The organism is Streptomyces sp. NPDC057565 (assembly GCF_042801455.1).
Lineage (GTDB): Bacteria > Actinomycetota > Actinomycetes > Streptomycetales > Streptomycetaceae > Streptomyces > Streptomyces yanii.
In genome coordinates this window covers 56,241-97,245 of sequence record NZ_JBHVFU010000030.1, presented here as the reverse complement: position 1 = coordinate 97,245, position 41,005 = coordinate 56,241, and the positions used below count along the sequence as shown (strand labels likewise).

Annotated in this window: 26 protein-coding genes and 1 rRNA gene (1 of these 27 running past the window's edge); 10 read left to right on the top strand and 17 right to left on the bottom strand. The window is 69.0% G+C overall.

The window, feature by feature from the left end; translation table 11 throughout:
- Positions 1-384: 384 nt before the first annotated feature.
- Positions 385-2,169, bottom strand: a complete 1,785-nt coding sequence (locus ACFU8W_RS34170; RefSeq protein WP_384045636.1) for an FUSC family protein — start codon at positions 2,167-2,169, stop codon at positions 385-387.
- 373 nt (positions 2,170-2,542) lie between these two features.
- Between ACFU8W_RS34170 and ACFU8W_RS34165 the strand changes: the two genes are divergently transcribed.
- Entirely contained in the window at positions 2,543-2,794 is a 252-nt protein-coding gene (locus ACFU8W_RS34165; protein ID WP_384045633.1) for an encapsulin, read from the top strand.
- A complete protein-coding gene (locus ACFU8W_RS34160) occupies positions 2,791-3,429 on the top strand; it encodes a DUF1345 domain-containing protein (protein ID WP_384045630.1) in 639 nt (212 codons plus the stop codon). Before ACFU8W_RS34165 ends, ACFU8W_RS34160 begins: the two co-directional genes overlap by 4 nt.
- A 187-nt stretch (positions 3,430-3,616) precedes the next feature.
- On the opposite strand, the gene ACFU8W_RS34155 is transcribed toward ACFU8W_RS34160, so the two are convergent.
- The 5 genes from ACFU8W_RS34155 to ACFU8W_RS34135 form a co-directional block, all read right to left on the bottom strand.
- Positions 3,617-4,615, bottom strand: a complete 999-nt coding sequence (locus ACFU8W_RS34155; RefSeq protein WP_384045627.1) for a helix-turn-helix domain-containing protein — start codon at positions 4,613-4,615, stop codon at positions 3,617-3,619.
- A 322-nt stretch (positions 4,616-4,937) separates the two neighbouring features.
- Positions 4,938-5,573 carry a hypothetical protein gene (locus tag ACFU8W_RS34150; RefSeq protein WP_384045624.1) on the bottom strand — a complete coding sequence of 212 codons (636 nt, stop codon included), beginning with the start codon at positions 5,571-5,573 and terminating at the stop codon, positions 4,938-4,940.
- Positions 5,573-9,247 (bottom strand): S8 family serine peptidase, encoded by a 3,675-nt coding sequence (locus tag ACFU8W_RS34145; RefSeq protein WP_384045621.1) that lies wholly within the window; start codon positions 9,245-9,247, stop codon positions 5,573-5,575. Before ACFU8W_RS34145 ends, ACFU8W_RS34150 begins: the two co-directional genes overlap by 1 nt.
- 472 nt (positions 9,248-9,719) lie before the next feature.
- Positions 9,720-13,469 (bottom strand): S8 family serine peptidase, encoded by a 3,750-nt coding sequence (locus ACFU8W_RS34140; RefSeq protein WP_384045617.1) that lies wholly within the window; start codon positions 13,467-13,469, stop codon positions 9,720-9,722.
- A 440-nt stretch (positions 13,470-13,909) separates the two neighbouring features.
- A complete protein-coding gene (locus ACFU8W_RS34135) occupies positions 13,910-16,858 on the bottom strand; it encodes an ATP-binding protein (protein ID WP_384045614.1) in 2,949 nt (982 codons plus the stop codon).
- 1,000 nt (positions 16,859-17,858) lie between these two features.
- Between ACFU8W_RS34135 and rrf the strand changes: the two genes are divergently transcribed.
- Positions 17,859-17,974, top strand: a 5S ribosomal RNA gene (gene rrf, locus ACFU8W_RS34130).
- A 53-nt stretch (positions 17,975-18,027) separates the two neighbouring features.
- Here the strand turns inward: rrf and ACFU8W_RS34125 are convergent.
- Positions 18,028-18,894 (bottom strand): alpha/beta hydrolase family esterase, encoded by an 867-nt coding sequence (locus ACFU8W_RS34125; protein WP_384045611.1) that lies wholly within the window; start codon positions 18,892-18,894, stop codon positions 18,028-18,030.
- 706 nt (positions 18,895-19,600) lie between these two features.
- Here ACFU8W_RS34125 and ACFU8W_RS34120 point away from each other — a divergent pair.
- The gene (locus ACFU8W_RS34120) at positions 19,601-20,158 is read left to right on the top strand and encodes a hypothetical protein (RefSeq protein WP_384045608.1); all 558 of its coding nucleotides are present in this window, start codon (positions 19,601-19,603) and stop codon (positions 20,156-20,158) included.
- Positions 20,159-21,220: 1,062 nt separating this feature from the next.
- Positions 21,221-21,481, top strand: a complete 261-nt coding sequence (locus tag ACFU8W_RS34115; protein WP_345510935.1) for a hypothetical protein — start codon at positions 21,221-21,223, stop codon at positions 21,479-21,481.
- A 130-nt stretch (positions 21,482-21,611) separates the two neighbouring features.
- Here the strand turns inward: ACFU8W_RS34115 and ACFU8W_RS34110 are convergent, their stop codons facing one another.
- Together ACFU8W_RS34110 and ACFU8W_RS34105 are read right to left on the bottom strand one after the other, a co-directional pair.
- Positions 21,612-22,406, bottom strand: a complete 795-nt coding sequence (locus ACFU8W_RS34110; RefSeq protein ID WP_384045604.1) for an SDR family NAD(P)-dependent oxidoreductase — start codon at positions 22,404-22,406, stop codon at positions 21,612-21,614.
- Between the two features lie 68 nt (positions 22,407-22,474).
- Positions 22,475-23,701: a cytochrome P450 gene (locus tag ACFU8W_RS34105; protein ID WP_384045650.1), complete on the bottom strand. Its 1,227-nt coding sequence runs from the start codon at positions 23,699-23,701 to the stop codon at positions 22,475-22,477.
- A 107-nt stretch (positions 23,702-23,808) separates the two neighbouring features.
- Between ACFU8W_RS34105 and ACFU8W_RS34100 the strand changes: the two genes are divergently transcribed.
- Positions 23,809-25,041 carry an FAD-dependent oxidoreductase gene (locus ACFU8W_RS34100; RefSeq protein WP_384045601.1) on the top strand — a complete coding sequence of 411 codons (1,233 nt, stop codon included), beginning with the start codon at positions 23,809-23,811 and terminating at the stop codon, positions 25,039-25,041.
- Positions 25,042-25,225: 184 nt separating this feature from the next.
- Here the strand turns inward: ACFU8W_RS34100 and ACFU8W_RS34095 are convergent, their stop codons facing one another.
- Positions 25,226-27,193 carry an ABC transporter ATP-binding protein gene (locus tag ACFU8W_RS34095; RefSeq protein WP_384045647.1) on the bottom strand — a complete coding sequence of 656 codons (1,968 nt, stop codon included), beginning with the start codon at positions 27,191-27,193 and terminating at the stop codon, positions 25,226-25,228.
- Positions 27,194-27,634: 441 nt separating this feature from the next.
- Positions 27,635-27,946 carry a hypothetical protein gene (locus tag ACFU8W_RS34090; protein WP_384045599.1) on the bottom strand — a complete coding sequence of 104 codons (312 nt, stop codon included), beginning with the start codon at positions 27,944-27,946 and terminating at the stop codon, positions 27,635-27,637.
- Positions 27,947-28,534: 588 nt separating this feature from the next.
- On the opposite strand from ACFU8W_RS34090, the gene ACFU8W_RS34085 reads away from it, so the two are divergent.
- The gene (locus tag ACFU8W_RS34085; protein WP_384045596.1) at positions 28,535-29,317 is read left to right on the top strand and encodes a hypothetical protein; all 783 of its coding nucleotides are present in this window, start codon (positions 28,535-28,537) and stop codon (positions 29,315-29,317) included.
- A gap of 153 nt (positions 29,318-29,470) precedes the next feature.
- On the opposite strand, the gene ACFU8W_RS34080 is transcribed toward ACFU8W_RS34085, so the two are convergent.
- Positions 29,471-30,007 (bottom strand): hypothetical protein, encoded by a 537-nt coding sequence (locus tag ACFU8W_RS34080; RefSeq protein WP_384045593.1) that lies wholly within the window; start codon positions 30,005-30,007, stop codon positions 29,471-29,473.
- Between the two features lie 213 nt (positions 30,008-30,220).
- On the opposite strand from ACFU8W_RS34080, the gene ACFU8W_RS34075 reads away from it, so the two are divergent.
- A complete protein-coding gene (locus ACFU8W_RS34075; RefSeq protein WP_384045590.1) occupies positions 30,221-30,757 on the top strand; it encodes a protein kinase in 537 nt (178 codons plus the stop codon).
- Between the two features lie 140 nt (positions 30,758-30,897).
- Here the strand turns inward: ACFU8W_RS34075 and ACFU8W_RS34070 are convergent, their stop codons facing one another.
- Positions 30,898-31,353 carry a MarR family transcriptional regulator gene (locus ACFU8W_RS34070; protein ID WP_345510944.1) on the bottom strand — a complete coding sequence of 152 codons (456 nt, stop codon included), beginning with the start codon at positions 31,351-31,353 and terminating at the stop codon, positions 30,898-30,900.
- A gap of 154 nt (positions 31,354-31,507) precedes the next feature.
- Here ACFU8W_RS34070 and ACFU8W_RS34065 point away from each other — a divergent pair, with 154 nt between their 5' ends.
- The gene (locus ACFU8W_RS34065; RefSeq protein WP_384045587.1) at positions 31,508-32,965 is read left to right on the top strand and encodes an MFS transporter; all 1,458 of its coding nucleotides are present in this window, start codon (positions 31,508-31,510) and stop codon (positions 32,963-32,965) included.
- A 148-nt stretch (positions 32,966-33,113) separates the two neighbouring features.
- On the opposite strand, the gene ACFU8W_RS34060 is transcribed toward ACFU8W_RS34065, so the two are convergent.
- Entirely contained in the window at positions 33,114-34,427 is a 1,314-nt protein-coding gene (locus tag ACFU8W_RS34060) for a site-2 protease family protein (protein WP_384045584.1), read from the bottom strand.
- Between the two features lie 322 nt (positions 34,428-34,749).
- Between ACFU8W_RS34060 and ACFU8W_RS34055 the strand changes: the two genes are divergently transcribed.
- Positions 34,750-34,920, top strand: coding sequence for a CsbD family protein (locus ACFU8W_RS34055; protein WP_345510948.1), 171 nt, complete (start codon positions 34,750-34,752; stop codon positions 34,918-34,920).
- Positions 34,921-35,001: 81 nt separating this feature from the next.
- Here the strand turns inward: ACFU8W_RS34055 and ACFU8W_RS34050 are convergent, their stop codons facing one another.
- The 3 genes from ACFU8W_RS34050 to ACFU8W_RS34040 all read right to left on the bottom strand — a co-directional run.
- On the bottom strand, positions 35,002-35,880 hold the full coding sequence (locus ACFU8W_RS34050) for an ABC transporter substrate-binding protein (RefSeq protein WP_384045581.1): 879 nt from the start codon (positions 35,878-35,880) through the stop codon (positions 35,002-35,004).
- A 141-nt stretch (positions 35,881-36,021) separates the two neighbouring features.
- Positions 36,022-36,777 (bottom strand): SDR family NAD(P)-dependent oxidoreductase, encoded by a 756-nt coding sequence (locus ACFU8W_RS34045; protein ID WP_384045578.1) that lies wholly within the window; start codon positions 36,775-36,777, stop codon positions 36,022-36,024.
- Positions 36,778-37,385: 608 nt separating this feature from the next.
- A protein-coding gene (locus tag ACFU8W_RS34040) for a S8 family serine peptidase (protein WP_384045575.1) crosses the window boundary here: on the bottom strand, positions 37,386-41,005 show its 3' portion. The gene runs 211 nt beyond the window's last position; 3,620 of the gene's 3,831 nt are visible here — the last part of the coding sequence; the start codon falls outside the window, past its right edge — the gene reads right to left on this strand; the stop codon is at positions 37,386-37,388.

Below are 41,005 nucleotides of genomic sequence, written 5' to 3'. Positions count from 1 at the left end.
CGCCCCGAACGGTCTTGGGCGCACTGGTCCCCGGCGTACTCGACCCCGAGGCAGCGACACGCATCCTGTGCGTGGTCCGATCCCGGGAGGCCAGTGTTCCCTGGGCGACCTGGCCAAGTGGGTGCGGCCAGAGGCGACGGGGAGGCCCTGAACCATCACTCCGGTGAAGCAGGGGCCCCGCACGCTGGCACCGCACCCGGCGTCCCAAGATCGCACGGCGACGTTACCCCGGCCACCCCAGGGCACCGCAAGCCCACGACCCGGCCATCACACGATCGAGCTAAACCGACCTTATGCGCGCTTCCCCGCGACCAGTTGCCAACCCCCGCCACCTGAGCGAGGGAGCGCGGGCCGGCGGAGTTCCGGCTGATGCGTCCGGTGGCGTCACCGCCACCGGAGGAGCCGCTCCAGAAGAAGGTAGGCACGCTGTTCCGCGGCGGCGAGCTCGGTGGGATCGATCTCCGCCTGCCACAGCTCACCCGCCGCGGCGTCGTCGGCCTCGCGCAACTCCACCACGGCTGCCGCCAGATGCGTCTGGACGACCGGGAAGGACGGCTCCGCGCGTTCGGCCAGCGCTCGCTCCGCGTGCTCGGCGGCCTCCGTGCACGCGCCGAGGGCACGTTCCGCCCGGACTGCGGCATGACCGTGGACCACCAGAAGCCCGCAGGCCAGTCCGACGACGATCCCCAGAAGACTGCTCAACGCCCGGTCCTGCACGAGTGTGCCGGCAGGTGCCGGCGCGGCCAGGTCGGTCATGAGCAGCGCCAGCGGTGTGAGGAAGACGACGCCCAGACCGTAGTTGCGGGCGACGACGTACTCCAGCAGGAACTCCAGGAGCACGATCACGAGGACGAGTACCACGGGATCGGGGCGCATGGCGAGCACCCCGAGGGCGAGGACCAGCCCGGCGACCGTGCCCAGGGTGCGCTGGACGGCACGCTGGGCGGCCGTGCGGACGTTGATCGAGTGCAGCACCGCGGCGGCGGAGATCGCCGCCCAGTAGCCGTGGCCCAGGCCCAGAAGAAGGGCCAGCCCGCCCGCGAGCCCGGTGCCGAGGACGATCCGCAGGGCGGGAACGAGCAGCACCGACAAGTGGCCGGCGCCGCCGGGGCGCTGCCCCGTCACCAGTTCGGCGGCGCGCAGTTCGGTGGCGCGCCGGGTGGTGGGGTAGGCCGCATCCCGCTTGGTTCCCGCCGTGCCCGGGACCGTACTGGCCTGGGCGATCAGGGACGCGAGGGACAGCTCGGGCAGGAGGGGTGGGACCCGGCGGCGCCGGCTGATGAGGAGACGGACCTGGCGGCGCAGGTGGCACGCCAGACCGGCCGGGTCGTCCGGCGACCGGCGCGCGGAGCCGATCAGCAGCGACCAGGAGAGATCGGTCAGGCGTACATACACCCCGCCTCGTTCACCACGCTCGGCGGCCGTCGGAGGCATGATCCCCAGGGACCGGTAGGCCTGCAGGGTGGCGGCGGTCGCCCGGTGCCGGGTGAGCCCGCTTCCGTTCCCCTCGCCGAGCGCTTCCAACAGCTCCGCGAGGTCGCGCAGGGCCGCCGCCACGGCGAGGCGTTGCGGCCGGTCCGGGTGCACGAACCAGCCGGATACGGCCAGGGCCCAGGCCAGGGCTGCGCCCGCCGCGGCCAGGGCGGTCTGAGGAAGGACGTCGTCAGGTGCGGGCGACCCGTTGGCCGCCACGGCGAAGGAGAAGAGCAGCAGCACCGCGCCCAGCCCGCTCAGACGTGCCGCGTCACAGGCGTATTTCGCCACCCCGGCCACAGCGGCCATGGCCGCGACCACCGCGGCGGCACCGGCTCCCCCCGCTCGTGGATGGGCCCACACGGCGAGAGCCGAACCACAGCCCACACACGCCGTCATGGCCACCGCGACAAGCGCGAGAACACGAGCACGGTGCGCGTACGGCAGATTGCGGCCGAACGTCGTGGTGAAGGAGCCGAGCATGGCGTAGACGGCCTGCTCGGACCGTCCGGCCAGCGCCATCGGCACGGCCGGCACGGCCATGGCAAGCGCCGCGCGCAGGGCGAAGGCCAGAGCCCCGTCCACCCTGTGGAGGGCGAGTGCCCCGCGCGGGGAGAGTACGCGCGCCGCACCGGCCACCGAACGCCGCCAACCGCTCCCGGTGACAGGCGGCGGAGGAGGGTGCGAATAGGGCATAAGCGGTGTATATCACCCGGTCTCCGTGATGGATCGGCTCATTGCGCCATGCTGTTGTCGATCTCTGGAGCTTCCCTGCACGCAGAGGCTCCGTGTCGGCCGAAGTCGAATCTCGCCGCCCGTCCGCGGGCATCACACGCGCGTCGCGCCCGGACTGCACACCGGTCCTCGGGCGGATAGCCTCACTCCGTACCCATTGCCCATGTTGCGAGCCATTGTCCTGTGGGAATCGCATGCTTCTCCTGGCCGTGACCGGCAGTCTGTTCTTTGTGCCGAGTGCCGACTTCCTCGGCCGCCTTCCCACTCGCCCACCGAGGCCCGCACGGATCGGCGGCTCCCCGGGCATCGGCAGCCTGAAAGGAGCGTGAACGCCATGACGGCCCCTGCCGCAACGAACAACCTGCACCGCGGACTCGCGCTGATCACGTCGGCGGCCCGGGCCCAGATCGAAGAGGGGGCCCGCCACGCCTTCCGGCGCCGCACGGCGGACCGTTGCGTCCTCGACGTCTCCGACCCGACCGGACCAGGGCTCGCTGCCGTCGGCGCCGGACACGTCTCCGAGATCGCGTACCTGACATATTCGGATCAGGCCGTGGTGGTCCAGGAAGCCTCGGACCTCCCATGAACCGCTGGTTGCCGCAGTCCGCGGTTCCCCGACTCGCGGGCTCTGCGGTCGCCGGAGCGGCCGTCGGCCTGGTCGTCGGTGTGCTGACGAAGGTACCGCCGCTGGGCATTCTCGCCGCCATTGCCGTGGCGGAGGCGGTCTTCGTCGTGGCGGGCTGGGTCGTGCTCTGGCCCATGGACGCCGCCGCCACGCACCGCAACGTCCGACGCGAGGAGTTCCGGCCCGTCGTCGAGGAACTCGCCGTCGTCGCGGCCGCCGTGTGCGGACTGGTCAGCATCGTGGCGCTGCTCCTGGTCGGCCACTCGGGCCTGAGCCACGCGGCGGCCGCGACGGCGCTCTGCGGCGTGTTCATGGCCTGGGCGGCACTCCACCTGATGTACGCCGCCCGCTACGCATACATCTATTACCTGCCGCCCCAGGGCGGGATCGACTTCAACACCGACGACCTGCCGCGGTACAGCGACTTCCTCTACTTCAGCTACAACCTCGGCATGACCTATCAGGTCTCCGACACCGACGTCTCCAGTTCCACGATCCGCGCGGTCGCCCTCCGGCACTGCCTGCTCTCCTATGTCTTCGGCGCGAGCATCCTGGCCACCACCATCAACCTCGTCGCCGGAATCGTCACGGGCTGACACGGGGGCGGTCCCGTGGAGGCTGAGAAGACGAACCTCGGCGTTGCATCTGGCGTGCGATCAGCTTGGTCTTGGTGTTGACGCCCTCGGTCGGGCCGTTGCTGTACGACGCTGCGTCACCACCGAATGCGGGACAGGGCCGTTGATCGGACACCCTCCGCGCGCCTCATGCTCGACCGCCTTGGGTTCACACCCTGGTATTGCCGTCTTGCTCGGCTTCGAGCCAGCGCAGCCGTGCCGCATGGAAGCCCAGCTGCATGCGATTCTCCACTCTCGCGGTGTCCATCAGATTCCGGACCCGCCGCTGTACCGTCCGCAGGGAGGTGCGCAGTTGGGTGGCGATCGCTTGGTCGGTGAGGCCGGCCAGCGACAGGCTGAGGATTTGTGCATCCAGATCATCAATGGCGGGCGCGTTCTGCAAGGCACCTTCGGACGTGACGAACTGTGTCGCTTTCTCCCATTCGGATTCGAACAGTGCTATCAGCGCGTCGAGCAGGCTGCTTTTGTGCACGAGCAGGGCTCCCGCCTTTGCGGCACTGGCCGAACCGAGGAGCGGAACAATCGCCAACTCGCGGTCCACGATGAAGAGTTTCAGTGGCAGAGTGCTGGTGACCCGGACTTCCTCTCCTGCGGCCCGCGCCTGGGCGATCTCGTCGAACGATGGGGTCCCCCCGTCGAGCATCGCGCGTTCGAGCATCACGCGATAACGGACGCCGCGCTCGATGACCGCGCCGTCGGTCATGTTGCCGGGCGAAAAGAACGGCGCCTTGACGAAGTTCATGATCTCTTTCCGTGCGCCGAGTTGTATGTGCCCGACCCGTTCGCGGATGGCCTTGGCGCCGTGGATCACGTCGACGACCTCCGCGACGCCGCGCCCGAGGGTGGCCGCGCGGTAGATTTCGTCGAGGGAGTCGAGCTCGAGTTCCGCCACTCTGAGTTCGTTCTGTCGCTGGACAAGGAGCGCCCGCAGCGCCGCCGCCGGTGGGGAGGCGACGAACCGAGTGGTGTCGCCGACACTGCGCGCGGCGAGCCCCTGGCCTTCGAGTCTGCCCAGGATGCGCACCACCAGGTGGGGGTTGAGGTCGACGAGTTCGGCGAGTTCGGCGGGAGTGGCGGAGGCTACCGAGACCAGGGTGCGGTAGGTGTCTGCCTCTTCGGGGGTGAGTCCCAGCACGTCTGACAGCATGATGCTCCTACGCCTGTCTTTCAGAACTTCGGTCGGGCGTTTGTGTCATGGAAGGAGCCCGCCGCCCTCGATGTGTCACCAAGGGCGAGGCCACCGGAATGTTGACCCGGGCATGCCGCAATCCGGTGCAAGTGGCACCGGCCCAACGGCCTGACCAAGCGGTGCGTGTGCGGATCAGTTACTCGCAGACGGTCTGCGATCGTCGACCCTGCCCGCATTCGGCGAGGGCTTAGCCGAAAACGCGAGAGACGGCCGGGGCGAAACTCATGTCTCGCCCCGGCCGCGACCCCTCAGGGTCGGTTCACCGTTTCAGCGGTTCACCTCAGCGCAGTCGATACGCCTTGGGAATGGTCTGCTTGACGGTGTTGCCCGCACTGTCGGTCGCGGTGATCCGCAGTGCGACACCTCCGGGAGCGTCGTCACGCTTCGGCTGCTCGATGCGCGTGGTGAAGGTGTTCTTCCCGTCGGCCTGGGTGCTCGCCGGCTTCCAGGTCTTGCCGCCGTCGAAGCTGGCCTCCGCCCGCAACTCGGTCACGGTCGGCGGCGTGCTGAGCCGGTCCTGGTAGTAGCCGGTGACGGTGATGGGGTGGACCCCGCCGGCCTTTACGGTGTTGTCCAGATCCAGGCCCAGGTCGTACCGCAGGAAGATGAGCGGCTCCGGACGGCACGGACCTGGCTCCTTGACGATGACGTCCGCGATGCACGGCTGTGACGTCGGCGTGTCGGGCTTGGCCGGCCGGTCGGACGTGTACTCCCACGCGGTCTTGACCCCGTTGGTCTCCGCCTGGAACGTGTAGCGGGCTGATTCCGCAGGCAGGTCGTACGAGATGACGTCGGCCTTGCACCCTACCAGCGCGATCATCGCTACGGCTGCCGACGCCGCCAGCTTCACCATCCGGCGCCGCCCCGATGGCTCGGCCGCGTTCATCGGAGTAGTCTCCTTTCTCATTTCGGTCATCACCGCCCGCTCCTCGACATCAGGTCCGACGCGTTGCCGGGCTCGCCGAGCTGGAAGACGAACTCGACCGGGTTGAGCTTCTGCTGGAGTTCCTGGCCGGCGTCGTCGAAGAGGCTTACCTTGCAGGCGGGGCGCTCGCAGCCCGGGATCCCGTAGAGATAATTGGAGATACCCTCGTCGTTGAGAGCGCCAATCATGGCCTGGCGACTGCCACCGGCACCGGTCAGGTACAGGGTGGGCCAGAAGCGGTCGCCCTCCCGGCAGCCGGCGCACGGCAGGCCGGTCTCAGCGGTGAAGCCCGACTTGGTGCGGACCTGGGGCACCGCGCCGGGAAGCGACGGACCCGCGTTCCAGTCGATCGTGTTCTTCTTGCCGAGCACCAGGTCCTGAGTTTCGCCCTGGCCCCCCTGACGCGCCACGGACGGCGCGATGTAGTCCCTGACGGACATCTCGAAGTGGTCGATCGCTTCGTCGTTCCGCGGCCCGACCAACGTGGTGAACTGCCGCTGACTGTCCGGCTTGGGCAGCAGGCTTTCCTCTGTCACCGGGCCGGACTTCGTCATCCGGTTCCAGGCGAAGTAGGGAACTGCGCCGGGCTGGTCGGCGTGGAAGCGGTGATCGACGCGGTCGAGATCCTCGGACTGGACCTGGTAGGGCAGGTTGCCGGGAACCCGACCGGGGGAGTCGAAGGCCAGAGCGTAGGCCTTGGACACTTCGCGGTTGCCGCCGAGTTCGATCTGGACGCCGGACTTCGCTCCGCCCTCGATCCGCTTGATCAGCGTGGCGGCCTGGGCCGGGGGTACGGTCACGATCGGCAGCGCTGCGTACGGGTCGACAGGCGGGCAGCTGTCGGGACCGTCGCACTTGTACTGCCGCCACGACTCGTACTTCAGCAGGGCGACCCGATCGGTTTCGCCGGTCACCAGCACCCCGACCGCGCCCGCGGCGGCAGCCGCCGTCACTCGCGTGCGCAGTGCGGTGAAGTCGCAGGTCGTCCTGCAGATGTCGGTCGGCTTCAGCAGCACGAGCGCACCCTTGGCATCGACCTTGGCGAGTTCCTCGGCCGCGCCGGTGCCCGCGTAGACGACGGGCTTCTGCCCGTTGACGGGCAGTCGGGGAATCGTCGACCGCACGAGGGTGCTTTCGATCTTCCCGTCCTTCGTCCACCTCTGGTTTCCGCCGTTGATGGTGGTGTCCGGTGTCGCGTAGCGGGCGTCCAGGGCGAAGGAGTCGCCGTTCCCCGTGACCTTCATCGTCACTGACGGCGGTACCAGGACATGCCGGCTGAAGAAGTTGAGCGTGCCGAGGCTGACCTCACCGGTGGTCGGCAGTGCCCACCAGTTCGGCTCACCGGGACCGTATTCGGTGGCCAACGACGCCGTGATCCCCCAGTCTCCGTCCACGGAGTTCCGCTGGGTCTTGAATTGTGCCGCGTATGTCTCGGTCGGCTCCGGGGTGTTCGCACGGACGGGCTTGAGCTTCCGAAGGTCCAGCTCCACCGTGGTCGCCCCGGTGACCTCCACCTCCGGCACCATCGGTGCGGCCTTCTGCAGCTCGCCGGCCGCGTCCCGCCACGTCACCGCGAGGGCCGCCGTGACAGTGCCGGTGAAAACCCGTGCCTTGATCGTCTCGCCGCCCGGTACCGTCAGCGGCTTTTCGTACAGGCCCAGCTTGTCCTCGTCGACCGGGACGATCAGCGCGCTGCCGTACGAGACATCGGTGGCGCCGGCCGGAGGAATGATCTTGATGTTCAGGTCGTGGCGGATCGGCTCCACATAGGTCGAGATCCGCGTTGATCCGAGCAGTGCCCCCGCGCTGTCCTTGGCGGTCAGGACGCCGGCGTATGCGCCGTACTGCCCGGAACTGTCCACCGCCCTGCCGTCCATGGTCACCGTCACATCGGCCGAGCCATTGGCGGGCACGGTGACCTGGTCGGCGCTGAGCGTGAACAGCCCCTCCGGTGCGGGCTTGCCCGCCTGGGAAGCCGAGGCGGAGACCGCGAGCGTGATCGGCTCGTCGGTCACGTTGGTGTAGGTGACCTTCTTGGACACTGGCGAGTGCGGGTACTCGGCTCGGCCGAAGTGCAGGTTTCCGTCGGCAATGACCTTCGGATCGACCGCGCGGGCCACGTCCACCCGGCCGGCGCCCTGCGCGAACAGGTCGTGCCCGAGGTCCTTGGAGGTCGCCATCAGCAGCGACTTGATCTGCCGCCCGGTGAAGTCCGGGTGCTGCTGGGCGACGATCGCCGCGGCACCGGCCATATGGGGCGTGGCCATGGAGGTGCCGCTGGCGGACGTGTAGTACTCGTCCACGGGCTTGCCCATGCCGGTGCCCTTGGCGCGGGCGGCGACGATGGCGACGCCCGGCGCCGAGATGTCCGGCTTGGCCGCGCCGTCACCGACGCGGGGTCCGCGGCTGGAGAAGCGGGCCATCTGGTCACTCTTGTCCACGGCCGCGACGGTCAGCGCCTCGTCGGCGGCACCGGGCGACCCGACCGTCTCGGCGTCCGGGCCGGCGTTGCCTGCGGCGATGACGAAGAGGGTGCCGTAGGTGCGGCTGAGCGTGTTGACCGTTTGGCTCAGAATGTCCTTTCCGTCGGAGGGCGCGCCGCCGAGGCTCATGTTCACCACGTCGGCACCGGACTTGGCGGCCCACTCCATGCCGGCGATGACCGCGGAGCCGGCGCACGAGCCGTCCGGACCGCAGACTCTGCCGATGGAGAGCTTCGCACCGGGCGCCACACCGCGAAGCCGCCCGTTGGAGGCCTGTCCGGTGCCGGCGATCGTGGACGCCACATGGGTACCGTGTCCGTGTTGGTCCACCGGACCGGTCGGGCTGTTGGTGAAGTCAACTGCCTCGGTGATCCGGCCGGTGAAATCGGGGTGGGTGGCATCGATGCCACTGTCCAGCACCGTGACCTTCACGTTCGAACCGTCAAAGCCGCGTGCCCAGGCGGCGGGCGCGCCGATCTGCGGTACGGACTGGTCGAGCTGCAGCTTCGTCAGCTCGTCCAGCCACACCTTCCCCACCCCGGCCAGCGGGCCGGAGGCCCGGGAGGCGGCGGCGGACTTGCCGGTGGTCTTCTCCCGCACCTCTCGCCACCACTGGCCGTTGCCCTTGATGCTCATCGAGCGGGCGTTGATGCTCGGCAGGACGGTCTTGGCGGTCGTACCGGCGGCGGTCGCCGCTGTCCGGGCACTGGCCTTTCCGCTGTACGAGGTGATCACCGGGACTTCACTGGTTCTGCCCTCGGCCGCCCAATCGGCCAGCTTGGCGAGGTTGAAGAGCTCCCAGTCCAGCACGTCGGCACGGAGCAGCGACAACGCGTCTTCCGGTACGACGTAGACCTGGTCGTTTCTGGTGACGGTGTGAAAGAGAACCGACTCGTTCCCGGGCCGCGTCGCGGGCACGATCTCACGGACGACCGGCTTCCGGTCCTTTGTGATGCCGATCTGCACCTTGTCGCCGGTGACCAGCGTCAGCGACAGGTTCGCCCGATTTCCGGCGGCAGCCTGGACAAGGCTGTCGCTGACCGAAGCCGGCAGGTTGAGGGAAGTAAGGGAAGACGGAGCCGGAGTTGGGTTGGAGGCATTCGCCGCGGTGCTCGACATGACCGTCCCGAGGACGGTGATGCCGGCGGCCGCGGTGGCCAGCCGTCGCCCGAAACGCCTCATCGTGAGGCCTCCTGAGATGTCGCTCTTTCGGGGTCGCCGTGAAAATGGCGCGGGGGATGCATGAGTGTCTCCTGCTCATCATGAGGAAGAAGTTCTTGCTGCATTCGGCAGATACTTTCGGGCTCTGCACGGCCCGAGGCAACCGATTGACAGTGGCGGATTTCCTCCATGTCGTAAACCCGCCACGACAATTGGCCGGAACACCGGCGGAGGAACGCCAAAACACTCGTGGGCAGGGGAAACTGCCGGCGCCGCGTTCGGCAATGTGGAGCTGCACCGATGATGCGCTGCATCAACCGGGCGGTGCGGACTTCAGAACTCTCGGGATATGTCCGTCTTTTCGAGGGCGCTCTCGATTTCGGTAACACGAAGGAACGGCAAGGTATTTGATTGCCAATACAACGGGGTGAGCCCCTGGCACAAGGGCGTTCCTTGTGCCAGGGGTGCGGTCGGGAAAGGGCTGTCGTGAAGGTCAGCGAACGGCGTAGGCCTTGATCAGGGTCTGTTCGATCTTGCTGCCGTTGCTGTCCTGTGCCTTGACGCGCAGGGACACGTAGCCCTTTGCCGGGTTGCTCACGGACACCTTGTAGCTGCCGTCGCTCTTGCGCTCGGCCTTCGCGGGCTGCCAGGTGGCACCGTCGTCGGAGGACGCCTCCACCTCGACCCTGTCGATGTCCGCGGTCGCGCCGTTCTGGAGGACGAACGACAGGTCGAACTGGTAGGTGTTGCCGCCCGGGGTGGTGTTCTCCGCGTCCAGGTCCAGGCCGTACCTCGGCCAGAGCAGCGCCAGGTTCTCCTTGCCGTTCGCCGGCCGGGCGGACTTGAACGTCCAGGCGGTGCTGGCCTTCGTGGACAGCGGGAACCACGCCGGGTGCGTGGTGTCCATGGTGAGGCGGTAGGTCGCCGGGTCAGGGCTGACCGGCAGCGTCGTGAGCGTGAACCAGCCCTGCTCCTTGAGGAGTTTGCCGTCCTGGTACAGCCGCACCGTATTCGTGGTGCCGTTGTCGCCCTGGAAGTAGGCGTAGTGTCCGGGCTGGCTGTCGCCCATCTCCATCATGTTGAGGGTGACCTTGTCACCGTCGCGGAACATAAGGGTGCTCTCCGGTCCGGCCGGGCCGTTCGCCGCACCCAGCCAGGTCTCCTCGCGCTGCTCGCCCGGGCTGTAGGTGCGGATGAGGTCCCTCATGCTGGTGATGATGTCCTTGCGGTCCGGGTAGACCGTGTGGTACCACCGCATGTCCTTCATCGTCGGCCACTTGCTGCCGGTGGAGTACCACTCCTCCCGGTCCGCCGGCGCGTCGAAGAAGTCCACCAGCTGGAAGATCATGGACTCTCCCGGGCGGATCGCCGAGGTGGTGTCGCCGATCAGAGTGCCCTTGGTGCCGCGGTAGTGGGACTTCACCACGGTCGAGTTCTCCGTGGTGACCGCGTCGGTGGGGTCGGCCGGGATGCCACCGGGAACCATCAGCGCGATGTTGTACACATAGGGGTGGTTCGTGATGCCCTGCAGGTTGATCTGCGTGGGACCGTCGGCCATCCGGCCGAGGAGCACCGCGCCCTCGTCCTGGGTGAGGCTCCAGGCCGGGATGGAAGTGCCGGTGACGCGCGGCACGATGGTGGCGTAGACGCCGGGCCGGTCGTTGACGATGATCGCTGCCTTCGCACCGGCACCGGCCACTGCGGCGATCTGGTCGACGACCTTCTGGGCGGCGTCGCGGGTGATGACCGCGAGCTTGCCGTCGAGGTCCTTGCCGGCCAGGTCCTCCGGCCGTCCCGTTCCGGCGTTGACCGCCTGGAGCGTGCTGGGGCCGTACAACGGGGCCGCATAGGTCACCGGCTTGAGCGGGAGCGCGCCTCCCTGCCCTGCATAGGACGCCCGGATCACCGGCGAGTACCTGCGGTCCTGGAAGTTGAACTCGAAGGTGCCGTCCGTCACCGGCGCGGTGGGCACCGCATAGGCGTGCTTCGAGAACAGGCTCGACGTAGTCTTCAGGTAGTCGATTCCGCGCTTGCCGGGGAGATTCTGGCGGTACCCGAACTTGTGCTGGCTCGACTGCGACTCCTTGGGCGTCGCGACCTTGACCTCCTTGCCCAGCCGGGCGTCCATCGTGATCGTCCGGTCCGCCTTCAGATCCACGACGGGCTCACCGGCAAGGGTATGGCTCAAGAATTGGCCCGTGGGCTTGTCCTTCATGTAGACGTCACCCATGACGGAGTAGCGTCCCTGCGGCACCGCGACGGTCTTGGTTCCGTCCTGGGGGAAGACCTGGCGGACGACCCCGTTGTCCAGGTCGAACACCACGAGTTCGCCGGACGCCGGGTCTCCGTTCCGGTCGATCATGTTGACGGTGAGGTCGACGGTGGGCACGTCCTTCGTGGCGCCGACGGTGGTGCGGATCGCGGTGCCGTCGGCCGCGGTGGCGGTGATGATCCCGGTGTAGTCGCCCACGGCGCCGAGCTCGGGGCGGTAGGTCACCGTCACGCCGGCGGTGGAGTTCGCCGGGACCGTCACGCTGTCGGCGCTGAGCGTGAACATGCCGTCCGGCGGGGGCGCGGTCTCCCCGACGCTGAACAGGCGGAGCGACAGCGTCTTGTCCGTGGAGGAGGTGTTGGTGTAGGTGACCGTCTTGGTGACCGGCGCGCTCTCGGCCGACTTCTTGCCCATGCTGACGACGGCGGGGCTGGAGTAGACCTCGGCACCGATCGCCTTGGGGACGTCGACGCGGCCGTTACCGCCCTGGTAGGCGTTGTACGAGCCCTGCTTGGCGGTGCTGACCAGCACCTGCTTGAGCCGGTCGGCGGACCAGTCGGGGTGGCGCTGGACAAGGATCGCCGCGGCGCCGGACACGTGCGGGGTGGCCATCGAGGTGCCGCTGGCCGCAGTGTAGTTGGCGTCGACGGGGGTGCCCATCGTGGTGCCGGCGGCGCGGGCGGCGACGATGCCCACGCCCGGTGCGGTGATCTCCGGCTTGACCGCGAAGGTCTCCTTGACCGGGCCGCGGCTGGAGAAGCCCGCGAGCTGGTCCTGCTTGTTCACCGCGCCGACGGTCAGTGCGGCGTCGGCGGCACCGGGCGAGCCCACGGTGCCCTTGCCCGGGCCGGCGTTGCCGGCCGCGATGACGAACAGCGACCCGGAGGACGCGGTGAGCTGGTTGACGGCCTGGCTGATCGGGTCGGTGCCGTCGCTGCCGTCCGCCGAGCCCAGGCTCATGCTGACGACGTCCGCGTCCTGGGCCGCTGCCCACTCCATGCCGGCGATGATCCCCGACTGGGAGCCCGAACCGGCCGTGTTGAGGACCTTGCCGATGTACAGGTCGGCGCCCGGCGCCACGCCCTTGTACTTGCCGCCCGACGCGGCACCCGAGCCGGCGATGGTCGAGGCGACATGCGTGCCGTGACCGTGGTGGTCGACCGCGTCGGGGTCGTCGCTGAAGTTCTGCGTCTTCTTCACCCGCCCCGCCACATCGGGGTGGTTGGGGTCGATACCGGTGTCGAGGATGGCGACCTTGGTGCCCGTGCCGTCGTAGCCGGCCGCCCATGCTTCCGGGGCGCCGATCTGCGGCACACTCTGGTCCAGAGCGACGTGCACCGGCTTGTCGAGCCAGAGCTTCTTGATGCCGCCGGCGAGCTTCGGTGCCTTCGTCGCGGCGGTGCTGTCGTCGTCGACCGCCTCCCAGAACGTCGCCGCCTTCTTCTTGGCGGCGTGCAGCGCCACCGCGTTGGCGCTGGGCAGCTCGTCCTTCTTCACCGAGCCGGCCGGCGCGGCCTGGTCGAGTGCCTTGCCGGCCTTGCCCGGCGCGCCCCCGTAGGTCGCGATCAGCGGTACGGCGGGGCGGTGCGCGTCGTCGTAGCCGTACTCGACGAGCTTGGTGACGTTGAACAGTTCGCGGTCGAGCTCGTTCGCGGCGAGGTAGGGCTGTGCCTTGTCAGGGATGACATAGACCTCGTCGCCCACCTTCATGGTGGTGAACGCCGCCGGGGTGCCGTCGGCCGCGGGCTCGACCGTCGCCGCCTGCAAGCCGTTGGCGTGACGCTCCAGCGTCACCACCTCGCCCGTGACGAGGGTGAGCTTGTGCGTGGCAACAACGGGGCTGCTCTGCTGCGACTGGCTCGCTCGGGTGGCCGGCGTTTCGGCGGCGGCGATGGCGGGGATGCCGAGCGTCCCGGCCACGCAGGCCGTGGCCAGCAGCGCCGTGAGCGCGCGATGTGAACGGTGTGGCAAGCGCCGGAGTATGGGGATGGTCAGGTGGGCCGGAAGCCTGGATGCCCCGGCCGGTGGTGACTGTCTCATGCGGCAATGGCCTTTTCTGAGGAGAGAATGCGCGCGGATACCGCGCGGTTGCGGGGATTGCGTATCGCGCCGAATGGCTGCGATGAATGTGGTGGGTGCCGGCAGTGTTGCTTCGGGCGGACCGGTGGCACAGCGGCGAGCGGCGCGTCCCGCTGTTGCGGCAGTTACCTGGCACCGGTCGCGGTCGGCCTGCGGGGTTCGTCCCGGAACCTGGCCTCGTCGGGTCAGATTTGACCGTGCGGCGCAAGACTTGCGAACGCGGGGGGACGAGTGGCGACAGGCGGAGGTAATGATTCCATGACGCTGAGTGTTGTTCACGCACCGGCTACCGGACGACTGGGCAGATGACCCAATTTTGCTGCCGTGCCCGCCTAACGGTGCGCGCCGGCCGGGCTGTCGACGACGCCGCCGCCTTCGACGACCTTCACGGCCAGCGCCGTCCGGGACGAGACCTCGAGCTTGCGCATCGCTGCCTCCACGTGCCGTGCGACCGTCTTCGGCGACAGGATGAGGGCACCGGCGATCTCCCGGTTGGTCCGGCCTCCGACGAGCAGCCGGACTACGTCGAGCTCACGGGGAGACAGTTGATCGCCGTAACTTCGTCGTCCACCGCGCCACGACGGGCGCTTCACCCCGACACCGGATGCACGCAGTGTGTGCATGACGCGCTCGGCGTCGCCACGAGCGCCGAGGGTGGACAACCCCTGGAAGGTTTCCGTAAGGAGGGAGAGAGCCGCATCGGACTGGTCCGCACGTAGCAGACAACGGGCCTGTCGCTCACGGCTGAGCAGGGCGTCGTACGGCTGTGGAAGGCCCTGCCACGCGTCGGCCGCACGCGCGAACAGTTCGGCGGCGCTGAGGGGATCGTCCTGATGCTGGGCCAGAATCGCCCTGCAGGTCGACAAGGCGGCGTGCGGCCGAGGTGCGTGCCGATCACGCACTCCCGCTGCGAATGCGTCGACCAAGTCGGCGGCCTCGTCGATGCGGCTGGCCATGAGTAGTGCCTCGGCCCGGACCGGGGCGAGTTCGCTGGCCCAGATCCACGTGCCCTTGCGTTCCAGGAACCGGATCGGCCCGTCGGTCAACTGCAGCACGTCGTCGACCCGCCCGGCGCCGAGCCAGAGCCTGGCCAGGGCGCCGGCAGGTTCGACGGAATGCTCCGCACCGCCATGTCGGTCCGCCTGTTCAAGGACGCGCCGCAGGCACTCGTCCGCTCTGTCCTGGTCGCCGCGGGCCGCATACAGCAAGCCGGTGACCATGGCCGGCGCCAGGCGGCTCACCGGCTGCAGGAGTTCCTCGTCACTGGCCAGCGACAGGGCCCGGTCGGCCAGCCCGTCCCAGGCTCCGGTGAGCCAGTCCAGCTGAGCCAGCGGCACCTGTCCCATCCTGCGGAGCTTCTGGTACTGATACGTGTCGGTCAGTCCTGCGGCCAGCGTGAGTGCCCGCCTCGCCTCCGGGTACCTCCCCCAGATCAGCGCCATGTGCCCGACGTTCTGATGGCCGACCGTGATCTGCTGCCTTTCCGCGGCGGTGGACGCGTCATCGGCGATCAATGCCGCCTCGGCCCACCCCTCCTCCTCACCGAGCAGCAAAAGCCCACTCGTCCGTCCGACCCGGATACTCAGCCGGTCCACCGGCGCGATCGAGACCGGCACCTGCGCCACGCGCCGCAGCCACCTGAGGTGTTCGGCCGCCGGTGTCGTCGTCCCGTACGGCAGGCCGAGAAACATCATTGCCCGAACTGACTTCGCCGGGTCGTGCCCGAGGTCGGGCAGCGTGCGTTCCATCTCGATCCGGGACTGCTCGAACTCCTCCATCTGCTGCAGCAGCCGGGCGATGTGGAAGCGGATCTCCGCCGCCTCGCTCGGCGTCGGCCCGCCGGTGTCCAGCACGAGGCGGAGGGCGTCCATCAGTTCGCGGTAGCGTTCGTGCCCGCTGAGCAGATGGAATGGAATCTTGCCGGTCAGCCGGACCACGTCGGCGGGCGGCAGGTCGGCGTTGGTGAGCAGATCGTGCAGCAGAGTGACCGCCGTCGCATCGTCACCCGAGGCGAGGGCGAGGTCGGCAGACTGTTCCGTGTACCGGCACCACGCCGTCGTGTCGCCGGCCTCCCGGAAGTGGCGTGCGAGCTGGGCGACCGGGGACGGGGTGGTGTCTTCGAGAACGTGTGCGGCACGCAGGTGCATCGCCCGCCGCTGCGGCACAGGAATCGCCTCGTACACCGCGCGGCACGCCAGCATGTGCCGGTACGAGACCAGCCCGCGCTGGTCCTCCCTCAGCAGCCCCGAACCCACTGCCTCCGCCAGGCCTGCCAGCCTGCTCGCCGGATCGCCTTCCGGAGCCATCACCTCGACGACGGCCTCCTCGGGGGCGGGGTTGGCGAGTACGGCGGCCGCGCGCAACGCAGCCTGCGCTGCCGGGCCGAGCCGTGCGCTGCGTTCCAGTACGACGTCCCGCACTGTCGGCGGTACGTCGATCTCACTCAGTCGCTGCCGCACCCAGGAATCACCCCGCCGGGTCATATCGGCATGGTTCCACATCAACCGGACGGACTCCTCGACCGCGAGCGGAAGCCCGTCGGTCCGGTCGTGCAGCATGGTCGCCAACTCGTCGGAAGCCTGTTCCCCACCCAGCATCGAGGACACCATCGCGGCAGTCCCGGAAACATCCAACGGCTCCAACGACAGCCGCAGCCGCGCCGCCCCCGCCGGTTGCCGCGACGACAACCGCAGCAGCAGAGAGTCCGGCGCGATTTCCTCCGGGCGGTAGCTCACCAGCAGACTGACCTGTTGTCGCGGACGTGATGCCAGGAACAGCAGAAACTCCAGGGTGGCCTCATCCGCCCAGTGCACGTCCTCAACCGCGAGCAACCCGATCTCGAGCCGTTCGAGGATCTCCTCGATGGCCCGGAACAGCCGGTGTCGTGCCGCTGCCGCGTCTTCGGCCGGGTCGGGTGTGGGCGGCAACGCCGATGCCCACTCGGGGAACAACGGCCGGAGCGCCCCCGCCAACCCGCTCAGGCCGAGCCGGGCGACGTCCTCGGTCGCCGGTCGGATCGCGTCCACCACCGGCCCGAGCGTAAAAGGCTGTCGAACAGCCGGGCAAGTCGCCAGCAGCACCCGCTGCCGGGCCGGGGCATGCGCCGCGAGTAGCTCTTGGACCAGCCGGCTCTTACCGATCCCGGCCTCGCCCTCGATCAGCACGACCACCGGCGGGTCGGACAACGCCGCTCTCAAGGCGGCGAGTTCGCGCTCGCGTCCGACCAAGCCGGGTGCTGCGCTCGTAGGTAGGTCGCGTGTGTCGGAATCGCTGGTAGACATTCGCCCCACCGTAGGAGACAGACGACGGCATGCCGAACCGTCGTCTTCCGTGAACAATATGATCAGAGGTTACAAGGCGGGGTGGCAGGGGGGTAGGCCACGTTCAAAGGCGTGGTGCAAAAGGCGATCACTGTGGAGTTCCGGGGCTGAGGTTTGTGCTGCCGTCGCCCCCGCCCGGGGGCAGAGACCTCCGTCACTTGCCCCAGCCTCACATCGGTCCGCTCCGCCGCCGTGGCGTTACGGACCGGCGGACGCCGCACCGGTGTCGTGCTCTTGCACCGCATGTGCGCGGTCTTTGACGGCCGGTTTCCCCGCAGGGGCGTCACGTGCTCTGCCGGAGCTCAACAATTGTCACCGGCCGAGCTGACGGAAAAGGCAGGCGGAGCAGCCTGACTCGGCGAACTCCTTGAGCGCCGACGTCGGGTCGGTCAGCAACCGAATAGCACGTGCGGGCTGGCTTTGACCTCCTCTTCTGCCTGAGAGCCGAGGACTCTCCGTAGCGGTTCTCGGCGGCTTGGGGATGAGGAATGACATCGCGATGGCGGCGGGCGAACCAGCCACCCCCAACCGGGATCGGTCTACCAGACGTCCACTACCTCGGCGACCTCAACCTGGCCGAGGAGTTGCCGCAGCCAGGCCATCCTGGGGCACAGTCACTTCGACACGACGATGTCGGTTCACACCCACGCCGCGCTACGGGCGCAGCGCGAGGCCCTTGACAGGGTGGGGCGCTGCTTGCGGCTGATATGAGCGATGCCGGACCGTGAGAAAGGGGCGTTTCAGCCCCGGTGACGGAGGAGGAGAGAGGGTTGGCCAGCAATGATGCTTGTATGGGGGCGACGAGTTGGGTGCCTGCTTGACCCCGGTTATTCGGAGGAATTGGGCGGTCTGACGCCCCGATAGCAGAAAGGTGCCGTTGACCTGCAAGGATGCGAGTGTCTAGGTCGTATCCGCTGCAGAGAGCAAGGCACCTTTCTGGTGGTTGAGAATACAGGGTAGGACCGTCGGCTGTCGGTGAGGGAAACGCCCGGTTACATTCCGAACCCGGAAGCTAAGCCTCACAGCGCCGAAGGTACTGCAGGAGGGGCCCTGTGGGAGAGCAGGACGCCGCCGAACAATCATTGGCCTCAAACCCCGGCCGTGGGCAGGGGGTTGAGGCATTTCTGCGTTCAGTGTCGCTTGTACTTCTTCAGGAACTTCCACACCACGTCGGTCGCGTTGAGTGCGTAGTCGGCATCGTCCGGCCATTCATGGCCCATGCCCTCGATGACGTAGCTGTGCACCCGGCTTCCGTCCGCGCACCTCGACATGATGGCTGTGTATTCGCCCGGCTTGTTCACCCGGTCGGTGGTCACACAGCCCAACCGTTCCCGCCACGTCGCGATGCCGGCCTGGAAGTAGGGGCTCCCCAGATCCTTGGAGCCGACGATCGTGATGACCGGGACCGGCCTGGACGGCACATACCCCGGGTCCTCCGTGAGCGGGCCCGTGTAGCCGCCGCTGACCGGGGCGACGGCGGCGAAGACGCCGGAGCGTTCCACGGCCAGGCGGAACGACATGTCCGCGCCGTTCGAGAAGCCCGTGGCGTAGACCCGGGAGGGGTTGGCGTCCCAGCCGTCGACCAGGCGGCCCACCATCGCGGTGATGAAGCCGACGTCGTCCTCGCTGCCGCAGCAGACCAGGGCGTTGTATCCGCCGTCGAGTCCCTGCGGGTAGGCCACCAGGAAGTTGTGGCTGTCCGCGCGCTTGCTGAAGCCTGTGTAGGCCTCAATGCCCTCCGCGGTGCCCGGGTACCAGTGCATCACCACGACGAGGGGGAGTTTCTTGCCGGGGGTGTAGCCCGGCGGTGTGTGGAGTTTGAAGGTCCGGTCCTTGCCCTGCCAGGTGAGGGAGAGGTTGTGGTCTCCCCCGGTCGCCGCGGGCGCGGTGGCAGCCGCCGCCGGGCCGGCGGCCAGGCCGAGCGCGATGAGCGCCACGCTGATGGCGAGGGCTGACCAGCGCCGTATATGGGGGCGTTGTCGCCTTGTGTTGGTCATGAAGGGAAGGGTGCGGGCGGAAGAGGGACGAGTCCAGACCTTGGGCGGTCACAACCCCGCAGCCCGGCCGACCCCGAGCGGCGAGGACGGCGGGCACATCCGCGGTCCAGACGGCCGGGTCGGCGTCGACCAGGCGGTGCGGCACGATGGCGTAACCGTTGGCGCCGGCATCCTCAGCTGCGGCCAGCGCCGCTGCGGCCGCGAGCGGGCCAGCCGCAGCGGCCAGCTCCAAGGCTTCCTCCTCGTCGACCGCGACGGTGTGCCTGACCGGCAACAGACCGGGCGCGGAGCGCGGGTCGTGAGGTTCCCCGAGGTGCGAGGAGTGCTGACAGCAGGTCGAGGTCTGGAGCGCGCCGGACGGCCAGAAGGGCGAGGCGGCCGTCTCGGCCGGCTCCACCCTGGCCGGCGCCTGGGCGGGTGCCGAGGTCGGCGCGGCGGCCGGTGCGGTAATCGGGTCGATCATCCCGGGCGCCGGAACCGCGGTCGGAGGAGTCGTCGGAGGCGTGGTCGGCGGTATCGCCGGGAGCTCTCTCGGCAGTAAGGCAGGTGATTTCTTCAACAGCCTATGGTGACGCACACCGGTAGTTCCCGGTAACGCACCAGCCGATATCCTGGCCTCCGCGTTCTCTTGGACCGCGGAGGCCAGGCCCCTGTCAGGTCACTTCATTCACGGCCCCTTTCCGGGGCCTTCCGAGGCAGCAGCGTCATGAACGAGCACGACATCCCCGGCCCCGTCTGGTTCGAGCCCGACCCGGAGCTGGAGGCCACCGAGGGGGGTCTCCGCTTTCTCGCCGCTCTCCGTGAGCGGGCGGAGTCCGGCGCGTGGTCCTGCGATCTTGACGACACTTTCGCGAGCTTCGCGGTCTTCGAGAACCGCACCGAACTCATGGTCACCCTGGAGCTCTACGATCCCGATTCCGATCCGGAAGCACACATTCTCACCGTGGGCGCGTTCTTCACCGGCTCCCGTCTCGTCGGAGGCGAATTCCGTGATCAGCTGTACACGCTGGAGCGGAACCCGGAAACGGCGATCGAGAGTTCTGGAACGCCCGAATTCCTCGCGGAGCGCGCGGCGGAGTGGTTCACCCGCATGCTCGAACTTCCCGTCCTGCGGAACGAGTTCGAGGCCGGTGGCCGGGTCGTGAACCGGCAGTGGGTGCTGGCCGGCACGGGTCGGGAACTGACCTCCCAGTTCCGCGTGCAGCCGGGTGACCCACTGGCCCGTACGGTCCCGGTCGGGGGCGGCCGCGCGGCAAGGGCATAGTGGCGGCAACGCTTTCAGAGATACAAGCCCTGTTGGCCCTGGGTATGTCGGAGGAATTGGGTGGTCTGACGCCCCGATAGCAGAAAGGTGCCGTTGACCTGTAAGGATGCGAGTGTCTAGGTCGTATCCGCTGCAGAGAGCAAGGCACCTTTCTGGTGGTCGAGAATAGAGGGTGGGACCGTCGGCTGTCGGTGGTGGCTGACGGGAAGAGGCTGATCGGGCATGCGGGAGCGGTGCTGTTGCGCCGGTGTGCGGACCGCACGGGGCTGACGGGCGCGCTGGCCGGGGTACTGCCATCCAGCACAGCAGCTGGCTGGCCGACGCGGCGTTCGGCAATGTGGAGATGCGCCGATGAAGCAGTGCGCCAAGCGGGCTGGTGCGGACGCGAGAACTCCCGGATATGTCCGACCCTTTCAAGGATGCTGCCGATGTCGGCAATACGGAGGAAAGGCAAGGTATTTGATTGCCGATACAACGGGGTATGCCCCTGGCGCAAGGGCGCAACCGTACCTCGTCGCGAACGAGCTCGACCGCGAGCTGTTCAACATTACCGAGCTCGTCCGACGGGACGTCAACTATCCGGCAAAGCAGGCCATTCGCGTAGCCGCTCGGCCGACCCGCAGTTATGTCCGGCACAGCGGGCCGGCCGTGTACTCCCGCGCGGGCGGTTTGCCGTGCCGCCGACGGATCGTGGCTGACCGTCGTCCGGCGCGGAACGGACAGCTGGCACTTCTGGGTCACCGCAGCCGAGTTGCTGCACACGCAGGAGCACGCGCACGCACCACAGCTGGCCGAGGCGATGCCTCGGCAGCGCGGACGGCCCGACCCATGACCGGACCGGACCCCGGGTCAGCCGCCTGCAGCGTCGAAGCGGAGGGCTGCGACGAGGTGTTGGGGTCGTTGTGAGGATGTTCCTGGGTGTCGTCCGTGCTCGACGGATCGCCTCCGACCTCGCTATGCACCACCTCTGCGAGCAGATAGGCGGTCAGGTCGTATTTCTTCGCTGCATTCCACCCTCTGAAATCCACCCTCCGCCGCACGCCCGCTGGAAGGATTCCGGCCATGACTGACAGCGCCCCGGGCCAGCAGGCCCGCGAATTGCTCACCAAGGCATCCCAGCACCCGATCGCCAGCCCCCAGCGCGACGCCCTGGTGGCCGAAGCCGCCGTGTGGGCACAGTTGGAGCACGCAGCCAGCATGGACAAGTACACGGCCGCAGCAGTCGATGTCGAGTCCGCGCTGGCCTCCCTCGCCGTCCCTGTGCAGAAACTCGGTAGCGAGGTCGGTGACCTGTCCGAACGCATCAAGCTCGGCCAGAAGTGATTGCTCACGCCTCCGGCCGCGGGGCAGCTCTCTTCCCCGCGGCCCGCACAGCGACGCCTCGGCCATGTTGGCGCACACCATCACAGCGAGGTGGCCGTACAGCTGTGGTTCTCCTCGCGTCCGTGACGTGTCAGGGGAGGATTGAGTCGACGTATCCACCGTCCGCACGCACGGCCCCGCCGGTCGTGGCGGAGGCGAGGTGCGAGCTGAGATACACCGCCATGTTTGCAATCTCTTCCGGCTCGATCAGCCTCTGCAGCAGTGACTGGGGCCGGTGCTTGACCATGAACTCCCGCTGCGCTTCGTCCCAGGGAAGGCTGCGGTCGACGAGTTCGTACACGAAATCCTCGACGCCGCCGGTGTGAGTCGGCCCGGCGATGATCGAGTTGACGGTCACCCCGGTGCCAGCGGCATCCTTGGCGAAGCCCCGCGTGACAGCGAGCAGGGCAGTCTTCGAAACGCCGTAGTGGATCATCTCCACCGGGGTGACCACGGCCGAGTCGCTCGCGATGTTCAGGATCCGTCCCCAGGAGCGATCCTTCATGGCGGGGAGGTATGCGCGGATCATTCTGACGGCGGACAGGACATTCACGTCGAAGTACTGGCGCCATGCCTCGTCGCTGATCTCCAGGGGAGGGGTCGCTCCGAAGATGCCCAGATTGTTCACAAGGACGTCGACGTCCGGGGCTGCCTCGGTGACATGCCGGGCGCCGTCGTCGATGGTGATGTCGCCGGGCGCGGCGATGAAGGAGTCACGGTCCGTCTCCTGCCGCAGTTTCTCGATGGCTTCCTCCACGGATTGTCGGCGGCGTCCGTTGACCGCTACGTGGGCGCCGGCACGGGCCAGTCCCGCGGCAACGGCAAAACCGATTCCTTGCGTGGATCCGGTGACGAGTGCGGTCTTGCCGGTGAGGTCGATGAGCACGGTTTCTCCTCGTACACGTGGACGAGAGCTTGTACAGCGGGGTGCCGTCGGCGGCAGCTTTCGCTTGTTCAGTTCGGGTTGCCCGACGTGAAGGTGACGGGCAGCCGCTCGGGCCCGCGCAGTCCGCCCGGCCGCCACCGCAGCTCGCCGGGCGGCACGGCCAGGGTGAGGTGGGGAAGGCGGCGCAGGGCGGTTCCGATGGCGATCTGGCCCTCGAGCCGGGCCAGCGGTGCCCCCAGGCAGTAGTGGATGCCGTGTCCGAACGCGAGGTGAGCATTGTCCTGTCGGGTGATGTCCAGGCGATCGGGTTCGGAGAACCGTGCCGGGTCGCGGTCGGCGATGGCGGAGGCGATCAGCACGGTCGCGCCGCGCGGGATGGTCACGCCCGCGATGGAGACGTCCTCGCGCGCGAACCGGGCGATCCCGGGGCTGACCGGTCCGTCGTAGCGAAGGAACTCCTCGATCGCGCCCGGCAGAAGCGCCGGATCTTTCCGCAGCATCTGAAGCTGGTCGGGGTGGGCGAGCAGCGCGGCGATGCCGCTGCCGATCAGGTTGACCGTGGTGATGTATCCGGCCACCAGCAGCAGGAAGGCCATGGCGATCAGCTCGTCCTCGTCCAGCCGGTTCTCCTCGTCCCGGGTGGCGATCAGCGCACTGAGCAGGTCGTTCCCGGGCCGGGCTCGTTTGGCCTCCAGGAGCCTGATCAGGTACGAGTGCATCTGCCGCCACGCCGCGTCCATCCGGGCCGGGTCCGGCGGCTCCGCCCCTTGCAGGATCATGTCGTCGGTCCACCGCTGGAAGTCGTGGCGGTCGTCCACGGGCACCCCGAGCAATTCGCTGATCACCGTGACCGGAAGCGGCAGTGCGAAGTCCTCGACGAGGTCGGCGTGGCCGACCGGCACGATCGCGTCGAGCAGTCGGTCGGTGATGGCCTGGACACGAGGCCGCAGCTCGGCCACCCTGCGCGCTGTGAACGCATTGGAGACCAGGCGGCGCAGGCGGGTGTGGTCGGGCGGGTCGGAGCGGAGCATGTTGCGCAGTACGGACTCGCGTTCGGTCGCGGGCAGCCGCTGCAGGAGGCGCGGATCCGACGCGTCACGGACGTCGCTGCTCAACCGGGGGTCGGACAGTGCCACGATGCCGTCCTCGTAGCGCGTGACCAGCCAGGCTTCCAGGCCGCCGGCGATGACGGCGCGCCGTACCGGGCCGTCCTCGCGCAGCTGTCGGTAGAGCGGGTAGGGGTCCGCCACGAAGGCCGGGTCGGCGTAGGGCAGAAGGACCGGCTGCTGGCTCATCATGCCTCCCAGAAGGATCCGCGAATCTTCACGGCAGATTTGCAGGGTTTGATGGTATATGTCCCGGTGTGATGGATGCCGGGATTTCACCGAGGGCAGGGGCTGCGATGGAACGGACCACGTGCTGTGTTGTGGGCGGCGGCCCCGCCGGAATGGTCCTCGGCCTGTTGCTGGCCCGGGCCGGAGTGGCGGTCACGGTCCTGGAGAAGCACGGCGACTTCCTGCGCGACTTCCGTGGCGACACGGTGCATCCGTCCACCCTGGCGCTGCTGGACGACCTCGGCCTGGCGGAGCGGTTTGCCCGTCTGCCGCAGCGGCGGGTGACGACGGTCCAGTTGCCGCTCGGCCCTGACCGTTCGCTGGTGACCGTCGGAGACATCGGCGCGCTGCGGGGGCCCTACAACTACGTGGCGATGGTGCCGCAGTGGGACCTGCTCGACCTCCTCGCGGACGAGGCCGCTGGAGAGCCGTCGTTCTCCGTGCGGATGAGCACCGAGGCGACCTCCTTCCTGGTGGAGCGCGGACGGGTCACGGGGGTGCGGTACCGCACCCCCGACGGCCGTACCGGCGAACTGCGGGCCACCCTCACGGTGGCCTGCGACGGCCGGGGCTCGCTGGCCCGGTCTCGGCCCGAACTGGGCCTGCGGAGATTCACCTGCCCGATGGACGCCTGGTGGTTCCGACTGCCACGGCGCGAAGGCGATCCGCACGGGCTCGTGGGAGGCGTCGGCGACCGGTTCCTCACCGCCATGATCGACCGTGGGGACTACTGGCAGTGCGCGGCGCTGATCCCCAAGGGGACCGATGCCGAGCGCCGTGCCGCCGGTCTTGAGCGGTTCATGTCCGACTTCTCGGCCGCCGTCCCCTGGCTCGGGGACCGGGTGCACGGGCTGCGGTCGTGGGACGAGGTGAAGATGCTCGACGTACGGCTCGACCGCCTCCGGCGCTGGCACCGCCCGGGACTGCTGTGCATCGGTGACGCGGCGCACGCGATGTCGCCGGTCTTCGGTATCGGCATCAACCTTGCTGTCGAAGACGCCGTCGCCACCGCCCGGTATCTCGTCGAGCCGCTGCGCAGGGGTACGGTCGGCCTGGGGGACGTACGCGCCGTACAGCGCCGCCGGTGGCCGACCACAGCCGTGACGCAGGCGCTGCAGCGATTCGCCCACGCGCGGGTCATCGCACCCGTACTGGAGGGACGCCCGCCCCTCGGTAACGCCAAGCGGTCACAGCGGATGACCGAACTGTTGACCACCTCGCGGTGGCTCAAGCGAGTGCCGGCGTACTTCATCGCCTACGGGGCGGTACGCGAGCGTCCACCCACCGCGTCCATGCGATGAGCCCCTGCTCCTGACCTGACCTGACCTGACCTGACCTGACCTGGCCCGGCCCGGTCCTCGCCTCTGGTCGGCGCCGATGAGCTCGTCGGTCAGCCGGTTCCGCACCACGGAGGGAGCCCCGGCCCGAGCGGACGTGGCGAGGTGCGGGAGCTCGGAGGCACGACCGTCCTTTCGGTCTGCGGGGTCAGGAGCGGTCCGGGACGGGCGGGGTGCTGGGGTTCGGAACCCGGGCGCGGGAATCCGGTGCGTACTGGGCGGCCTGAGTGCGGAACATGGCTGCGTACCGTCCGTCTGCGGCGATCAGTTCATCGTGGGTGCCGTGTTCGCTCAGGCGTCCCTGGGTGAGGACGTAGATGGTGTCGGCGTGGCGGACACCGGACATGCGGTGAGTGACCAGGACCACGGCCCGGTGTGGCCCGGCGAGTTGACGGATGCGGTCGAAGGCGGCGATCTCCGCTTCGGGGTCGAGCGCGGAGGTGGGTTCGTCGACGATCAGGACGCTGTCCGCCGGGCACGTGGAGCTGCGCCAGTGTGTACGGGCGAGCCCGATTTTCTGCCACTCGCCTCCGGAGAGCTCCGAGGCGCCGCGGAACATCCGGGCCAGCAGGCTCCGTAGACCATGGGGCAGTTTCGCGATGACCGGGGAGGCGCCGGCGTAGTCGACGGAGGGCTCCAGTTCCTCGTGCTCGGCATCATGGTCGGGGCGGCCGATGCGGATGTTCAGGGCGGCTGTCACCGGCCAGCGCTGGAAATCCTGCGTCAGCAGTGCGACGCGGTCGAACACCTGTGAGCGGTCCAGGCCGGTCAGTTCGGATCCGCCCCAGCGCACCGTGCCGCTCTGCGGCAGCAGCAGACCCGCCAGAACCTTCATCAGGGTGCTCTTGCCCGATCCGTTTTCGCCCACCACTGCGGTCACCGACCCCATGGGGAGAGTGATCGAAACCCCGTCCAGGGCCGGAGCGTCGCGGTCCGGGTAGCGGTAGGTGACCTTGTCGAGGACGACCTGTTCGACCTGGTGCGGCACGGGTTCCCCGCCCGAGGGGATGGCTCGTCCTGCGGCCTCGGCCAGGAACCTGTCGTGGTCCTGGACATAAAGACTCTCCTCGTGCAGCTGGTTGACGTTCATGACCAGCGCGCCCAGGCTCGCGGAGCCGGAGCGTACGGCGATCACGGCGGTGCCGGCCACGGCAAGACTCATGTGCCCGGCCGTGATCAGCCAGAACATCACCCCGTACGTGCCGGCCATGGCCAGACCGGACAGGGCAGCGGCCACCAGCTCGGTCAGGGCCTTGCCGTTGGCGAGCCGCTTCTGCTCGGCCTCGGCGCTCTGGGCCATCCCCTTGTACTTGTCCAACAAAAACGGGCCGACCGAGTGGATCCGCACTTCCTGGGCCGCGCTGCGCTCGGTGAGGAGGTTGCCGATCAGGCGGCTGGCGCGCACATGCTCGACCCAGGTCATCACCGACACATAGCGCTCCTGCGCCACCCGCATGGCTCCCCAGCCGCGCGGTGCCGCGATCAGCAGCAGCATGGGCAGCAGCGCGGGGTGCAGGACGGTCAGGACGCTTGCTGTGGCGATCAGAGAGATCGTTCCGTTCAGTGCGGCGACGCAGGCGCTGATCATGCGTCGGGCCGAGGCGGCACCGTACTGCGCGACATCGATCAGGCGCCGGAACTCCGGGTCCTCGATGGCCTCCAGCTCGACCGCGGTGGCTGCGGCCAGGTACTCGGTGGTCGCGATCCGTTCCACCAGGGGCTCCAGGCGCCCGGCCCGTGAAGTGGACCAGCCGGCGAGGCCGACGTTCACCACCGCGACGACCGCGCCGGCGATCAACGCGGGAAGGGCGCCGTACAGGCGGTCGACAGGCGTGCCGCTGCCGAGCAGGGCATGCATCACGGCGTTGACCGCAAGCAGGCTGACGGCTGCCGCGATGCCCTGGCCGATCTCACTGACCCCGACCGCCAGCAGTGCGGGCCGATCGGCGGACCAGGCCCTGCGCAGGGTTCCGCCGACCAGCCGGGGCATGGCACGAATGGCCGAGAGCATGTTCAAGTCGAGCCGCGCACGTTCATGTTCGGCCCAGCCCATGTCGTAGCGCAGGGGCCCGCCGAACAGCTCGTGCTCGGCTGCGGAGACTGTCGGCTCAACCATCCGCACCCGGCGCAGATACCGCTTCACGATGCGCCTCCCCGGGTGGGGACAGGCCAGTGCGGGGCCAGGTACGTGCGCCCCGCGGCGAGAAAACGGCAGATCGCCACGGTGTGGGGCCGGCAGACCTGCGATGGCTTGTCCACGGCGAGTTGTCCCGGCGCAGGGTCGGAACCGCCGGCTCTGCGGACGGACAGGACACGTCCGTGCGAGCGGAACTGTAACCGGACAGCATCTGCCAACAAACGGTAACGATCGTCGGTCACGCGAAGGTCCCCCTCTTCTGCCACTCCACCGTGGGCCAGCCTCGCGCGGTCACGGCCTCGCCGCCATACCGCGGTCCGTAGGGCCGGAGCGCCGGCTGCATCCCCCGCTGCGAACCAGACCGATGGAGCGTCGGTCAACACACCCGGAACACGAAGGCCCGCCCACAGTCGCAATGCCTCAGAATCCCGCCATCGACTTGTCGAGCATTCCTCCCACCGCACCGTAAACGCAGCACCGGACGGAGTGCCCTGCCTTGCGGCGGAGGGCGACCCCCACGACGAAGGAGAACGTGAAAAGCCCAGCAAGGACTACTGCTACCACCGGGTTGTAGACGAAGTAGACGAAGCACGCGACGCCGACCCAGACCAGGATCGGTAGGAGAGAGCCGCGCAGAACCTTCCAGAACGTGATCCGTACCGTCCCAGGCGGCAGCACACGTGCATTCCATACCTCGATGTGGTTCCTGGTCACGCAATGCTCAAGGCGCATGGAGTCATCAGATCACCACCAGGACGGGTTCGAGCTCGACTTCGGCACCCTCTTCGAATTCGGGCTCGCGCGAATGCCGGACGGCGTCGAGTCACTCCTCGATCGGCTTCCAGGGGAGTCTTCGCGGTGGAGCCTCCGACTTGTCGGTGCCACGGCCTGTGGGGTCGCGATGCCTGGCAGGACAAGGCTTGCTGCGACGACGTGTCCGGTAGGTGACACGCATCAAGAACCGGATGCGTGCGCTTCTCGTACCCGGATGCACCCCTCCAGGCTGTCCGTCGGAACAAGGACCGATCCGTGCTTCGAGCAGGTCCGGCCCTGGCTTCTGCCGTCGCCCTCTGCCGCGGCAGATCGGACGCTGACCGACACTCAGAGCGCTGAGCCACAAGGCAAGTGACAGTCATTCAGATAGAGATCGGCGTGACTACTTCTCAAATAGGCGCAGCTCTACGCGTAAATGGCGCAAATTCACCCGATCGGCCGTTGGTGTCACACTTTCGATGCGTCCGATATGACAGATAAAAACACTATTCAGTACGTTTGCCACGCATCGGCTACAGCCGATGTCTCTGAGACAGGAGAAGCGATATGACCACGCGTACTGTCGTCGTGACCGCCGCCGCTGTCGGCGCCGCGGCCCTGGCGGCAACCGGTATCAACTACGCCACGGCCGCGGACACCCCCGCAGCCGCGCCCGTTGTCCAGCAACAGGCCGCCGCTCCCGGCGTGCCTTCGCAGGACGGCGGCGGCGCCGGGGAGAAGGGCAAGAGCAACGGAGGTGGCGGCAACGGCATCGGCAACGGTGGCGGCAACGGCAACGGCATCGGCAACGGCAACGGTGGCGGCTACGGCGGCAACGGCAACGGTGGCGGCTACGGCGGCAACGGTGGCGGTGGCGGTGGCGGCTACGGCGGTGGCGGTGGCTACGGCGGTGGCGGCGGCTACGGCGGCGGCGGTGGTGGCGGCTACGGCGGTGGCGGTGGTGGCTACGGCGGTGGCGGTGGCGGCAAGGGTGGCGGCGGCTACGGCGGTGGCGGTGGTGGCGGCTACGGTGGCGGCGGCTACGGCGGCGACTACGACAAGGGAAGGATTTTCTTCAACGAGCGGTCCTACTCCGCCCACTCCGACGGCTGCATCACCGTGGTGAGCGGTCTGGGCTCCAGGACTCTCAACGTCCGCAACGACAGCCGCCGGACCGTTGAGGTCTTCCGCGGCGCAACCTGTGACAACGGCTCTCCTGTTGCCACAGTCGGCCCCTGGAGCACCAGCAACGGTGTCACGCCGCACTTCGTCCGCGGCGGCGTGTGGGTCAAGAACGGTGTCGTGGGTAGCTTCCGAGTGATCAAGGACTTCCACAACGACAAGTGGTAACAGCAACGCCCGCACAGCATGGAAACCCTGGCCCGCCGGAATCGGGCCAGGGTTTCCGGCATTCGATTCGCGGTGCGCATCGGGTCGGCGTCGCGGAAGCCGCAGGGCGCGCGGCCGCGTACGGGGTGGACGACCGGTATGCAGGCTTCGTGGTTACCTTGGCTCGGGTGAGCTTCTGGCCGGGGCGATCTCGAGGAGGCCAAGCAGTGTCTCGCGGTGGAGGTCTGCGATCGGGCTGACAAGGTCCGGGTGCCGCAACAGCGGCGCCGCACGGTGATCGCGAGCGCTGGGAATTGTCAGCCGACGCGCATCGCCCACACTGCCCGCGCCGTGGTGGGTTGCAGCCAGGCAGGCCGCTGCCACGGTCGCGAGATCGGTGTCGGCCAGCAGGCAGGCCGCCCAGCTGACAACGGTTTCGTCCACCCAGGTGCGCCAGGCGTATTCGGTGCTGTCCAGCGGGTGGGCATCGGTGCCGGTGACGGCGTCCAGCCGGTCGGAGCCACCCGGGCCGAGCAGGTTCAGGAGTTCGGCGTCCAGCTCGGTGGGGTAGCGGAGGGCGGCGGCGATCGTAGCCGCCTGCCATGCCTGGGCTTCGGCCAGGGCGTCGTTCAGCGGGCCAGGTGCCGGCGGGAATGCCGACAGCAGCCAGCGAGCGGCGGCAGCTATGACTGGCGAGAGATCACTGGGCATGGTGAACCGTCCTTCACACGTGCCCGCCGTGGTTGTGTTGCCTGTGCGAGATCCGGTCGCGAGCACTTGCGAGCCCGGGGCGCGCGTGGCAGGTAACCGTAGGACGGCCGCCTGCGCGGCAACAGGACGTACGTCACAGCCGGGGCGACCGGCTGGGCGATCCAGGGCGAGCGGTGAGTCGGTCTCGGGTGGAGCCGGTTCCAGGCCCGGGCGGTGGCGGCCCCGGACAACAGGCTCCCGTGGCGGTGCCGCCCGGCGCAGGACGCGTTCCGGGCGCATCGGGCCCAGTACCCGCACGCGCTGTGGCTGCTGCTGCGCGCGGCGGCGGGCCTGGCGTCGGTGCATGCGCTGGACATGGTGCACCGGGACCTCAAGCCGTCCGACGTCATGCTGACTCTCGACGGTCTCACCCTCATCGACTTCGGCGTCGCCCGGGCCGCCGAACAGAGCCGGCTGACCAGGACCGGCATGGCCGTGGGCACGCCCGCCTGCATGGCGTCCGAACAGGCCTCGGGTCCAAGGCGGTTGAGCGGCGCCACCGACGTGTTCGCGCTGGGCTCGGTACTCGCGTACGTGGCGTGCGGCCGGCCGCCCTTCGGCGAGGAGTCGGGGCACGGTGTGCTGTACCGCATCGTCCCCGAAGAGCCAGACCTGGAGCCGGACCTCGCCCGAGGTCGTCGCGGCCTGCCCGGACAAGGACCCCGAGGGGCGCGCCACCGCCGTCGAACTCCTCGATCGCGCCAAGCCTGAGCCGGAGGGGGACCCCCAACCGGAGCCGAGGCCCGACGCCGTCGACGGCGGGTGGGAGTCCGTCGGGTACGGCGTCACCGGCGAAGTCGCCGGCCAAGGGCAAGGCTGAGGAGGACGACGAGAACCAGTGCGCTGCCATCTCACGGGCGCGGCCAGGGCCTACCGTCCAGGCGCTCGATGTCGGTGTTGAAGCGCTTGAGGTAGTCGGCGAAGGCGGCGATGTCCTCGTCGGACCAGTCGGCCATGATCTGGTCCAGGGTGTGGATGGTGCCCTCGCGCTCCTCGTCGAGACGCCGCTCGCCTTCCGCGGTGATACGGAATTTGCGTGCCATGCCGCCGTCCGGGTCCGGGATGCGCTCGACGAGCCCGGCGCGCATGGCGGCCGCGGTCTGCCGGTTCAGAGTGGACGCGTCCAGGCCGAAGGCGTCACCGAGCTGGCCGATGGACATCGGGCCCTGCACTCGGATGCGGCTGAGCAGGATGTACGCGCTGCGCTCCAGGGTGCTGCCCTGGCGCCGCCCCTTCGACTTGTGCAGGTGAAGGTAGCGGCTCTGCAGCATCTGCTCGTACTCCACCTGGCGCGTGGCCCTGCTCATCGGATCTCCTCGACGGTCCTGTGCATGCCGGACGGTGCATGCGATATCGCAATGATCCTGCCCCATGCATGATGCATTCAACGTGGTCGATACATGAGATGTGTATGATGCATATTCCATCCCAGCCTCGAATGTCGAAGTAGAGGAGTCCTTCATGGACGGCCCCCAGCCCACCTCCCGATCGGGCGGCGTCGTCGCCACGCTCGCGCTGGCCGGTACCGTCGCCGCGGTCATGCAGACCCTGGTGACACCGCTGATCGCGGATCTGCCGCAGATCCTGCACACCACGTCCTCCAACGCCACGTGGGTGATCACCGTCACGCTGCTGTCGGCCGCGGTCTGCGTCCCGGTCGCCGGCCGCCTCGGCGACCTGTTGGGTAAGCGCAAGATGCTGCTCGCCTCCTGCGTGCCGCTGCTCGCGGGCTCGGTGGTGTGCGCCCTGACCTCGTCCGTCGGCATGATGATCGTCGGGCGCGGGCTGCAGGGCATGGGCATGGGCGTGGTGCCGCTCGGCATCAGCCTGTTGCGTGACCTGCTGCCGCCCGAGAAGCTCAGCTCCTCCATCGCTCTGGTCAGCGCCTCCATGGGCATCGGCGGCGGCCTCGGCCTGCCGATCGCCGCCGCGGTCGCCGAGTACGCGAGCTGGCGGGCACTGTTCTGGGGTTCGGCCGTCCTCGCCGCGCTGATCGCCGTGATGATCTGGTCCTTCATTCCCAACGTACCGGCCGCGGCGAAGGGGCAGCGCTTCGACCTGGCCGGCGCGCTCGGCCTCGGCGTGGGCCTGGTCTGTCTGCTGCTCGCGGTCTCCAAGGGTGGGGACTGGGGCTGGGGTTCGGGCAGCACGCTCGGCCTTTTCGCCGCCGCGGTCGTGGTCCTGCTGGTCTGGGGTTTCTGGGAGCTGCGCACTCGTGACCCGCTGATCGATCTGCGCACCACCGCCCGCCCCCGGGTGCTGCTCACCAACGCCGCCTCGGTCCTGATCGGCGTCGGCATGTACGCGCAGATGCTGATCGTTCCGCAGCTGCTGCAGTTCCCCAAGGCGACCGGCTACGGCCTCGGCCAGTCGATGCTGGCGATGGGCCTCTGGATGGCACCCGCCGGCCTCGTCATGATGGTCGTCTCGCCGTTCGGCGGGAAGCTGACCAACGCGCGCGGCCCGAAGTTCACCCTCGTCTCCGGTTCCCTCGTCATCGCGGCCGGCTATGCCCTGTCGATGGCGCTGATGGGCTCGACCTGGGGCCTGCTGATCGTCACCGTCGTGATCAGCGGTGGCGTCGGTCTCGCCTACGGTGCGATGCCCGCCCTGATCATGAGTGCGGTCCCGGTGTCCGAGACGGCCGCCGCAAACGGCTTCAACACGCTGATGCGCTCGCTCGGCACCTCGATCGGCGCCGCGGTGATCGGTGTCGTCCTCTCGCAGATGACGGTCACCATGGGCGGCTTCACCTTCGCCTCCGAGGACGGTTTCCGCACCGGCCTGCTGATCGGCGGCGGCGTCGCGCTCCTGGCAGCCGCGGTGGCCGCGACCATCCCCGGCGTTGCCCCCTCCGCCGCTGCACAGGACGGTGAGGCGGAGAACGCCGTTACCGCCCAGCCCGCTGCCAAGGCCTGACACAGGCGCATCAGCGTTGTTGTCCGCTCCGGGACGTCGGTGCCGGAGCGGACGCGTGCCCACCACCGTTCAGGGCACGGCGTCGAACCATCCGTCCGGCAGCCCCGGATGCGGCCGCGCGCCGAATGGTCGAATGTGTTGAACGCCGTCACGAGCAATCCGTGCGCTCCCACCGTGAACACCAGGTCCATGAGCTGTGTGCGTCGAGCGCACGGCGCCATAGACGCAGCCGGCGCCGTCCGGTCGCCCTGGAACCCGATGGGGTGCGCGAACGTATTCGCTTCTTCGCGGGTCCGGATGCGGCAGGCCGTGCCGGAAGTCGTTCGTCGGGGGTCGGAGTAGCGTCCTCAGGGCCCGTTCTGTGCCGCTGGGCGACTCGGTGGATGTCGTGGGCGGTGACGATCCCATCGAGTCGGGCGCTGTCCGTGACCAGGATGGGCAGTCCGCCGCCCGAGCCGAGGCGGTCCAGGACCTCGGTGAGAAGTTCGTCCGGTGTTGCGAGTGTGCACTGCGACAGCGGGGTCGCCACTTCCCGTATGCGCAGCGTCTCCCGCTGCTGGGACGGCAGAGCACCGAGGTGGCGCAGCCGTATGACGCCGCTGGGACGGCCTTCGAAGTCCACCAATGGTAGGACGGTATGACTCGACTGTGGGGCCACCTCGGACAGGAAGCGGTCCACCGTCAGCCAGTCCGGACCGGTGGCGGCCGGACTGGTCATCGCCTCCCTCACGCGTATGCCCCGCAGGGTCGCGCGGAGCTCGGCCCACCGTCGTTCGGCCGCGGCGGTGAGCGCCACGAACCAGCCGATGACCATCAGCCACAATCCACCCGGCACCCCCCGCACAAAAGCCAGCCATCCGACCACGGCGAGGCCCGTGCCGATGACCTGTCCGCTGCGCCCGGCCGCCCGCCGGGCCCGGTCCTCGTCACCCGTACACCACCACAGCGCGGCCTGCAGGACTCGGCCTCCGTCCAAGGGCGCGGCAGGCAGCAGATTGAAGACACCCAGCAGCAGGTTCGTGCCGCCCAGCCAAGCCAGCACACCAGCTGGTATCCGCCAGCCCCCTGCCTCCACCCCGGCCGCGGCTCCCAGCGCGGCCCCACCGAGCACCAGGCTGGTCAGCGGCCCGCTCACGGCGACCGCGAGCGCCGCCCGTGCCGTCTCCGGCCGCTGCATCCGGGTCATTCCGCCCAGTGCCCACAACGTAATGTCCCGCACGGGAATCGCGGACCTGCGGGCCGTGAGTGCGTGCGCCACCTCATGTGCCACCAGGCTCACCAGCAACAGCAGAGCACCGATAACTCCAGCCACCGCGTACACCACCGGCGCCAGGCCCGGCGCGTACGCAGGCAGCGTGCGGCTGCCCAGACCGTACGCGAAGAGCAGCATGATCAGAGGCACGCTCCAATGCGCACGCAGCTCCAGCCCCCGCACACTCCCGATCCGGATCGAACCCTTCATTGCGATCACCTGCAGACGGAACACGAGGCACGGCCGCCGATCGGAGTCCGTCCCCTTACATGGTCCGTCAGCCGCCCCGCCGACGGGAACCACTCAACGGACCTGGATGTGGGCGTCGGCGTGAGGGGCGGCGCTCGCGGACAGTCCTGTGGCGGAGAGCGCGACGACATGCGGCTGTGCGAGGTCGGGCCGTCCCGCCGTACGCCGGACGACGTGCCCGCCCCGAACAAGCCGGTTTGCGGCACTTCGGTGGCGGAGGCAGGGTGGGAGGACAGCCCCGCATACCTCACCCCTGCCGACTCTCGGAAGGACAGGGATTCTGATGACCAAGGGCAAGGCGAAACAGGTCAAGGGCAAGATGAGGGAGACCCTTGGCAAGGCAATCGGCGACAAATCCATGCAGAGGCATGGTCTGGGCGAGCAGCTGCGAGGGAAGGCACAGGAGCTCAGCCACAAGACAGCCGACAAGTTCCGGAAGCGGACTGGCCACTGATCTCGACCACTCATCAGGCTGAGGGCTGTCAGGAAGACACGTCACCCACCAGCGCGCCGAGACACCTCCGCCCTGGCCCCCTTAGGGTGTGGCGCTTGCGGTGCGGTAGAACTCGGCTGCGGTGACACCGGCGGGGACGCTGAGTTCGGCGGCGACCGCCATGATTGCGGCGGCGCCGACGGCGAGGTCGGCTCGGCCGTCGGTGGTGAAATACGGGGCGATGAACGTCTCGTAGTGGGCTCGGGCTTCATCCGCGGTGTGTCGGCCGAGGAACGTCTGGATGTGCCGCACCGTGGTGTCGGGTTCGTTGTGGATCACCTGCAGGGCGCGCCGGTGGGCTCGTACGACGGCCTGGACCGCGGGGTCGTCCGGGTGAATGCAGGTGGGGTCGACGGCCACGCCTACGGTGGGGATCTGGAAGTGGTCGCCGACCCAGGCCAGCACCTGCCAGCCGTGCTCGGCGGCTATCGCCTCCGGCGCCATGGTGCTGCCGACCAGGGCGGCGTCGATCCTGCCGTCGTGCAGTCGACGCAGGTCCATGCCGTAGTCGCCCGGCGAGCGGACGATGGTACGGATGTCGCGGTCCGGGTCGAGGCCCGCCTGGCGCAGCACGATCCGGGCAAAGCACCCGGGCGCGGTGTGGGGGGCGTGCACCGCCAGCCGTCGGCCGGCCAGGTCGGCCAGGGAGGTCAGGCCGGGGCGGGCGAGGAACCAGAACAGCGGGCGGTGGGTGTTGACATGGAGTGCGGCCCAGGGGATACCACTGGTCAGCCGGGACAGCAGTGCCCGGCCGAGCCCGATGGTGGCGCCGCGGCGCAGCCGCTCCTCGTCCCAGGTGCAGCCGTCGCGCAGCGCGACGTGGACGCCCTCGTCGGCGTAGTAGTCCTGCTGGTCGGCGATGTAGGCGACCAGTTCCTCGTGCAGGCCCCGCCCGACGTAGGCGAGATCGATCGTGTGCATGAACGTTCTTCCCTGATCGTGTCACCGTCATGCGCCCGCGGGCGCTGCGGCCCGTGGTGCTGAGGTGACGGTGCGCGGGATGCGGATCGGCCGTCGGCCGGACCGGGACGGTGCGGCCCCGTGGGCGGAGGACAGCGGGCGTCAGTACATGGACATCCCGCCGTTGACTGCGGCCGTGGTGCCTGTCATGAAGGCGTTGTCCTCGCCGGCGTAGAAGGCGACCGCTTGGGCGACGTCGGCGGGGTGTGCCAGGCGGCCCAGGGGGGTAGCGGCCACCTGCCGCCTCTTGTGCGCATCGTCGAGCACATCCGCCATGCGGGTGTCCTCCACCGGGCCGGGCGCGACAACGTTGACCGTGATGCCCCGCGGGCCCACTTCCTGGGCGACGTACCGGGCGAACTGCTCCAGTGCGGCCTTGGCCGTGCCCAGTGCGATCATGCCCTCCCGGGGCCGACGGCTGAGGCCGGTACCGAGGTAGATGATGCGTCCCCAGCCCTGTTCGGTCATGGCGGGCAGGACGGCTTTGGTGACCGCGAACGCCGCGCGCATCTCGGCGTCGAGCTTGCCGCCCAGTTCCTCCCACGTCATGTCCTGAAACGACTTGACCGCATACGGGATGAGCGCGTTGTGCACGAGCACGTCGATGCCGCCCCATGCCGCCTGGACCTGCTCGACCATGCTCTCGATCGCCGCTGCCTCGCGCACGTCGGCCTGCACGGCCATGGCCTGGCCGCCTGCGGCCTCGATGTCGGCAACGACGTCCTCGGCTGCCTTGCTGCTGCGGAGGTAGTTGACCACCACCCGCATCCCTCGCGCGGCCAGAAGACGCGCGGTGGCCGCACCGATTCCGCTGCTGGCCCCTGTCACCAGTGCCACCCTGCCGGTTGCCTCAGTCATGCCGCTCTTCCCCCTGTCCCGACCGGCTCGATCGGAAGGTGTGGAGGGAGAAGACCTCCGCAAGGCCGACGGCGTCACGTGCCGAGAGCCGGGAGCGAGTTTCGGATTCCCTCATAAAGCCGCAGATTACGGGCAGCACTCCGGGAATCGGCGAGTGATTGCGGGAATCTCACGCTCCCGTGGGACGCCTCGAACACGGGACAGCCCTTGCCTGCCGGCTTGCCCCGGTCACGCTTGTAGTGGCCGCCCTGGAACCCGGGCGTACTCCAGTCCTGTGGAAGAGCCCGACAGCCACCCAACGGACGATCGCTCAATTCGGCTTCGGGAGGGCTCCGGAGACTCACCCGAATGAGACATCTCAATGTGTCCGGAGAACCGTCCCATGCGGGCTCGTACCATCAGCGCCTCAACGCGGCATGGGTGAACGGGGATTGGGCTCCCCCTACCGGCCCGCGGGTGCCGGCGGCTGGCCGGCGGGGGCGTGAGGTGCCCGGGCGGGGCGTCGGGCGTGGGTGGGCCGGGACGGGGCACGGCGGGTGCCAGGGTTCACACTCCCTGGCACCCGCCGCGGTTCAGCCCGGTCGGTCCGCTCTACCGTTCCCGGCGACTCATGCGGTGCCGCGCTGCAGGTAGGCGCGGTCCACCGTCTGCCGGACGGTGTTGCCGGCCTCGTCCTTCGCGGTCACACGCAGCGTCACGTACGCGTCGCCGTGCACCTGAGTCGGCCGCTCCACGGTGGCGGTGAAGCCGCTGCCCTTGCGGGCCGTGGTGGCAGTGGTCCAGGTGCGCCCGTCGTCGTAGGACGTCTCGACCTTCAGCGTCACGCCGCGCGGCGCCGCCATGCCGTCCTGCATCCGGACGTTCAGGCCGAGCGTGTGCTTGCGCTGCGAGCCCACCGCGTTCCGGGCGTCGACGGGTACGGCGTAGTCGACTTGGAGCAGCGGCAGCAGTGCCGGGCCGGCTGCGGTGTCCGAGCGGAACGTCCACGACGTGTGCGTGCCGGTACCGAAGTGCCAGTCGGCCGAGGTACGAACGGTCGTCAGGTCCAGCCGGTAGTCGGCCTTGCCCGCGGGTACCTCGAAGTTGCCCCACGCGCCCTGGTCGGACTCGGCGATCAGCTTCCCGTTCCGGTACAGCGTCGCCGCGGCCGTGTCGCTCGCCGCGGACGCCGTGACGCCGGTGCCGACGCCGCCACCGAAGGAGTCGACCTCCGCGAACGACCAGTGGCCGACGCCGGAGTCGTTGAACTCCGGAACGTACACGGACAGGGTGTCGCCGTTGCGCACCGACGGCAGGTGCCCACCACGGGGGATCGACGGACGGACCACCGCTCCGAACCAACGCTCCGTGGCGCGCTGGCCCGGCCGGTAGGTGCGCGGGTCGTCGTGCATGCCGGCCTGCAACGGGAAGTCGGGGATGTCGATGACATTGTGGTGCACGACATGCTTCCACAGCGTGTCACCGCCGGTCACGTACTCGACGCGTTCCTGTCCCACCGGAACGTGGCGCGTGTACTGGTTCCACGCGGTGTCCTGGTACGGCCGCCATCCGAACCGCTGCTCGCTCGCCCAGGACGAGGCACCGGTGCGGGTGTACGTGCTGCGGACCACCGCGCTCTCGCGCTCGGAGACGGTGTACACCAGCCGCTTGGGGACGGAGCCCTTGGACACCTGCATCACGTCGTACAGGTACGGGCTGCGGACCGTGCCGGAGAACTCCACCGTCGTGGTCCGCTCGCCGGCGCGCTTGAGCACCGCGGTGCCTTCCGCCGCGCCGGCGCGCATGGTGGGCAGAGCCATCCGGTCACCGGTTGGGCTCCACCGAGTCCAGGGGTAGAAGTCGTCCTCCACGACCAGCATCAGTGCCTTGGCCCCGGCGTCCGCCGCGGCCTGCGCGAGCGCCCGGTCGTCGGAGAAGTCCCAGCGGACGACGGCCAGCTTGCCGCGCACCTGTGCGGCGCGAAGCTCGGCGCTCGTGCCCTTGCCGGCGTCCACGGCGGTCAGTCGTGCTCCCTTGTCGCTGAAGGGCGGGGAGGTGTTCACGTAATACGGGCTGAAGCCCAGCGACGTACCGGAGACCTTCGCCCGCAGCTGCGGGGCCACCATCTGCCAGCGCGAGGAGAACTCGAAGTCGCCGTCGGTGACCGCAGCAGTGGGGCTGACGTAGATCCGCTTGGCGATGTCGAAGAACATCACGCCCTGGATCAGGCCGTTGCCGTCGATCTTCCGGTACGTCTGGTAGCTGAGCACACCGCGCTGCTCGGCAGGGCGGGGCGTGCGGATCTGCACCGGGGTGGTGTCGGCGGCGTTGAGCGTCACCGACATGTCCCTGGTGACCTTCACCTCCGGGTTGACCACCTCGCGCAACTCCTGGCCGTCGGCCGCCCTGTCCAGCGTGCCGAAGCTGAGCTGGTAGGTGCCCTCCTCCACTTCGGCGACGGCCGGCTCCATGCTCGTGTAGTTCACGAAGCCGTCGGCACCCCAGATCACCGGAGCGGCGCCCTCGATGACCTTGCCGTCGCGGTCGCGGGCGACCACGGTGAGCTTGTGCACCGGGGCGTGCACGTTCAGGGCCACAGTGGTGTGGGCGAGCACGGTGCCGTCGGCAGATGTGGCGGTGACGTAGCCGTAGTACGTGCCGCGGACGGCGTTCGCCGCGTCGGTGTGCAGCGGTACATCGGCCGTGGCGCCGGGGGCCAGCTGCACGGTGCGGGAGTCGAGGGTGACCGCGCCGTCGGCGAGGGCGCGCCCGGTGTTGGTGGCCAGGGTGGCGGCCAGGGAGAGCGTCACCGGCTTGTTGCCGGTGTTGGTGTAGCGGACGGTGGCCGTCTGGCCCCCTGCGCCGCCGGCCTCAAGGGGCGTGAGGGTGACGCTGCCGGTGGCCGTGACGGGGCCCATGGCCGTGGCCAGGTCGATGCGGCCGCCGCCCTGCTCGGTCACCTTGGTGCCGGGCACCGTGTGGGAGGTGCTGATCAGGGCGTCCTTGAGCTGCTGGGCGCCCCAGTCGGGGTGCTGCTGGGCCAGCAGCGCGGCGGCACCGGCGACATGCGGGGTCGCCATCGAAGTGCCCGACGCGGAGGTGTAGTTGGCATCGACCGGGGTGCCCATGGTGGTGCCGGACGCGCGGGCGGCGACGATGCCGACCCCGGGTGCGGTCACGTCGGGCTTGACCGCCTTGTCCCCCTGCCGCGGGCCGCGGCTGGAGAAGGGGGCGAGGGAGTCGTCACGGTCGACGGCCCCGACGGTCAGCGCGGCGTCGGCCGCTCCCGGAGAACCGACGGTGGAGGGGCCCGGGCCAGCGTTGCCCGCGGCGACCACGAAGAGCGTGTCGGTGGACGCGGTCAAGGCGTTGACGGCCTGGCTCATCGGGTCGGTGCCATCGGTTTCGGCGTCCGAACCGAGGCTCATGTTGACGACCTTGGCGTGCTCGGCGGCAGCCCACTCCATGCCGTCGATGACGGAAGACTCCGAGCCGTAGCCGTCGTCGCCCAGCACCTTGCCTATCAGCAGGTCGGCGTGGGGCGCGACACCGCGCCGGGTGCCCGACGACGCGGCGCCCGTGCCGCCGACGGTCGAGGCGACGTGCGTGCCGTGGCCGAAGTGATCGTCCGTGCTCGGGCTGCCGGAGAAGTCTTTCGCCTCCGCAATGCGACCGGCCAGGTCGGGGTGGCCCGCGTCGACACCGGTGTCCAGCACGGCCACCTTCACGCCCTGGCCCTCGTAGCCGGCCTTCCAAGCGGTGGGCGCGTTTATCTGCGCGGTGCTGCGGTCCAGCACGGCCTTCACCTTGCCGTCCAGCGAGACCCGCGGAGCCACCGCGGCACGGGCGGCGTCCGACTTTCCGCCGGGGTTCAGCGTCTTCCAGAAGCGGCCCAGGTCGTCGCCGGTGACCCGCAGCGACCGCGCGTCGAGGCTCTCCAGCCTACGGGCGGGCGTCGCGGCCGCCTTGAACGCCACCAGCCGGTCGGCAGTGGCCGCGGCGGTTTTCGCCGCCTGCGAGCTGACCCTGGCCCCGACCCGTGACGGCTCCGAGGAGACGATCAGCGGAAGCATGGAGGCGTGGGCCTCGTCGTAGCCATCGGCGATCAGGGCCGTCACGTTGAAGAGCCGACGGTCCAGTGTGCCGGCGGACACCAACGCCTCGGCGTCGAACGGCAGCACGGTCAGCGCCTTGTCGTCCCCCTCCAGCGTCCGGAAGGGGATGCGCTCGCGCCCGGGTCCGGGCCGGA

What these genes read in the sequence shown, in the direction of transcription:
- ACFU8W_RS34060 (WP_384045584.1), bottom strand. Translation starts at nt 34,427, where the DNA reads ATGAAGGGTTCGATCCGGATCGGGAGTGTGCGGGGGCTGGAGCTGCGT.
- ACFU8W_RS34170 (WP_384045636.1), bottom strand. Translation starts at nt 2,169, where the DNA reads ATGCCCTATTCGCACCCTCCTCCGCCGCCTGTCACCGGGAGCGGTTGG.
- ACFU8W_RS34070 (WP_345510944.1), bottom strand. Translation starts at nt 31,353, where the DNA reads ATGAGCAGGGCCACGCGCCAGGTGGAGTACGAGCAGATGCTGCAGAGC.
- ACFU8W_RS34165 (WP_384045633.1), top strand. Translation starts at nt 2,543, where the DNA reads ATGACGGCCCCTGCCGCAACGAACAACCTGCACCGCGGACTCGCGCTG.
- ACFU8W_RS34105 (WP_384045650.1), bottom strand. Translation starts at nt 23,701, where the DNA reads ATGAGCCAGCAGCCGGTCCTTCTGCCCTACGCCGACCCGGCCTTCGTG.
- ACFU8W_RS34145 (WP_384045621.1), bottom strand. Translation starts at nt 9,247, where the DNA reads ATGAGGCGTTTCGGGCGACGGCTGGCCACCGCGGCCGCCGGCATCACC.
- ACFU8W_RS34045 (WP_384045578.1), bottom strand. Translation starts at nt 36,777, where the DNA reads ATGACTGAGGCAACCGGCAGGGTGGCACTGGTGACAGGGGCCAGCAGC.
- ACFU8W_RS34155 (WP_384045627.1), bottom strand. Translation starts at nt 4,615, where the DNA reads ATGCTGTCAGACGTGCTGGGACTCACCCCCGAAGAGGCAGACACCTAC.
- ACFU8W_RS34050 (WP_384045581.1), bottom strand. Translation starts at nt 35,880, where the DNA reads ATGCACACGATCGATCTCGCCTACGTCGGGCGGGGCCTGCACGAGGAA.
- ACFU8W_RS34085 (WP_384045596.1), top strand. Translation starts at nt 28,535, where the DNA reads ATGACCACGCGTACTGTCGTCGTGACCGCCGCCGCTGTCGGCGCCGCG.
- ACFU8W_RS34100 (WP_384045601.1), top strand. Translation starts at nt 23,809, where the DNA reads ATGGAACGGACCACGTGCTGTGTTGTGGGCGGCGGCCCCGCCGGAATG.
- ACFU8W_RS34065 (WP_384045587.1), top strand. Translation starts at nt 31,508, where the DNA reads ATGGACGGCCCCCAGCCCACCTCCCGATCGGGCGGCGTCGTCGCCACG.
- ACFU8W_RS34055 (WP_345510948.1), top strand. Translation starts at nt 34,750, where the DNA reads ATGACCAAGGGCAAGGCGAAACAGGTCAAGGGCAAGATGAGGGAGACC.
- ACFU8W_RS34150 (WP_384045624.1), bottom strand. Translation starts at nt 5,573, where the DNA reads ATGACCGAAATGAGAAAGGAGACTACTCCGATGAACGCGGCCGAGCCA.
- ACFU8W_RS34160 (WP_384045630.1), top strand. Translation starts at nt 2,791, where the DNA reads ATGAACCGCTGGTTGCCGCAGTCCGCGGTTCCCCGACTCGCGGGCTCT.
- ACFU8W_RS34090 (WP_384045599.1), bottom strand. Translation starts at nt 27,946, where the DNA reads ATGCGCCTTGAGCATTGCGTGACCAGGAACCACATCGAGGTATGGAAT.
- ACFU8W_RS34095 (WP_384045647.1), bottom strand. Translation starts at nt 27,193, where the DNA reads ATGGTTGAGCCGACAGTCTCCGCAGCCGAGCACGAGCTGTTCGGCGGG.
- ACFU8W_RS34120 (WP_384045608.1), top strand. Translation starts at nt 19,601, where the DNA reads ATGAACGAGCACGACATCCCCGGCCCCGTCTGGTTCGAGCCCGACCCG.
- ACFU8W_RS34135 (WP_384045614.1), bottom strand. Translation starts at nt 16,858, where the DNA reads ATGTCTACCAGCGATTCCGACACACGCGACCTACCTACGAGCGCAGCA.
- ACFU8W_RS34115 (WP_345510935.1), top strand. Translation starts at nt 21,221, where the DNA reads ATGACTGACAGCGCCCCGGGCCAGCAGGCCCGCGAATTGCTCACCAAG.
- ACFU8W_RS34125 (WP_384045611.1), bottom strand. Translation starts at nt 18,894, where the DNA reads ATGACCAACACAAGGCGACAACGCCCCCATATACGGCGCTGGTCAGCC.
- ACFU8W_RS34080 (WP_384045593.1), bottom strand. Translation starts at nt 30,007, where the DNA reads ATGCCCAGTGATCTCTCGCCAGTCATAGCTGCCGCCGCTCGCTGGCTG.